Source organism: Amphritea pacifica, assembly GCF_016924145.1.
Lineage (GTDB): Bacteria > Pseudomonadota > Gammaproteobacteria > Pseudomonadales > Balneatricaceae > Amphritea > Amphritea pacifica.
On the sequence record NZ_JAFFZO010000005.1, the window covers coordinates 1 to 57,671 of the forward strand.

Here is a 57,671-nt window from a genome sequence, read left to right on the forward strand (position 1 = left end):
CTTTTGGCCCTCGTTTCCCTACGATTAAGGCTTTTTTGCCTCCCTCTTGATAGCGTTTATACCAGCGACCAACAGTATCAGGATGGACATTGAGCAAGGCTCCTATCTCTTGAAAGGTTTTGCCCTTCTCACGGAGTTTAATGGCTTGCTGGCGTAAAAGTTCTTGTTGCTCTGTGCTGAGCTTGCGTGCATCTGTAATCATGGGTACATTATATCAGATGTAAACTTCCACCGGTTTAATATGATTGTGAGGTCAAATCGATAATTATTGCTTATCTTTGAAAGCATCACGAAGGTGATTATCTAAACGTGTTATAAGAAAATTTGTCTTTTCTTCAAACCATGGAAACTTCGTGTTTGTATGATTGTTATATCCCTAGCGTAAAGACAAGTTCAGTTCATTCATTTAATTTGTCCAAATATTTAAGAAAGGAACTGCCATCTATAAACAAAGTATTTTGCGAAAAGGCCAATTTGAGCTTATCCAGCTTTACAAGAGTGTTTACATGAGATTTCGGACATCCAAGCATCTGCGCAGCTGTTAATTTTCTAAGTGGCTCGGAACATAATTCCTAAGTTTGATCCTTTAACCAGCTATCTAAGTCTTCAACTTTAACTGTGATTAATGAATAGTTGCCTTCCATTGGAAAGTAACCAACAAGCTCTTGATTCAGAACGGAGGTTAAAACATGACCGTAACTGATTGAGCCCTGGGTTAGAGCTTTGCTACGCGGGCTTAAGGTTACTGATTTAGCGTTGGCCATAGTCAGATGACCTTCAAATTTGTGTAATATCTTATTCACAACTCGAAGATCAAAAATTTGATCGCGTACGTTAGTTACTCGAGGGTTTAGTCTTGGAAATGCATTAGCTTTAGTAGCAACTCTCAAATCAGTTGTTGTAATGCTTAAATGATTGGCTAGCTCTCGATAACCAATATGAAAGCGATACTGTTGAGTATCGTTATCTAAGCACAGTTTGCGGCGAAACGGACGAATGTATTCATTGCGTTCGGTAACGATACTATGAGTCCACGGCGACTCAATTCTTTCTAATGCGTTCAATAGCAACTCACTGTGCATATGTGAGAATGGTATCCGCTGAAGTGACTCCTGTAAAATGTCGTAAGGGCGAGCAGCGCGAACGAGACTTCTGCATATGTTGCGTATATCACTATCTGTAGCCGCTATTTGACCGGATTCATCAGGAAGAAGCATTTTTTCAATCGGTGACATAGCAGGAATTGAAAGTTTGGTTTCTTCTGCAAGCTGTTGCCATGCGAGACCGCAATTTGAACACCCTTTGATAAGAGATGTATGCCATTGATATTTTTCATGGCAATTTGGGCAACTATCAAGTAATAGCGCATTGTGTTTGTCACAACGCGCTACAGTTCCCAGGCCCCAGCGCCAATCCATGTGAGGGTCTTCATCAAAACAGATTTGGCAGACCCTTGGAAAATCGATACGAACATCTCTGAGCATCCGATGCTCATCAAAGTACCATTTTTGGTAGCTCTGTTCTTTAAAGGCACTGATATCAATAGCGCGATTAAGCACTTCGCTTAATGATTTAGAGACCGCTGTTTGTTCGGGCACTGACCAAATGCCCAGATGCAGAGCAGCAGGGTATCTATCTTGTTATCTGGTTTGGTGCGGATGAAATGGTTGCAAAACGAAGCAACCATGGACTAAGAAGTGCTCAGGAATTAAAACTAAAAATCGAAGAGGAACTTCCATCTAAAATTAAAGGATTGATTGATGTGTTCGTTCTAGATGTCTCTAAGTCAAAATAAATTATTTGTAGCGTGAGGAACTGTCCGCACAAATGACAATTTAAGTCTCAGCCTCAAGCTACCGGACAATATCTTAGTTAAGGACGAAACCCAAACATATAAAATTATAGGTATCATGAGCCTTTGGGGTTACTTCAAACTCAGATAGGAATAACACCTTTTTGACTAACAATTGTAATGCTTTTGGCTCCACGAGTTAGCGCTACATATAACTCTTTCGGACTCATGGCATCGGCGTCTAAAATAATGGCATGGGGATATTCCAGTCCTTTGACGAGCAAGGTAGTGCCTATTAATTTGTTATGACGAATAGGCCGTCCAGCATGACGAAGATCTCGCTGGAAGCGCTGCGCGCTTTCCATGAGACTTAAATCAGGGTTTTCTGCATGAAGTCGAAGGATTTTCAGCATCCGATTCAGCATGTCGCGACGATATGCTGATGTTTCCGGTTTCCTATTAATAGCATCTAAAATGCGTAGTAAATTACTACTCGTAGATTCATTTAAGTAATTGTTGGTCGCTTCTAATACGTCGGGATACCTAGTCGTCTTTGTTAGATTTCCGCGCTGACCCCTCTTAGTAGCTGCCGTCAATACCTTGTCCACTGAGTTAAAACATTTTTTTGCTAACTTGATGACGCAGAGCAATCGCTTACCAGGTGAAGGCTCTTTTTCAAGCTGTTTTATAATGCTGAGTAAGTCTTTTCCCTCGACCTCCTCAATACTAGAGAATTTACCACGTAACAACTGTGCTAGCTTATGTGTCTTATTTTTGGACTTTTGGTCTCCAGAATAAATCGCTATCACCGCTTCTTCATTTTTTAAAAATCTGTAAAAGAAATTGAGCCGTTTTGGGTTAGCAAAGTCATCCAAATCCACTGCAATTCTCTCGACGCCTTTTGGCAATGGAGCGTTGAGATCTATTTTTCCGCCCGCGCGAAGACTCATACTCACACCGTCGAGCCAATCTCCAAGTTCTTTAGAACCGGCTAAATTCCAACGCCATGGAATTCGTAATTCACCTAAATTGTGATAATGCGGGTAGATATATTGTTCCCAGTCTACAGGTTGATCAGCAAAGTCAAAAATTGCTTGCATGGGATCACCTAGTAAGCGACAAGGTAGTAAGTTCGCTAAAGCCTCGACCAAAAAGTGCTGCTGAGTAGAACAGTCCTGATATTCATCGACATACACACCTGCATATGAACTGAGAACAATTCGCTTCATAAATGGTTTATTTAACAAGGAAGTACAAGCTACATAGAGCTGCTTCCATTCATTTCCGCTTGGAAATTCCTTATCCCAATTTGATGTTATGGGGTAATTCAAACACATTCGTAGCGACCAGCTTGCAATGGTATCAATTCGATAACGTGAGGAGGGCACAGCTAAGTCCTGCATTTTTTTTTGGATAGAATGAACGCCTGCATATGTATGTGTAAGAATCAACTGACGTTGCGTCGTAGCCTCAACGGCATTAGCAATAAGATGAGTCTTACCATATCCAGCAGGTGCAATCACGTAGCCCTTACCTTCGAACTTAGCTAATTCTAAATGCATATTATCACTCATGATCTAACCATGAACGGAGTTGATTCAACTTGATTCCCATATCGCTTTTCTGAAATACCACTTCATTAAAGGCGGGCTCTATTATTTCAACCCAGCGCTCTCCACCAGAGATAGACTTGAACCAAGCAGAACTCTTCGCTGCATCACCAATAGCCTTGCGCAGGTCATCAGATTCACGCCATTTCAATACATCTCGATCGAGTCCCATTTGTAGTTTAGATCGCACATTTGCATGCACCGACATTCCACTTTTTCGTGCCAATTCGACGCTTTTGAGAACACTAGCCCAAGGCAGATCTAACATAGCTCTCTGTTCAAGGGCTAATTGTTCGGACCACATAATTACTTTTATGTCTCGTTTAGCCAAGACATCTGCATCTTCGGGTGAGAACTGCTTTATTGCATCACCATCTGCTACAGCGCATACATCATAGTGTAGTGCTTTAAAGCCAGCAGCCAGCCCCTTGAGCTTACTTGCCCCATTAGCATCCAACAGAACAGCTCCTATGTACGAATATGGACTATAATCAGATTTCATCCAATAATTCTCTAGACCGCGCAGGAACCCCACTTCAGTAGCTCCTTCGCAAACCACTACTTTTGTGGACAAGAAAGCTTCCGGGCTTGATCTAAGTTGTCCTTGGATATTTAAACCATCAAGTTTTTCACCGGTCGTAGCGATTACCTTTACTTCATCAGCTATCTTGTGAACGACATAAAGTTGGTCAACTGTCAGTTCACGCAAAACGGATGGTGAGTGAGTCGTCAAAAAATACTGCCCAGTTGAATCATCTTTGATGTGTTTGATCAACCTTGCAATGCGATGAGGCTCTAAGCCAAGCTCTAATTCATCGAAAAGGGTAATGTGCTTCTTATCTAAGCTTTCCTTTTGTATACCGCACAGAAGTATTCTTCTAGAACCTAACCCGAGTTGCCGTAGAGGTATATCTCCATCGTGTAACGTCAGCCCACCGACGCGAATACTTATTGAGCTTAAGTCTAAATGGGCTTTGAATGAATCTTTAACAGGAACGCCTAGCTTTTTGGCTACACCCTCAGATTTAGCTGCTGCTGCATCGAAGCTTTTCAATGCACCGGCACGCTGCCCATCGAGAGAGTCCCGTGCTGCCCGCGTTGCGTCTACGAGGGACTCACTTAAGTTATTGGAATCTGTGATTCTGGCCAAGGCAGTTCCTGCTGCCCAAGTAAGTTGTTTTTCGCTATATGAGCCAATCAGACCAACATTTACCTTCGTACGGTCCACTGCTTTAAATTCAACGCCCTCTGGATTTCTATCAGTTACAATTTTCCATTTTGGCTCCAAATCTCTAGCCACTGTAATTCTGACACTAAGAACCAATTCGTCATCATCATCAGGTTCGTCATGAAGTCTAAAATTGGTTATATCCCAACCCCTTAGGTGCGCACCGTATTTCTGATCCGAGCAGAATTCATCCGGGAGATCACCAAATAGAATTTCAACCATTATCGGATCATTCGTCTTGCAAAAATAAAAGTCAGAATCATTAAATGCGAGATTCCATTGGGGATGAAATGCACAGCGAATCGCCTCAAGAATTGTCGTCTTTGCTGAATCTCCTTTACCGATCAGGCAGAAAATATTTTGGTTAGGCAGGTTCCATGAAAGCTTTTTAATCCCTCTAAAATTCTGAATTTCTATTTTTCTTATCCTCATTTCGCCTCCATTGCGAATAAACCAATCTCTAGTCTACCTTATGCGGAACATACTTTTTAAGTGTTTCTCTACTTCATATCAAAGTAGCAATAGATCGTTAAAACGCTCTTATGAAACTCACAGACGAAGTAAAAAGCGTAAGCTAACTTAAGACTGAATGTCCGAGGAATTGGGGTAAAACCAAAGTGCAGCATACGCTACGTTGTTCTTTTCGATACTTTCTCCGCAAAACAAAATTCAACGAAGTTCTCCGCACGAGTTTTTCTGACAACGTTGGAAACCATCTTGCAAGAAGAGTCTCACGTTAATTTGAATCACTCATTTTAAACTTTGAGCCGAAATCACCTGAAGCCTAAACAGGGCCTAATGTAGAGAGATTCAAATAGCCATGAGATCGAATCTCAGTCTCAATTTCAAATGACATCAGGGGATGCATAATCCCCTTTTTTATAGTAAATTATGTAACTGGTTACGTAATTGCTATCGTGTTTTTATCTTGTATCGGGGTTGGGTTCTATGGATTACATGAAAAGTTTCGGCAGTCTGTCACTGGGCAGCCGGTTGAAGCGGCTGTCGGACCGGCTGGTGCAGGATGTCATTCGTCTGTATCAGAGCCAGGGTATAGAGCTTAACCCGACTTTTTTTCCGCTGTTCAATATGCTGCATCAACAGGGCGCTATGACTGTCACCGATGCCGCCGAAAGGCTGGGAGTGACTCATCCGGCTATCAGTAAGATCGCCCGCAAAATGCAGCAGGAGGAGTGGCTGAGTAAAACCGCGGATCCTGAAGATGAGCGGCGTCAGTTGCTGGCTTTATCGTCAAAAAGTGAGCAACTGCTGGAGCAGATTACCCCGGTCTGGGCGGCGATTCAGGGGCAGCTTGACACTCTGATCAGTTGCCAGCAGCACCCCCTGCTGGATTCGCTTGCAGAGTTTGAAAACCTGTTGCAACAGCGAGGTTTCTATACCCCGGTCGTGGAACAGCTGGCACGTCGTAATGAGGGGCAGGATATCGTTATTCAGGGGTGGGATGCTGAGCTGCGGGATGATTTCCGTCGTCTCAATCTGGCCTGGCTTAACCGTTATTTTGATGGACATCTTTTGGAAAGAGACCGCGAGGCGCTGAATAATCCTGAAGGCTACTATCTTGCCCAGGGAGGCTATATCTGGTTTGCCCGACACCAGGCAGATAACCAGGTGGTTGGCTGTGTGGCGCTGGCAAGGCATGACAATGAGCGTTATGAAATCTCGAAAATGGGAGTCGATGACAGCTGGCAAACGATCGGTGTCGGTCGCCGGTTGCTGATGACTGCGTTGGATAAAGCCCGGGAGCTGGGCGCTTCAGAGGTGTTTCTTGAAAGTTCGAGCAAACTGGAGCGGGCTTTACAGCTATATCGGAATCTGGGATTCCGGGAGATCCCCCATCCTGAAGGCCAGTCTTATTATGACAGGGCCGATATCTATATGACACTGACTTTACGGGCATGAGTTTACGACTATGAATTGTAACGTTATGAATCAGGATAATGCTTCGTTAAAGCGTCGGGAGATGCTCGACGGTGCCAAAGCCACCGTACCGCTGATAATCGGTGCTATCCCGTTTGGGATTATCTTCGGTACCCTGGCCGGGCCCAGTGGCTTATCCGCGCTGGGGGCACTGGCGATGTCGGTGTTTGTGTTTGCAGGTTCTGCGCAGTTTATCGCCCTTGGGCTGCTGGCGGCGGGGGCCGCAACCCCAGTGATTATTGCCACCACCTTTGTCGTCAATCTACGCCATATTTTGTATGCCGCCAACCTGGTACCCAAAATTGCTCATCTGCCCCATCGCTGGCGGGTGATGATGGCGTTCGGACTGACCGATGAGACTTTTGCTGCGGTCAGTAACCGTTTTCTGCTGCAGGACAATACCGAACATGCGCACTGGTTTTACCTGGGGTCATGGCTGGCGATGTATGGTAACTGGGTTTTATGCACGGGCTTGGGTATCGCGTTAGGAGAGTTGTTCCCCGACATGACCGACTGGGGGCTGGATTTTGCGATGTCGGTCACCTTTATCGGTATGGTGGTTCCCTACCTGAAGAGTAAACCGATGTGGGGGGCGGTAATTGTGTCCGGCGTGATCGCAATGGCAACCATAGGCATGCCCCATAAGCTGGGGTTAATGGTGGCGGCACTGTGCGGTATCTCAACCGGATTATCTCTGCACCTGCTACTTAAACGGCAGTCAGCACCGGAGATCACACATGAGTGAAGCATTGTTGATTCTGGGGATGTTTCTGGTGACCTTCAGCGTTCGCTATGTGCTGTTCGGTGTTGCGGGTAAGGTGCGTTTCCCCCTCTGGCTGACAACTGGACTGAGTTTCGTACCCCCGGCGGTACTGACGGCCATCATTGTTCCGGCGGTTCTGTTGCCCCGGGGGGAGTTATGGTTACAGTCAGATAACCCCTGGTTGCTGGCGGGTGTTTTCGCTGCGCTGGTGTCGTTCTGGCGTCGGGATCTGCTGACCACCATTGTTGCCGGCATGTTGTGCTTTATGTTGCTCAGGTTTGGTTTCGGTTTATAACGTTTGATATATTAACAAGCACTTTTTGCAAGTCGGCTAACCGCATATCTGATAAATTGACAAGCTGCTTTCCATATATATAACAGGGTTTAACTGTAACCCTCCCCGTTACAGCTGTTGATGGGTTATATTCTGTCTGTTGGCATATAACTTGTAGACTGTTAGTAAAGTCATAACAGGTGTGAGCAGAGGCGGACTATCATTATTGCAGCAATCAGTATCCGGATCAGAGGGCAGGTGCAAGGGGTCGGTTTCCGGCCTTTTGTGTATAACCTTGCCTGTCGTCTTGGCCTGACGGGTACCGTTGCCAACTCTGCTTCAGGGGTGGAAATATTTGCAGAGGGATCGGCCTCTGATCTTCTGTTGTTCCAGCAGTTGCTTGAGCAGGAACAACCTCCAATGTCGCTGATTGAAACGCTACAGGCGGAACCTGCCGCACCGCAACGGCTTTCCGGTTTTAGTATTGTTGCAAGCCGCCAGGGTGACCTGCAGGTGGCGGCAACCCCTGATGCTGCCGTCTGCCAGGATTGTTTGTATGAACTGTTTGATGCGGGTGACCGGCGCTATCTTTACCCCTTTATCAACTGCACTAACTGTGGTCCGCGCTACAGTATTATCCGGGCGCTGCCCTATGATCGTCACCAGACGACCATGTCTGAGTTTAACCTCTGCTCTGCGTGTAACGCTGAATATTCTGATCCTTCGGATCGTCGTTTTCATGCTCAGCCAAACGCCTGTCCGGTCTGTGGTCCCCACCTGAGTTTTGTTGCGGGGACGGGAGAACCTCAGCAGGGGGATCCGCTGACCGCCGCAGTGGAACAGATTCAGCAGGGGATGATTGTTGCCGTTAAAGGGATTGGCGGCTTTCATCTGGTGTGCGATGCCCGCAACCCGGTGGCCGTTGCTCGACTGCGACAGCGCAAGAGTCGCCCGGTTAAGCCGTTTGCTGTGATGGGGCTGAATCCGCAGTCGCTGACGTCGATAGTGTCGCTGAATGTCACACGGGAACAACGATTGCAGGCCCAGGATGCGCCGGTGTTGCTCTGTCCTTCCGCGGGTAAGTTGCCTGAGGGCATTGCTCCTGGCCTGGCCTGGTGTGGTGTAATGCTGCCCCACACCCCGTTGCACTATCTTCTGTTACACCGCTTATGTGGTAGCCCTGCCGGAACCGACTGGCTCCGCCAGCCTCAGACTCCACTGCTGGTGATGACCAGCGGTAACCGTAGCGGCAACCCGCTGGTGACCGATAATCAGCAGGCCGTCACTCAGTTGCAGGGAATCGCTGATGGTTTTCTGCTGCATAACCGGGATATTCATATCCGTTGTGATGACTCAGTGGTGAATGGGTTGTCGGATCAGATGCCGCTGATTCGCCGGGGCAGGGGGCTGGCTCCTCAGGTGATTCGCTTGCCACAGAGTGGTCCGGCGACCCTGGCAGTTGGCGCCTTTTTCAAGAATACCCTTTGTCTGACGCAGGGGAACCGGGCCTATGTATCCCAGTATATTGGAGATCTGGATAACCCGGGCTGTTGTCAGTCGCTGGCTCAGATGACCGGGCACCTGACCTCATTATTGGGGATTAAGCCTGAGCAGGTGGTCTGCGATCTGCATCCCGATTTTTATAGCACCCGGTTTGCCCGGGAGTATGCGCAGCAGAACGATATCCCCTTGCACCGGGTTCAGCATCATCATGCGCATATCGCCTCGGTCATGGCCGAACAGAATATCAGTGAAGCAGTGCTGGGGCTGGCACTGGATGGTCTCGGTCTGGGGCCTGATCAGCAGTTATGGGGGGGGGAATTGCTGCGGGTGGAGGGGCATCGCTATAGCCGCTTAGGGCATCTGCCTCGACTGGCACTGCCCGGTGGTGACCGTGCATCAAGCGAGCCCTGGCGTTCCGCTGCGGCTGTTTTGCATCGGTTAGGGCGTGGCGATGAGATTTCGGCCCGCTTCTCTCAACCCGCCGCGACCACCGTTAAACAGATGCTGGATCAGGGCTTTAACTGCCCGCAAAGCAGTAGTGCAGGCCGATTGTTTGATGCGGTCGCATCCCTGTTAGGTATCTGTCATCGCAACAGTTTTGAGGCGGATGCGGCGATGCAGCTGGAGGCCAGTGCCTGCCGTTATCTGCAACGCTTTGGCCATCCGCAGCAGGATTTTCTGATCGACTTCAGTGAGTCCGGCCAGCCAATGCTGAATCGACTGCTACAGTGTATTGCGGATACTGAAGACCCTGAATGGGGTGCCGCACTGTTTCACGGTCAACTGATTGAGGGGCTGAGTCGCTGGGTTATCGCTCAGAGTCGGATAATGAATATCAGCAGTGTGGTACTGGGGGGCGGCTGTTTCCTTAATCAGATACTGTTACAGGGACTCACAGAAAAATTACAGCAGGCGGGGATAACCGTCTATAGTGCAGCAAAATTACCCTGCAATGATGCGGGGATCAGCCTTGGCCAGGCACAGATAGCACATGCGCTGGCCCGGCAAAATAACAACGATAAACAACCGGTAAAGGGGTTTTCCCAATGTGTTTAGCAATACCCGTAGAGGTGGTTGAAATACTCGATAGTGACACCGCGATTGCCGATATCGGAGGCGTTCGCAAACAGATCAATGTGGCGCTGATCGAAGATCTGGCTGTCGGTGATTATGTCATTCTGCATGTGGGCTATGCACTGAATAAGATCGATCCGGAAGAGGCCTGTAAAACACTGGAACTGTTCGCCGAACTGGGCGAGTTGCAAACGGCAATCAACGATAATCAGCAGGTGCTCCCATGAAGTATGTCGATGAATACCGGGATGGCAAACTGGCGCGGGAGATCGCCGAACGTATCCGCAGCGAAGCATTGCCGTCGCGGCAGTACAACCTGATGGAGTTCTGTGGTGGGCATACCCACGCCATTTTCCGCTACGGTATTCCGGATCTGCTGCCGGATAATGTCAACATGGTTCACGGGCCGGGTTGTCCTGTGTGTGTCCTGCCGATCAGCCGTCTGGACACCGCGATAGAGTTGGCGGTCACCCATAATGTTATTCTCTGTTCCTATGGCGATATGATGCGGGTGCCCGGTTCGCGCAAGCGTAGCCTGCTGAAAGCGCGGGCAGAGGGGGCCGATGTGCGGATGGTCTATTCCTCTATGGATGCCCTGAAACTGGCACAGGATAATCCCGATCGGGAGGTGGTGTTCTTTGCCATCGGATTTGAAACCACCACCCCGCCCACAGCACTGGTGATTCATCAGGCGAAAAAGCTGGGAGTGAAGAACTTCAGTGTGTTCTGTAACCATGTGCTCACCCCGGCAGCGATCAGCAGTATTCTTGATTCCCCTGAAGCGGGAGCGCTGGGGCTGCTAAAACTGGATGGCTTTGTCGGCCCGGCCCATGTCAGCACTGTGATTGGCAGTCAGCCATATGAGCGTTTTGCTGTCGAATACAGTAAGCCGATTGTCATTGCCGGCTTTGAACCACTGGATCTGCTGCAGGCGATTCTGATGCTGATCCGTCAGGTGAATGAGGGTCGGGCAGAGGTTGAGAATGAGTTCTCCCGTGCCGTGACACGGCAGGGTAATGAGCGCGCTAAACAGATTGTTGATGAAACCTTTGAAGAGCGGGATAGCTTCGAATGGCGAGGTCTGGGTTTTGTCCCCCGTAGCGCGCTGCAGATCAGAGCAGAGTTTGCCGAGTTTGATGCGGAAAAACGTTTTCCGGTGGAATATCGTAGTTCAGCGGAAAACTCCGCCTGTCTGTGTGGACCTATTTTACACGGGGTTAAATCACCGCGGGACTGTACGCTGTTTGGCGGGGCCTGTACGCCGGAAAATCCACTGGGCCCCTGTATGGTGTCCAGTGAAGGTGCCTGTGCGGCCTATTATAGCTACGGCCGACATCAGGAATCGCTGATCGCTAAAGAGAGCGCCTGAGCAAAATGAAATATCGCGACAGTTAATACAAGCGGCCCACAGATAAGGATTTATACAGGATGACCAAACGAACTGAATACAGCCATGCGCTGGATCTGCAGAATGGCCGGGTAGAGATGGCCCACGGCAGCGGTGGTAAAGCGATGGCGCAACTGATTGATGAGCTGTTTCTGCAGGCGTTTTCCAACCCCTGGCTGGAGCAGATGAATGATCAGGCCTGCTTTACCCTGCCGCCGGGGCGGGCTGTAATGGCCACCGACAGTCATGTGATTTCGCCGCTGTTTTTCCCCGGTGGTGATATTGGCTCCCTGTCGGTGCACGGGACGGTTAACGATGTGGCGATGTCAGGGGCGGTACCCAAATACCTCTCTGCAGGTTTCATCCTGGAAGAGGGGTTCCCGCTGGCAGATCTGCAACGGATTGTGCAATCGATGGCCCGCGCAGCAGAAGACGCCGGTGTCGCCATCGTTACCGGCGATACCAAAGTGGTGGAGCGGGGTAAAGGGGATGGCTGCTTTATCAACACCACAGGTATTGGCGTGGTGGCGGAACAACTGCATCTCTCCGGTAACCGGGTGCAACCGGGAGATAAGATTCTGCTCTCAGGTACCCTGGGAGATCATGGTGTCGCCATTATGTCACTGCGGGAAGGGCTGACTTTTGAAACCACCATCGCCTCAGACAGTCAGTCCCTGCATGATCTGGTAGCTGCAATGGTAACTGGAGTACCAGAGATTAACTGTATGCGCGATCCAACCCGGGGCGGGCTGGCAGCCACCCTGAATGAGATTGCTCAGAGCAGCAATGTCGGAGTTACCATCTATGAAGCGAATATACCGGTCAAACCCCAGGTCAGTGCCGCCTGTGAATTTCTCGGGCTTGATCCGCTCTATGTGGCTAATGAGGGTAAGCTGGTGGCTTTTTGTCCGGCGGATAAAGCGGAGCAACTGCTGGCCATTATGCAACAGCACCCGAAAGGTAACGAGGCCGCTATTATTGGTGAAGTGACCGCAGATCCGCTGAAGTTTGTGCAGATGGAAACGGTGTTTGGTGGACGGCGGATGGTGGATTGGATTTCGGCCGAGCAACTCCCCCGCATCTGCTGAGTCTTCCCATGGAAATGTCATGCTGCGTTTACGCTCGCTCGTGTAAGAGAGCTACACGTCGCTCGCTAGGCCTTGCCTGACATCTCCATGGAAAGACTCAGTTTTTATTGGTAGGGGAGCACCATGCTGCGTTTACGTTCGCTTGTGTAAGAAGAGCTACACGTCGTTCGCTAGGCCTTGCCTGACATTTCCATGGAAAGACTCAGTTTTTATTGGTAGGGGAGCACCATGCTGCGTTTACGCTCGCTCGTGTAAGAGAGCTACACGTCGCTCGCTAAGCCTTGCCTGACATCTCCATGGAAAGACTCAGTTTTTATTGGTAGGGGAGCACTATGCTGCGTTTACGTTCGCTTGTGTAAGAAGAGCTACACGTCGCTCGCTAGGCCTTGCCTGACATCTCCATGGAAAGACTCAGTTTTTATTGGTAGGGGAGCACCATGCTGCGTTTACGTTCGCTTGTGTAAGAAGAGCTACACGTCGCTCGCTAAGCCTTGCCTGACATCTCCATGGAAAGACTCAGTTTTTATTGGTAGGGGAGCACCATGCTGCGTTTACGCTCGCTCGTGTAAGAGAGCTACACGTCGCTCGCTAGGCCTTGCCTGACATCTCCATGGAAAGACTCAGTTTTTATTGGTAGGGGAGCACCATGCTGCGTTTACGCTCGCTCGTGTAAGAGAGCTACATGTCGCTCGCTAAGCCTTGCCTGACATCTCCATGGAAAGACTCAGTTTTTATTGGTAGGGGAGCACCATGCTGCGTTTACGCTCGCTCGTGTAAGAGAGCTACATGTCGCTCGCTAAGCCTTGCCTGACATTCCCATGAAAAGCCTCTGTTTTATTTATCAGGAATCACCTTGTTCTTATAAGTCTGATATTCTTGCTAAACTGATGTGTTGTTTAACGGCAGTTATGAATAATGAGGACGTTTGATGAAACTGATCTTACTGATGGTTGCGCTGCTTATTATTGGTTTGCTGACCATTCAGCAGATGGCGCCGAAAGCTGATGCGCCTGGTGCATCAACCGATCTCAATTCCACGCATACTGTTCCGGACGTTCCCGAACTGCCTACCCGTCCCGATGAAGTTAAACAGTTTGGCAAAGAGATGAGCGATTATATCCAGAGCGAAGCGGCGAAAAGGGCGGCAGCGTTGGATGAGGCACAGAAGCAATAATTCCTTCGCCTTTAGTTGTTCCTTTTCCTCGTAGGTTCTCTTATTTGTTGATGACAGTCTTCTTATTTCTGCAGCATTAGTATGTAATGAGCCTCAAGAGGATGAGCTGGTCTCTGTATTGGCAAAGTTAACATGGATAAGTGGGTGAAATAGTGATATCAACGGTCCGTTTAACAGGTTTTATACGGGTTCCTGAGTCGGATCTTGATGCCGTCATCCGGGAGCTGATGCATCATCAACAACTGACGCTCAGTGAGCCGGGATGCCTTCGATTCGAGGTGACTCAGTGTCAGACTGACCCCTGTCGCTTCGATGTCTTTGAAGAGTTTTCTGACAGTGACTCGTTTCAGGCACACCAGGCACGAACCCGATCTTCTTACTGGGCTCAGGTAACAGCAAATGCCGAACGGAACTATCAGGTAGAAACTATCAAGTAAGCACTGTGAAATAATCCTTTAAACGCATTAAAACCCGGCAATAGTGGTGCGGTTGTTATCAGATGCTAATCCTGGCTCTGCTAAACTTCCGTTATAGAATGAAATACCGGATGATCTGGTTTCTATGTTGATCGGGATAACTAAGTATTAAATAACATCTATAGGTAACGATTATGATTCAAGTGGGTGATAAAATTCCGGCTGTCAGTGTCAGCACTATTTTGGCTGGTGAAACGTCTGCCGTGAGTACGGATCAGCTTTTTGCTGATAAGAAAGTGGTTTTGTTTGCCTTGCCAGGTGCGTTTACGCCGACCTGCTCTGCATCCCATCTGCCGGGTTATATCGTTCATGCGGATGATATCTTCAGCAAAGGCGTCGATCTGATCGCCTGTCTTTCGGTGAATGATGCATTTGTTATGAAGGCGTGGGCTGAAACGCAGAATGCTGAGCAGATTACGATGATTGCGGATGGCGGTGCTGATCTGACTAAGGCGATGGGGCTGGATATGGACAGCGGCTCATTTGGAGGCATCCGCTCACGGCGTTACTCAATGATTATTGAAGATGGTGTAGTGACCGCCCTCAATGTCGAGGAGCCAAAAACCTTTGAAGTGAGTAGCGCTGAAGCGATGCTTGAGCTGCTCTGATACAATCCGTTTCATTTAAGTCAGTGAGTAATGTGGGACACCTATGCAAGATGTAATTGATGCGCTGCGTGATGCGAATATCGACGTAGTAACGCCTCTGGAACTGCCGGATTTTGACGATATTGTCGCGGCGGAAGAAGAGATCTGTGTACCGCTTTATCCGGATTTTAAAGAGTTTCTGCTGACGGTCAGTGATGTTATCTGCGGTTCTATCGAGCCGGTGACCGTGGCTGACCCTTCTTCGCATACCCATCTGCCTGAAGTCGCTGCGTATGCCTGGTCGATCGGTCTGTCCCGCGAGCAAACGCCGATCTGCGCCCATGATGGCGGTTTTTATGCGGTCACCATTGAAGGCTCTGTGGTTTACTGGACGCCGGAGAGTGGTGAAGTTGAGGAGTGGACCACTGTGTGGGAGTGGGCCAGAGAGGTCTGGTTAGTCAGCTAATGCATCAGATGATTAAAACGGCTCAGATGAGCCGTTTTTTTTAAGCTGTTCTGAGGGCCAGCTCCCGTTGCTCACCGGCCTTGAGTATCAGAATCATTCCCGCCCCCAACACTGAGATTGCAGCGGCAATATAGAGGGAGTCAGCATAACTGCCACCCTGGTCGGCGATAATACCGGCGATGGCGGGGGCTCCGATCTGAGCGATACCGTAGAGTAGAGTCAGTCTGCCCATCAGTTTTGCTGGTTTGGTGGGGTAGAAACGACCCGCCATTGCCAGCACCAGACTAACGATAGCGATAAAACTGCCGCCATAGAGGGCTGCGCTGATGAGTACGACCCAGAGGGTATCGTTCAGAGCGGGCAGTATGATACCGATAATCTGAATCAGAAAGGCGATCAGCAGGGCATTTAACTCTCCCAGTCGGCGGGCAACTCTGTCCCACAGAATCACTGCAGGGGTCGCACTCAGACCGACAAAGACCCAGACAATCTGGCCATCACCCTGCAGTGCAGGCTGGGCTTCAACGATTGCCACCAGAAAAGTGGCGCTGATCACATAGGCATAACCGGCACAAAAATACATGATACCCAGCAGTATAAACCAGCGCCGGCTGGGAGGGGTGTCCTGCAACCGCTGACCGGCAGTGGTCTGATGGCTGGTATCCGGACGGGGCAACCAGCGCCAGGCGGGAATAGCAATCAGTGACCCCAGCACGCCGACGGCCAGCCACTGTTCTCTCCAGTCGAGGTGACCGATCATCAGTTCGGCCGCTAAACCGCTGACAATGATGCCCAGTCCGGCTCCGGCATAATGAATACCCAGTTCAGGTCGGTGGCCGTGACGCAGCAGCCAGTTCATAATCAGCCCGGCACTGATCAGCATGCCACTGGCACTGCTTAGCCCTGAGAAAAATCGCAATACTCCCCAGAGCCAGATATTATCCGTTAGCGCCATACCGAGGGTGGTAATCACTGCTGTTATCAGACCTGCACGGTAGAAGGCATCTTTGATTTTCAGGTTACCAACGGTGGCAGCCAGCAGAGCACCACACATATAGCCGATGTAATTAATGGTGGCCAGATAGCCTCCGCCCAGGTCGCTCAAACCGGCTTCTGCCTGCATCGCGGGTAGCAGGGTGGTATAACAAAAGCGGGCGATACCGATGGTAAGAATCAGGCCGAGCAGACCGGAGCCCAGTACTTTAAGGTGTTGTCTGTTTGCCGTTGTATCCATAGAACTCAGACTGTCTTTATGTTTATTTGTAAGTGTATGTATTAATATTGTTCGTTACTAATGAATTATTAAGAACTTAATGTTCTTCTATAGAGAACTATTTGTTTGGTGATTTTGCATCTGTTAACGGTTGTATGGAGATAAGGTTGGAACTGATTGCACTGAAAACCTTTGAAAAGGTCGCGAAAGAGGGCGGCATACTGGCTGCGGCGAAGCAACTGAATACGGTGCAGTCTAATGTCACTACACGGATTCAGCGGCTGGAAGAGGAGTTAGGTACCAAGCTGTTTTCCCGCAAGGGACGTGGGCTTGAATTAACCCGCCCGGGTATGATTCTTCTCGAGTATGCTGAACAGATTCTGCAACTGGAGCGTCAGGCGGGTGTCGCTGTCAGGCTGGCGGATAAAGGTGCTGCTGAAATTAAAATTGGTGCCATGGAAACGTTTACGGCAACCCACCTGCCACAGTTGTTGGGGGCATTGAGAGAGAGCTGCCCAAAACTTAAACCTCAGGTCACGGCAGCAACGACAGCGGAGCTACTTCGGGCAGTATTGGAGCACCATATTGATTGTGCCTTTGTGGCGGGGCCGATAGATCATCCTGATCTGGTCACTATTGATGTCATGACTCAGGAATTGGTATTAGTGAAACCCGGGAGCGTTGCTCCGGCGGATAACCTGGTGTTGTTCCGGGAAGGCTGCGTCTATCGGCAAAAAGCGCTGCAGTGGTCACGGAACTATCAGAATAGCTGTTACGGTCTGAGTGAGCTGGGCACACTTGAGGGGATTCTCGGCTGTGTGGCTCAGGGGCTGGGGGTGACACTGATGCCCCGCAATGTGGTCGAGCTATCGATCTATCGTGATAGCCTGGAGTTTGAACCCCTGCCAGATGATGTTTCTATCGTGCCGACCCAGTTTATCCGCCACCGCAGTACCCCAGCGTTGAACGTGATCGAGGCACTGTTTGACTCGTTACGCTGGCTGCCAAACCGGGATAAGGCAATTTAAGACTGATCGCAGGGGCTATAGCTGATGAGCTTTGCGGTAGTTGCCCTGATAATCAAAGATGCGCTCCTGCACCCGCCAGAATTTTCCGGCTTTGCGGGCGACAACAAAGTCTGGGGCGGTGAACAGTTGGGATACCGCTAACACCTCCTCTATCGAGCTGAACTGGCGCGGCTGTAAGCTCTGGCCAAAGCGTCGCCCGTACAGGTCGTTGAACCGTTTCCGCTGCTTGCTATTATGCATATCAAACAGCTCGCTCAGCTCTTCGCCCTGCTCATCGTGATAGATAACTCTGAGTTTGCTGTTTGATTCGCTTAACGAGATTCCGGCGCAGCGGATAACCATAGCATCTTTCAGCTTAAGGGCTGCTTTGAGCTGATCATCGGGGTCGATGATGGCGTGGCCGCACTGATGGCAGTGGCGGGCCGCGATGTCGTTTTCCGCATTGCACCGGGGGCATTCCTTAAAGCGGAAACGATAGTCGCATTGTGACTTTTTATCCTGAGACGGGGAGCCGTCTACACCCTCAATTGTACCCTGACAGCGTCGCCCAAAATGCTCAAGAATATTGCCCTCCTCATCTGTCTTGCCCCAGAAGATATTGGCAAATTCGCAGACCGGGCAGAACACCTGTACCGGCACGCTGCTGCTATCCGGTTTTGGCTGCCCCACTTCGGGCGAGAACAGATCGAAGCCGTTGCCCGCATAATCCATTACCAGACAGTCCCGCTTGCCCTCTGCCAGTCTCAGGCCCCGGCCCACGATCTGTTGAAACAGAGAGACGGACTGGGTGGGTCTGAGCAGGGCGATAAAATCCACATGGGGGGCATCGAAACCGGTGGTCAGCACCGCGACATTGACCAGATATTTTATCTGCCTTGTTTTAAAGCGACTGATTAGTTGGTCCCGTTCTGCATGTGCCGTATCTCCGGTGATCAGCGCCGTTTCCTTTTCCGGAAGGTAGCTGCATATCTCATGGGCATGTCTGACGGTGGCGGCGAACACCATGACCCCGCAGCGTTCTGCTGCCAGTTCCACTATCTGTTCACAGATCGCCCGGGTTACCCGCGGATGACGGACCAGTAGCTGGTTCACCTCTGCCTCGGCATAGTGGCCAAAACGGTTGGCATTGAGGGCTGAAAAGTCATATTGGGCGATCGGCGCATCGACCATGTTGGGAGGGGTGAGGAAGCCCCGTTTGATCATGTATTGCAGAGGGAGCTCATAGATGCAGTGCTCAAAGGGGCGCGACTCGCTGCTGCGGCAGAAGCCGCGATAGTGATAGCGATAGATCCAGCCCATACCCATACGGTAGGGGGTTGCGGTTAAACCCAGCAGTTTCAGCCGGGGGTTATACTCCCTCAATTGCGCGAAAATCTGTTGATACTGGCTGTTTTCGTCGTCGCTGATCCGGTGGCATTCATCGATAATCACCAGTGAGTGTTCGGTGGCGAAATCCCTGAGGTTGCGGGCGACTGACTGCACACTGGCAAAGGTGACCTGATAATGACTTTGCTTCTGCTTCAAGCCTGCGGAATAGATGCCGCCTTCAAGTCCGTAGTTCAGGTATTTGTTGTGATTCTGCTCAACCAGCTCTTTGACATGGGCCAGCACCATAATTTTACGTCGTGCCAGGCGCGCCAGTTCAGCGATAACCAGGCTTTTACCTGCGCCGGTTGGCAGAACGATGACGGCCGGCTCATCGCTATTGCGAAAATGGTTCAGGGTTGCTGCTACCGCATCCCGCTGATAATCGCGCAGCTGAAAACTATCGGTCATAAAAATAACCAGATTTGTTTTCAGAATTGATGAGCAGTTTATCTGCACGACAGGGTAGTGGCATACGACTATTTTAACGTGGAAATGGCTGATTTAAACGGGATTTTTGTCCGTTATTGTGAGATATTTCTGCTCATAGAAAGCAGGCGTTGCGCATTTTTGTCGATGGGTGATCGAATTGCGTCTATTCTGAAATAATATTTATTCAATGCAGTGTCTATGACAAAAGAGGAAATGGAAATGGATCTATCTTTTTTCGATGTTTATGTGTTGCCCTGGGCTATAAATATCGCTTTGGCAGCGGCTATCTTTATAGTCGGTCGAATGGTCGCAAAAGTATTGGTGAACCTGCTGGGTAAAGCGCTCCGCAAAGGTAAAATGGAGGAGATTCTGGTCAACTTTATCTCTTCGATTGCCAATATTCTGCTGCTGTTAGTGGTGATTGTTGCCTCACTGGACCAGTTGGGGGTTGATACGACCTCGCTGATCGCTCTGGTGGGTGCAGCCGGTCTGGCGGTTGGTCTGGCACTGCAGGGCTCTTTGCAGAACTTTGCCGCAGGCGTAATGCTGATTGTTTTCCGCCCGTTTAAAGAGGGGGATTTTATCGAAGCGGCGGGTGTTGCCGGTGTTGTTGAGCATATCAGTATTTTCAATACCATTATGCGCACCGGCGATAACAAAGAGGTCATAGTCCCGAATGGCAATATCTACAGCGGGGTTATCACTAACTATTCTGCCCGTGATACCCGTCGTGTCGATATGGTTTTTGGCATCGGTTATGGCGATGATCTGAAGAAAGCCAAAGCATTACTGGAAGAGATTGTGACCAGTGATGAACGGGTCCTGCAAGACCCGGCACCGGTGATCGCCGTATCTGAACTGGCGGATAGCAGCGTTAACTTCGTGGTTCGTCCATGGGTAAAGTCTGCTGATTTCTGGGCAGTGAAGTTCGATACCACTGAAAGCGTTAAGCTGCGCTTTGATGAGGAAGGCATCTCTATTCCTTTCCCGCAGATGGATATTCATCAGTACAAGCACGACAGCGAGTAATTCTGACTGCTCCCGAAACAGCCGCATATGCGGCTGTTTTTTTTACCTACTCTTTAAGCGGTTTCTCTGCCGGGTCTGACGGTTTTTCAATCAGCAGGCTATTTTCTAACTGTATTCTGAGCGTTTCGTTTTCCTGACGTACCTTTTGTGTTTCCAGTCGGGAACGGAAGATCTCCTGATAACGGAGCTCAAGGCGGGCTTCCAGGTCTTCAATCTGCTTGTTCAGCATTTTGATCGTCTGTTCATGTTTTTTGATCTTATTTTGCAAGTTATTGATCAGGCCATAGCTCTGGCTACCTGCTTCAGCCTCATTCAGGTTCTCATTCGCGGGCATTCGCTGCTGGTTTAGTTCAACCACCAGATGGCTATAGAGCGCCTTCAGGTCGGTGGCCTCACGGGTGTTATAACGAATACTGCTTTCCATCGCTTTATGGGCACTGGCTGCGCCAATTGAACCGGCGAGTATGTGTTCGAGCATACGATGGAACTCGAGCAACTCTATAATGGCGATATGGCTTTTACCTGTGACCTGCAGGTCTTCGGTAATTTGTAGCAGGGCGGCTTTAGTCTTGTCTTTGTTGAGATAACTTTCCAGCAGTGTTTGTGCTTCGTTAAGCTTATCATCCAGAGGGATGTAGCGGTCCAGTCCTGTGGGACGGGCTCTCTGAGAGGGGGCGGGCTTCATTGAGCAGAGAAACTCGGTGGAAAGGTTTCGCTCTGCTTTGTGCGGATTGTAAAGCAGTGAGCCGATGATGTAGAAACCGATATTAACCAGCAGGGTCCAGAATACACTGTGGGGGATGGAACCGATCTCATCAAAGCCAAACAGCGCTTCAGGTCGCAGCAGGGCAAAGCCAAACAGCCCGTCATCGAGAATCGTTTCAGGAAACCATCCATGGCTGATAAAGGCCGGAATCATCAGGGTATAGATCCACATCAGAAATCCAGCAAACAAACCAGCCAGTGCTCCGGCGCTATTTCCCCGGCTCCAGAACAGGCCACCCAAAAGTGCTGGAGAGAACTGAAGCACTGCAACAAATGAGATCAGACCTATCGCCACCAGAATATAGGAATCGGTGAACTCGATGGCAAAGCCATAGCTGCCCAGCAGAATCATCGCCGCCAGCAGCCAGCGAATCTGTAGCAGAAAGGGTTTAATGAAGCGGCAGGCAGGCACTCTTTCCAGTACCGGAAGAATCAGATGGTTGGAGGCCATTGTAGAGAGAGTCATCGTGGTGACGATGATCATCCCTGTGGCGGCAGAAAAACCACCAATAAATGCCAGCAATGTTAGGGCGTTATTACCCGCCAGTTGTGGCAGTAACAACACATAGTAGTCGGCGGACTCCTGTGGCAACCCCATCAGCAGCCCCCCGGCGGCAATCGGTACCACAAACAGATTGATCAGAACCATATACAGTGGCAATACCCAGATCGCGGTCTTAATGTGTTTGTGATCTGCATTTTCCACCACCGCAACATGGAACATACGGGGTAGGTTCTGGATAGCAGCGAAGCTGAGCACGATCAGTGTCAGCCACATAATACCGGAGTTAGAGGTGCCGCTTATCTGAATAACCCGTTCGAATCCCTGGTCAAACAGACGCTCGGTAATATCATCGAAACCATTAAACAGGCCGAAGCTGACAAACAGCCCGATGGTGATAAAGGCGACCAGTTTCACCAGACACTCCACTGCCAGGGCGGTCATAATCCCCAGATGTCGTTCGGTGGGATCTAAACGGCGCATACCAAACATGATGGTAAAGGCGATCATGAACAGTGTGATCAGTAAGCCGGATAACCCCCAGCCCATGGTTGAACTTTCATGGTCGGTAATCAATTGAAAGGAGGCGACTACGGCTTTCAGCTGCAGGGCAATATAGGGCAGAACCCCGAACAGAGCGATCAGGGTGACCAGCGCGGCAATGGTTTCGGAACGGTTATACCGGGTGGAGATAAAGTCGGCGATACTGGTGATGCGAAAAACCTCTTTGGCAAACACCATGCGTCGCAGGGTGACCCACCAGAGGGCAATGCCCAGCATCGCACCAAGGTAAACGCCGAGAAACTGCAGGCCAGAACTGGCAGCAAAGCCAACACTGCCATAAAAGGTCCAGGAGGTATGGTAGACCGCCAGCGAGAGGCAGTAAACCCAGGGGCTTTTAAAGCTCTCCCTGCGGGTTTCGCCACGTCTTTCAACTAATTGTGCGATACCGAAAAGTACCGCCATATACAAAGTAACGGTGAGAATTACAGTAAGAGAGCTAAACATCCTGATCCTTACTTCAACGGCTTAGTTTGTAAATCAGACAGTTAAGCTATAGCTGGCTTCGCTTCTCAGGTCAATTAAAGGTTACCCAAAAACTTATTCCGGCGGTGTTGAAGGTGTTTTCTGGTCTACTTTGTTTGCACTGCAACATGCCGGCGGTACCGGGTCATACCCTCCGGGATGGCCAGGATGGCATTTGCCGAGGCGTTTAATACCCAGCCAGCAGCCTTTGATCACGCCATGGGTTTCGATCGCTTCAAGGGTATACGCCGAGCAGGTTGGATAAAACCGACAATTAGGCCCCAGAAACGGGCTTATCAGGTATTGGTAGGTGCGGATCAGGAAGATAAAGCAGCGTCGTAGAATCATCGTTTAAGTGTAGCGCTGTCGGGGAGCCGGAGACAAGCAAAAGCCGCGTCACAGCGCGGCTTTGATAGCAATATGTTTGATAACCGCTGCTTTCGGACAGATCAGAGATGCTCCTCAGCGTACTCCGCCAGTCTTGAGCGGAAAATGCCCTCCAGGTGGATAGTCGATGCGCCTTCGAAGTCTTTAAACCGCTCCACGACATAGGTCAGACCGGATGTGAGTGGGGTCAGGTAGTTGGAGTCGATCTGTGCCAGGTTACCCAGACAGATCATCTTACTGTCCTTACCACAACGGGTGAGGATAGTTTTCAACTGCTGAGGTGTCAGGTTCTGTGCTTCATCGATCAGCACCACAGCATTCTGAATGCTTCGCCCACGGATAAAGTTGAGCGACTTAAACTGAATGTTGGCCTTCTCAATTGCGTATTTAACGCTGCTCTGAGGTCGTTCATCACCTTCGTGCATCGCTTCCAGGTTATCGTGGATAGAGCTTAGCCACGGGGTCATCTTCTCCTCTTCAGTGCCCGGCAGGAAACCGATATCTTCGGCCACCGGTGGGGTAGAGCGGGTGACGATAATCTTGTTGAAGCGTCCCTCTTCGATCACCATCTCCAGAGCACAGGCCAGCGCGATCAGGGTTTTACCCGAGCCCGCCGCACCGTTCAGCAGACACAGATCGATATCCGGGTCCTGAATCGACTGCATGGCAAACGCCTGATAGATATTGATGGGGTGGATGCCCCAGCACTCCTGTTGCATCAGCTTATCGTAGCCAAGGTCCAGTAGCACGATCTCTTCATGGCTGACTGAAACCACCCGTGCCGCAAAATCTTTTGAATCATCGTAAATATACTGACAGGGATAGGCATCTGGTAGCAGATCTGGACTGATTTTATGGTAGGTGTTTGCGCCGTCCTGATAACTTTTGACCTTCTCAACTTTTTCCCAGAAATTACCTTCAATATGGTGATGTCCTGAGGGTAGCAGATCCAGGTCGGACACCAGTTGATCCTTACGATAATCCTCAACTTTTTGCAGTCCGGCACCCATCGCTTTAAGGCGCATATTGATATCTTTGGTAACGAGAATAATTTCGCGATGGGGGTCGCTGCCCTGCAGGTGCAGCGCACAGTTGATAATATGGTTGTCGTTGTTCTTATTGTCCGGGAGGAAGCCCTGACGGGTTGTGAGCTCGTGGTCGGGGAATATACTCAGTTTACCCAGCCGGGTGGTGTCTTCGGTGCCGGGAACCTTAATCTGTACCCCTTTGAGTATCTGGGATGGGGTGGCGGCACTGAGGATATTATCGATGGCGCGGATTACGTGCCTGGCTTCCTGGGCGACACTCTGTTTACGATCCTTGATGCTGTCCAGCTCTTCCAGGACGGTCATCGGTATAGCGATATCCTGTTCTTTAAATTCGTACAGGCAGTTGGGGTCATGCAGTAAAACGTTGGTATCGAGGATATAGAGTTTATCAGCACTCATGCGGGGGTTCCTTCTCGAGCCGACTCAGATGTTTATACAGTAACCGGTAAAAAATTGCCGGCCTGTATAGTTAGTTAAGCAGAAGTTGGCGTAGGATAAAACCCACTTGTCACCATTTTTAAGGAGCAGGGTTGTGCAATATCAGAATATTGTGATTCTCACCGGTGCCGGAATATCGGCAGAATCAGGAATAAGGACGTTTCGGGCGGCGGATGGTTTGTGGGAAAACCATCGCATAGAAGATGTCGCAACCCCTGAAGCGTTTGCCCGCAACCCTGAGCTGGTTCATCAATTTTATAATCAGCGCCGGGAGCAGTTGCTGCTGCCGGATATCGGGCCCAATCCAGCCCATCTGGCGCTGGCAAAGCTGGAGCAGAACTTTAAAGGGGCATTGCTACTGGTAACCCAGAATATTGATAATCTGCATGAGCGTGCCGGCAGTCGCAATCTGATTCATATGCATGGGGAGCTATTAAATCTGCGTTGTACTACCTCTGGTCAGGTGTTTACTCACCATAAACCGGTGGGGCCGGATGCCCGCTGTGGTTGTTGTGGTCAAATGGGCACCCTGCGGCCGGATATTGTCTGGTTTGGTGAGATGCCGATGCAGATGGAGCTGATCTATGATGCCCTGGAAAGCTGTGACCTGTTTATCTCCATTGGCACTTCGGGACATGTCTATCCCGCCGCCGGATTTGTTGAAGTTGCTAACCGTGTCGGGGCCGAAACAGTGGAGATTAATCTTGAGCCTTCAAAAAAACAGTCAGCATTTGATCGCCATATTTATGGTCCGGCCAGCCGCGAAGTGCCTCTGTTTGTTGAAAGTTTGATCAGTAGTTAATTCTTTTTTATCAAAGGGTTAATGGTGTAGTGTAGAAAATGTAACTATATTGTAACCTGAACTTTATATTTTTTAGACGGGTCCAATTGAAATGGAGGGACCCGTTAAGCCCTGTTTACGGCCGGGAACTGTTCCTGCGCTGGGGTATTGATCAGAGGGGCAGGACCATGATGACCGAACAATATGTAACCGCTAATATTACGCCACTGGATAGTCTGGATACACTTTCACCTTTTGAAGTTGCAAAACTACAGGACCGCAACCAGGCGGGTTTATATCCCCTGTTTCGACAGTGTGCGCTGGCAGTACTTAACTGTGGGAGTGAAGAGGACAGTACCAAACAGGTGCTGGAAAAACATAAGAATTTTGATATCAGAGTCAGCCAGAAACACCGCGGTGTGCAGCTGGAGCTGATCAATGCGCCTGCCAGCGCGTTTGTTGATGGGGAGATTATTCAGGGTATCCGTGAGCATCTGTTCTCTGTACTGCGGGATCTGCTTTACGTTGGCGATGAACTGGATAAGTGCTGCGATGGCCTGCAAGAGGGGGAACAGATCACCAATATGGTGTTCCATATCCTGCGACATGCCAAGGCGATAGAGCCCCATGTGAAGCCGAATCTGGTGGTGTGCTGGGGTGGACACTCCATTGGTCGGGAGGAGTATATCTACACCAAGCAGGTCGGTTATGAGCTTGGCTTGCGAGGGATGAGCGTCTGTACCGGTTGTGGACCCGGTGCGATGAAGGGGCCGATGAAAGGCGCCACCATCGCCCATGCGAAACAGCGCATCAGCGATGCCCGCTATGTGGGGATATCTGAACCGGGTATTATTGCGGCAGAGTCCCCCAATCCCATCGTCAATGAGCTGATCATCATGCCGGATATAGAAAAACGGCTGGAAGCGTTTGTCCGGTTGGGGCATGGCATCATTGTTTTTCCCGGTGGGGCGGGCACTGCAGAAGAGATTCTCTACATGCTGGGTATCCTGCTGCATGAGCGTAACAGCGCCTGTCCTTTCCCACTGATATTCACCGGCCCTGAGGGGAGTGAGGCCTATTTCGAAACGGTGGACCGCTTTATCCGGTCTACCCTGGGTGACCGGGCGGCTTCACTGTATGAAATTGTGGTGGGCGATCCCTACGAGGTGGCGCTGAAGATGAAGGCGGGGCTTGAGCGGGTGACCATTTATCGTAAAGCGACCGGCGAATCGTTCCACTTTAACTGGCAGCTGTATATCCCCGCTGAATTTCAGCAACCCTTTGAGCCGACCCATGAAAATATGGCTGCGCTTAATCTCAGCCGGGACCAGCCGGATTATCTGCTGGCGGCTACCCTGCGTAAGGCGCTGTCCGGTATTGTCGCGGGTAATGTAAAAGCGCCGGGTATTCGTGCCATCGAGGAGTTTGGTCCATTTGAACTCACAGGCGAACCGGAACTGGTCAATGAGCTTGATGTGCTGTTGTCATCCTTTGTGTTGCAGCGGCGTATGAAGATCGATTATGAGGAGTATCATCCCTGCTATCGTCTGGTTCAGGCGGAGGTTGCCTGATTTCAGGCCACTTTATATGCTATCGTCGATGTCGGAGGAGCAGATCGTCTCCTGGGTGAAACCCATCAGATAATCGGGGCTGCCCGCTTTCGGACCGGTACCCGATAGTCCTCTCGACGCGAAGCGCTGACCATGAGTATGGACAGCGCTCTGGTTACGCCTGATAGCGATACTGGCGGGGCGGATCAGGTTACGGATCTGATCAATGGTCTGGTTATCCTGAGACATAACGCTCAGAGACAGACCGTAACTGGTGCGGTTTATCTCCTCCAGAACGCGTGTAAGGTTGTCGCTCTGGTAACGAATGATATGCAGAATCGGACCAAAATGTTCCTCACTCAGTTCATCAATTGAGAGCAGACGAATCAGTGTTGGCGCAACAAAATAGCCGCTATCGTGCTGTGCATTCAATTCGCCTTCATATATCAGTCGGCCATGTATCCTGCTGTGCTCTATATGTCCATGCAGTGCCTGCAGGGCATGGTTATCGATCACCGGCCCCAGATCGGTATCCGGTTCAGCCGGGTTGCCTGTCTTCAGGGTCATGATCGCCCCTGTCAGCATCGATTCCATCTGTTCTGCGGTTTCCTCTGGCAGATAGAGCACCCGTAACGCCGAACCGCGCTGTCCGGTGCCGCTATACGCCGCTTCAATGGCATCTCTGACGATCTGTTCAGGGAGGGCCGTGTAGTCGGCAATCATTACCGTTAATCCGCTGGTTTCCGTTATCAGCGGGACAGGCTGGGGTTGCTCCCGTTGTGCTAATAGTCGGGTTATAGAGGCTGCACTCTGATTGGATCCGGTGAAACTGATGCCGCTGAGACGAAAGTCTTTGAGCAGTGATGCATTGATTGATTCACTGCTGCCGGGGAGCAGGGCGATAGCGTCTCTGGCAACCCCGGCGTCTAATAATAACTGGGTTGCGCGATAGGCGATCAGAGGGGTGCTATTGGCGGGTTTGGCAATCACTGAATTGCCGGCCAGCAGTGCCGCAACGACCTGACCGATGCCGATAGCCAGGGGAAAATTCCAGGGGCTGATACAGACAAATATTCCCCGGCCATTATAGTGCAGTGTCTGCTTCTCTCCCGCTATTGGGGGCAGTTGCTGTGGAGATAAGCGGCTGAGGGCCTGCGCGGCGTATAAACGGCACAGTTCAACAGCTTCACGGATCTCATCAATAGCATCGCGCAGGGGTTTACCCGTTTCACGGATGCAAAGTGCAATCAGCTCTTCACGGTGCTGCTCCAGCAGGTTTGCGAAGCGGCGGATAATCGTTACCCGCTCGGATAGCGCCACTCTGTTCCAGTCAGTGAAGCCTGCTCTGGTGACTGCATAGGCTTCGCGTACATCATCCGGGGTGCTGGGAAACAGCTCTCCGGTTTGCAGACTCAGATTAAAGGGGGAAAACCGGGTCTCCGGTGGCTGGGATCTGACCGGCTCGCCATTTATCAGCGGCGCAGCCTGCCATTGCTGGTCGCGAAATGCATCGATCTTGTTCAACAGTTGTTGGCGCTGGGATTGCGTGTCGATCATCACAGCGGCTGCGCTTATTCCGGCAGAGGCTTTAGCTTCCGTGGTTTCATTGACCGATACGCTTGTCGGAGCAACGGAGAGGTTGTTATGTAACAGGCGGTAAAGATGTGAGGGCAGTTGCGCCTGAGTGCCAATGATTATGCAAACTCTTTGTGTCACCGCACTATTGGTGTTTTGCCGCTGAGCAAACAGGGGTTCGCCAAGCCCCTGTTGTCGCTGCAGCTCAATGGGTTTAGTGCTTTGCTCCGCCATCGTTACTATCTGGTCAAGGGCGTTGCTGTTATGGCTGGCAAACTGGGGAAGAAGTCGGGGGCACTGATCCTGTAACAGATAGGCGGCGCATATCAGATAAGACAGATCGGTTATTTCGGTACGGGTATAAACCGGATAATCCGCCAGCCCCTGCTGCCGCGCACGGGTTATCTCTGTGTCCAGATAACCACCTTTAACCAGCCTCACCGGAATATCTGTCTGTAGCTCCTGGGCAAGGAAATTTAACCAGCCAAGGATCGGCAGGGCCCGTTTAGAGTAGGCCTGAACAGTCACACCCAGTCCGCCCCAGCCGCAGCAAAGATCACTGTGTAGCAGGTTTTCAAAAACCTTCAGTGTCAGATCCACGTGGCAGGATTCCTCGGCTTCAAGGGTGATTGGGATATTTTCAGTGCGGGCGAGAATCAGCAGATGCAGCAGCTTTTGCGTTACCTCTTCAATCACGGCAGGTGCTTTGAGGGGGGCGAAACGGGGGTGCAGCGCAGACAGTTTGACGGAAAGGGAGGGGTTAACGCGGCAGTGGGACTTCTGTGCTGATAGCGCTTTGATCGCGTCCAGATATCGGTTCAGAGTGGTTCTGGCTGCCTCTGCCGTGACCACCCCTTCAGTCAGCAGATGAAGACTGTAGGCGTGGTTTTCAGAAAGCTCGCTGATCTGCCGGATACTGTCACTGAAGATGAATCGCTTTCTCAGACGCGTGACGGTATCGCTGAGGGTGGTGCGAATAAAAGGATAATCGAACCGTTCAGCCAGTCGACTGAATATACTATGGGCCTGGATAGACTCAGTGATTCTCTGTTGTTGGATGGCCTGTTTCCAGGTATAGGTATGCTGTATTGCAGTGGAGTTTCGTTCCAGGAAAGGTTGCCCGTTAGCCGCAGTCAGCTTCTCCTCGATAAATCTGTTAATACTGTTTTGATCCGGCAGGTGAAGCAGTATTTCGGCCAGTGAGATCAGTGCGATCTGCTCCTCACCCGTGAGTTTGTCAGCACTTTTCAGTGACGGGGCGCAGAACAGATCTTCCTGCCGTTCATCGATAGAGGGAAGTGCACTGATAGGGGGGAGCTGTAGCTGGGCAGTAAGCTCTGTGAACTGAGATTCCATCACACCTTCATCTGCACAGTAGTACGCCGGGATATTGTTCCACAGCTGTGCTGCGTTCCATTTAACCTGCTGATCTGTGAAATATAGCGTGAGAGGAAACATAGGGAGCCTGTTGTCAGTGAATTAATCGAATGTCAGACAGAGCATAGCTTACCCATATGTGATCCGTAACAGGTAGTTTGAAAATGGTGAGTGTGCCGTTGCGGGTGGTCAATAGAAAAGCCCGCTGTTATGACGCAGCGGGCTTGGGTTAAAAAAATGATGCGGGGGCGTTTCAGATTTTTTCAAACAGAGCAGCAATACCCTGGCCACCGCCGATACACATAGTCACGACCACATAGCGACCACCACTGCGTTGCAGCTCATACAGCGCTTTTACGGTGATAATCGCACCGGTTGCACCAATCGGGTGGCCCAGTGAGATGCCGCTGCCGTTGATGTTAACCTTCTCCAGCGGTAGTTCCAGATCACGGCAAACCGCGAGAGCCTGAGCAGCAAAGGCTTCATTGACTTCCCAGACATCAATATCGCCAGTAGCCAGTTGATTGTCAGCCAGTAGTTTACGTACCGCTGGAACCGGCCCAATACCCATATATTTAGGTTCAACCCCGGCAAAACTGTATCCGACCAGCCGGGCCATCGGTTGTAAGCCTTTCGCCTGCGCGGTTTCAGCTGCCATCAGCGTTACTGCCGCTGCGGCATCATTGAGGCCAGAGGCGTTACCAGCGGTGACACTGCCATCCTTTTTAAACACCGGACGAAGCTTTGCCATATCGTCGATAGTGCAGCCATAGCGCAGGTGTTCATCGGTATCAAACAGAGTGACGCCCTTACGTGATTTCAGTTCGATCGGAACAATCTGTTCTTTGAAGCGTCCTTCAGTAATAGCCCGTTCAGCATTGTTGTGGCTCATAACAGCCAGAGCATCCTGATCTTCACGGCTGATCTGCCACTTTTCAGCGATATTTTCCGCGGTAATACCCATGTGGGTATTATCAAATGGGCAGGTCAGTGCGCCTACCATTGCATCAACAATGGCGGCATCCCCCATCCGCTGGCCAAAGCGGGCGGTTGGCATCCAGTACTGGGATTGACTCATCACCTCGGCGCCCCCGGCTACAGCTGCATCGCATACGCCCAGCTCAATCTGCTGTGTTGCGGAGATGATTGCCTGCAGGCCACTGCCACACAAACGGTTCATGGTGACCGCAGGGGTTTCAATCGGCAGGCCACCGTTAACGGCGGCAACCCGGCCCAGATACATATCCCGTCGTTCGGTATGAATCACGTTACCAAAGACGCTGTGGCCGAAATCTTCAGGTGCGGCACCAGAACGGGCGACCGCTTCACTGACGCAGGTGCTGGCCAGGTCGCAGGGCGTCTGTGATTTCAGGCTGCCACCAAAACCGCCAATCGCTGTCCGGACTCCGCTTAGTACGACTACTTCTCTCTTGCTCATAGTTGGATCCTGTATATTAGCTGTATGTAATTATTGTTATAGTTTGCAATGTAGTGCAGTCAGGGAGATAACTTATCACTGGTCAGTACTAAAGGCTCTAGCCAATTAGTGAAACATTAATAACAATTTCGCTCTGCTATCTATTTTCTGAGAACACCTGATGCATTTGTTGTTTGATATCGTCATTCCTGTTTTTATCCTCATGGTGTTGGGCTGGGGTTCCCGGCGGTCCGGTTTGCTAGAGGAGTCCAGTGCCGCAGCGTTGAACCGCTTTGTCTATTTCATTGCAGTGCCCGCTCTGATGTTTACCTCGACCGCTTCTGTTGATATAGCCTCGGTATTGCAGTGGGACTTCATCACCGTGTATCTGGGCGGATCTGTGATCGCGATTGGAGTTGCGTTTTTGGGCTGGAAAAAGATGCAGCTGTCGTCTCCTCTCGACTGGACTGTGGTTGCACTGAACTCTGCCTGGGCCAACACCGTTTATATGGGCGTGCCGATCTTCTATTTTATCTTTGGCGAGCAGGGTACTTTACCGGTCATCATCGCGACCCTGTCCAGTAATCTTATCTTCATACTGGTGCTGGCGGTGATGTCTGAGTTGCAGAACAGTGGGGGCGGTGTGCTGGCGAAACTGAAAACGTTGTTGTTACAGGGGCTGCTTAAAAACCCGGTTATGATGGCGCCGTTGTTGGGAATGCTGGTATCGGTGAGCGGCATAACACTAGCGCCAATGGTACTAACACCGATGCAGATGCTGGCTCCGTCTGCAGCCCCGGTGGCGCTTTTTGCATTGGGGATTTCCCTCAGCGGTTTGAAGATCAGGGGCGGGCGTTTTGAATTAACCTGGCTGACACTGGTCAAGCTGATAATACACCCTCTGGCAACCTTTGGTCTGGCGCTTCTGTTTGGTTTAGATCCTTTCTGGGGGGCTAGCGCCGTAGTGCTTGCCGGTCTGCCAACCGGGGCGATGGTGTTTGTGCTGGCGCAACAATATAACACCCGGATATTACTGTCCTCGGCAACGATTATGGTGACTACCCTGGTGTCATTGATTACCCTGGCTGTATTGCTGCCGTTGATGAAACAATGGGGTGGCTAGTGCCCGTTAAAGAAAGCTGTTATGGAGAGCGATATGAAGTGTCATAAAGTGGATTATGAAATTATAGGCAATTCAATGCCGATGCTGGAGGTGGAGCTGGATCCGGGTGAGACGGTGATCGCAGAAGCCGGCTCCATGAATTATATGGAGGGGGATATCAGCTTTGAAACAAAGATGGGGGACGGCGCCGATCCCGAGGAAGGGGTGTTCTCAAAGCTATTCTCTGTCGGGAAGCGGATGATCACTGGTGAATCTCTGTTTATGACCCACTTCACCAACAGTGGAAACCAGAAGCGTAAGGTTGCCTTTGCAGCACCCTATCCGGGGATGGTTGTTCCGGTAGATATGTCTCAGACCGGAGAGCGACTGTACTGCCAGAAAGATGCGTTTCTCTGTGCCGCTCTGGGAACCCGTTTATCAGTGGCTTTTTCTCGCCGGCTTGGGGCCGGTTTTTTTGGTGGTGAAGGCTTTATTTTGCAGAAGCTTGAGGGAGATGGAATGGCCTTTATTCAGGCTGGTGGTTCGGTGGTGAGAAAAGAGCTGAACAATGAAACCCTGCGGGTTGATACCGGTTGTCTGGTTGGCTTCAGTGAGGGGATCGATTATGACATTGAGATGGTTAAGGGGTTGAAGTCGATGTTCCTGGGGGGAGAAGGTCTGTGGCTGGCGACACTCTCCGGGACCGGCAGTGTCTGGGTTCAGAGTCTGCCGTTTTCCCGTCTTGCCGACCGCATTATCGCTGCAGCCCCTGCTATCGGGGGAGATGACAAGGGTGAGCGTTAGCCGCAGTGTGAGCCGTGTCAGCTAAAGGTCATAAAGTGGTGTATTTTTGATGTCGTTTTTATGACTTTTAGCATCAATAAAGGTATATTTCACCGATATTTTTTATTGTAAATATTGGTTTGCCGGTCATGTTGCGTAAAAAGCTGGTTATTACATTAACAACTGCACAGGGATCGCGGCAGTATACTCTGGGCCAACTTGCCAGGTATCTGCTTGCGCTGTTTCTGGTGATGTCGGTTTGTAGCTTTTTTATCTCCAACCTGCTGTTGGTCAAAACCTCGGATGAACTGGACGATCTGGAGCAGGGAATTAATTCCCTGGCCAGCCAGTACGAGATGACGCTGGGGGCTCAGGAACTGCAAAAAGGCCAGCTCGATCAGCTCTCCACTACCCTGCAGGAGCTGAAGGTTGAGCGTGATCACTTACAGGAAGAGAACCTGCGTATCGGTGAGCTGAATGAAACCCTGGATGCCAGTCTCTATGGGCTGGAAGATCTGTTGGGGTTACCGCCTTCTGAAGAGATGACCTCTGACCGGGCCGATGCCCTGACTGTGATGACCAACCAGCGGCTGTTTTTTCTCAGCGTGCTGCCTAATGGTGAACCGACGCAGGGCATTCGGATCACTGATGGCTTTGGTATGCGTATGCATCCCATCCACAGGAAACGGATTATGCACAACGGCATAGATTTTAAAGCCGATACCGGTACTCCTGTATATGCCACAGCCGATGGAGCGGTGGAGTATGCCGGGATACACAAGCAGAGTGGTTTTGGCAAACTGATTATTCTGCAGCATGCGCTGGGGTTTAAAACGTATTACGCTCACCTGAGTGATGTCAAAGTTAAAAGCGGGACTTTTGTCAGCAAAGGGCAACTGATTGGTCTGACGGGGAATTCCGGTATCTCTACCGGCCCTCATCTGCATTATGAAGTTCGCTATCTGTTCAGACCTGTTGATCCGGCGCCATTTGTGGCCTGGAATATAAGCAATTTCGAATCACTGTTTTCAGAAGTAAAAGGTGTAAAATGGGCTTCTTTACGAAAAATGTACCCGCTAAATCAGGCGTTGCAAACGGCTCAGCAATAACTATCATAGCTGAAGGTAATAAGTTCAGTGGCGATATGAGTATTATCGGCCGGATGCATATAGACGGTACATTTGAAGGTAATATCTCCTCCCTGGATAATATCTCAATCGGTAAGAGTGGCCATGTACACGGCGTGGTAAAAGCCAATCATATTACGGTGTGTGGCCTGCTTGAGGGGGAAGTTGTCTGTGATGAACTGGAGATTGACCGCGGCGGCAAAGTGGTTGCAACGGTTATCAGTAAAGTGATGGCGATTCACCCGGAAGGCAATTTTATCGGTGAGCGACGCATGAAAGAGGTAGGTGTGTTAGAGCACACATCGCCGGTTGAGTCCGGTGTTGATGCAATTGATTCCCTGCCGGATAAAGTAACGATCAAAGCGGATAAGGAATCTGCCTGAACGATGTGTGAGCTGCTTGGCATGAGTGCCAATGTCCCAACCGATATCTGTTTCAGTTTCAGTGGACTGATGCAGCGTGGCGGGGAAACCGGCCCCCATAAGGATGGCTGGGGAATCGCTTTTTATGTGGGCAAGGGGTTGCAGACGTTTCATGATCCGGCCCCCAGTTGTCAGTCTGAAATAGCGAATCTGATTAAAAACCATCCGATCAAGAGTAAGACCGTTATCAGCCATATCCGTCAGGCGAATGTCGGTAGTATCTGTCTGGAAAATACTCACCCGTTTACCCGGGAACTCTGGGGTTATTCCTGGACCTTTGCTCACAATGGCCAACTGGACCCGAAACTGTTCGACCTGCCGCTGCATTACTATCACCCTGTTGGTACGACCGACAGTGAATATGCCTTTTGCTGGCTGTTGGGACAGATAAGAGAGCGGTTTCCTCAGCGGCCGAAGAATTTCTCCGAGGTGATTGAGCTGATTCATTGCTGCTGTGACCAGTTACGGGAGCTCGGCGTGTTCAATATGTTGATGACCGAGTCTGAGTATCTGCTGGCATACTGCTCAACTAAACTCTCATGGATTACCCGGCGGGCTCCCTTTGGCAGGGCGCGCCTGACCGACGAAGAACTGACGGTCGATTTCTGCAAAGAAACGACCCCTAACGATATAGTAACAGTGGTTACCACCGAGCCGCTGACCAATAATGAACATTGGCGAAAGTTGCAGACAGGCGAGATGATTGTTTTTCGCGAAGGTGTACAGCAACCTCTGAGCCGTTGTTTTGGTCACGCCTGATCTAAACCATTTTTTAACTGAAAACTTCATTGTGACTGCCACTATCAAGCATCTGTATACCCGGCTGGATAACTGTCTGATTGCCGACCGCTTTCCTATTCGAAAGAAAATCCAACTGCTGCAGCGTCGTCTGAAAGAGCATAAACCTTCTGACCGCTTGCTGAGCGAGGTTGAGACGCAGCTGTCACACTCTGAAGAGCGGGTAGCAAAGCGGGCCTATAGTCTGCCGGTGAACTATCCGGATCTGCCTGTCAGTGCCCGCAGGGAAGAGATCGCCAAAGCGATTTCGGAGCATCAGGTGGTGGTGATTGCAGGCGAAACCGGATCGGGTAAGACGACTCAGTTGCCCAAGATCTGCCTGGAGCTGGGGTTGGGCAGGGTGGGGCTGATTGGTCATACTCAGCCCCGTCGTCTGGCGGCCAGAACCGTTGCCAACCGGATCGCTGAGGAGCTGCAAACAACCCTGGGGAGTACCGTCGGTTATCAGGTGCGTTTTACCGAGCAGGTTGCTGACAATACCCTGGTTAAGCTAATGACCGATGGTATCCTGCTGGCCGAAACGCAGAATGATCGTTATCTTGAACGCTATGAAGTGCTGATTATCGATGAGGCCCATGAGCGCAGTCTGAATATTGACTTCCTGCTCGGATATCTGCACCGGATTCTGCCGAAACGTCCAGACCTGAAAGTGATTATCACCTCTGCAACAATCGATCTGGAGCGTTTCTCGAAACATTTTAATAACGCGCCAGTGATCGAAGTGTCGGGTCGTACCTACCCGGTTGAGCTGCACTACCGCCCCCTTGAAGGTCTGGATGACAGCAGTGAAAAAAGCATTCCGGAAGGTATTGTTTGTGCTACAGAAGAGCTGATACAGCTGGAGCGCAAAAAGGGGATCGCGGGTGCCGGTGATATTCTGGTATTTCTCAGCGGCGAACGGGAGATCCGCGAAGCGGCGGAATATCTGAGGAAAGCTGTTCAGCAGGGGCGTATCAAGCATATTGAGGTGATGCCCCTGTATGCCCGCCTCAGCGTCGCTGAGCAGAACCGGATATTTACATCGGTGAGAGGGGCGGGGCGGCGAATAGTGCTTGCTACCAATGTTGCAGAAACCTCTCTGACCGTTCCCGGAATCCGCTATGTTATCGATCCCGGACAGGCGCGAATCAGCCGTTACAGCTACCGCTCTAAGGTACAGCGGTTACCGGTTGAGGCGGTATCTCAGGCCAGTGCAAATCAGCGTAAAGGCCGCTGTGGCCGGGTAGCCGAGGGGATCTGTATCCGTCTCTATTCAGAGGAAGACTTCAATGCCCGGCCTGAGTTTACCGATGCCGAGATCCGGCGTACCAATCTTGCCGCGGTTATTCTGCAGATGCTCAATTTGCGATTGGGGGCAATCGATCAGTTTCCCTTTATCGACCCACCGGACTCCCGCTATATCAACGATGGTTTTAATCTGCTCCAGGAACTGAGTGCCGTCGATGATAAGCGTAATCTGACAAAACTGGGGCGGCAGCTGAGTCGCCTGCCTGTCGATCCCAGGATTGGCCGGATGCTGCTGGCAGCGGTAGAAAATAACTGTCTTAAAGAGATGATTATTATCGCCAGCGCTTTGAGTGTGCAGGATCCCCGCGAACGCCCTATGGATAAGCAACAGGCTGCAGATCAGCAGCATCGTGAATATGCCGATGAAGAGTCTGACTTTGTCACTCTGATCAACCTTTGGAATCTTTATGAGGAGCAGCGGCAGGAACTGAGTCAGAATCAGCTGCGTAAATTCTGCCAGAAGCAGTTTCTCTCCTATATGCGCATGCGTGAGTGGCGCGATGTGCATCGTCAGTTGCATCTGATCTGTCGCAATCTGGATTATAAAGAGAATCCTCAGCCTGCCGGCTACGACGCTCTGCACCGATCACTACTGGCCGGCTTGTTGGGCAATATGGGCTTTAAACAGGAAAATAAAGAGTACCTCGGCGCCCGTAATCGTCGCTTCAGTATCTTTCCCGGATCGATGTTGTATAAGAAAGCACCCAAGTGGATTATGGCGGCAGAGCTGGTCGAAACCAGTCGTTTGTATGCCCGTATGGTGGCGCGAATCGACCCGCTCTGGGCAGAACCTCTGGCAGCACATCTGCTGAAGCGTAGCTATCTGGAACCACACTGGGAGAAGAAAAAGGCTCAGGTTGTGGCGCAGGAGCAGGTGACCTTATACGGGCTTATTATTGTTCCTGGGAGGACTGTACATTACGGCAGTGTCGATCCTAAGGTCAGCCAGCAGATCTTTATTCGCAGTGCACTGGTAGAGGGGCAGTTCAATACCCGGGGGCAGTTCTTCAGCCATAACCGGAATCTGCTTAACTCGATTGAAGATCTGGAAGCCAAGAGCAGGCGGCGTGATCTGCTGGTGGATGAAGAGACTCTGGCTGAGTTTTATGCTTCACGGCTGGAGCAGCATAACGGAAGTAGCGTGGTCAATGGCGCAGGCTTTGAGCAGTGGCGCAAACAGGTAGAGCAGGACAACCCTAGAATCCTGTTTATGCAGGAGGAGGATCTGCTGCAACGTTCGGCGGATCATGTTACCCGGGCCAGTTATCCCGAGCAGTTGCAGCTGAATGGTGCGAAACTGCAGCTTAGTTATCATTTTGAGCCCGGGGCCAAAGATGATGGCGTATCCCTTCAGACGCCGCTGGTACTGCTGAATCAGATTCCGCCAGAGCGACTCGAATGGCTGGTGCCGGGGATGCTTAAAGAGAAGTGCGTGGCGCTGTTAAAGGGGCTGCCTAAATCGCTACGCAAAAACTTTGTGCCGATTCCTGATTATGTGGATGCCTTTGTTGAAGCAGCAGTTTTTGCCCAGGGATCTTTGAATGAAGCACTGGCGCTGCATCTTAAAAGAATGACCGGTGTCAGAATCAGTCGGGATGATCTGGATGCTGTCGATCTGGATGATCATTATCGGGTAAATCTTCGTCTGATCGGCGAGAACAACAAACTTGTTGCCGAGGGGCGCGATCTGCAGCGGTTGCAGAAGCAGTTCGGTTCACAGGCCCGCCAGGCACTGACGCAAGCGCCGTCTGAGAGTTGGGGACGAAAAGGGATAACCGAGTGGGACTTTGGTGATCTGCCCCGGTCGATCAGGCTGAAGCAGGCCGGAGGGCTGGAGCTGGAGGTGTATCCTGGGTTGCAGGACTGTGGTGACAGCGTTGAGCTGAAAGTGTTTGAAGACCAGCCAATGGCGGTAAAGCAGAACCGTCTGGGGCTGATCCGCTTACTGATGTTACAACTGACAGAGCAGATAAAATTTGTAAAAAACCGGTTACCCGGTTTTCAGCAAACAGCCATTTTACTGGCCAAAGTAGAAAACCGTAATCAGCTAAATGAGCACTGTTTGTTCAGTGCAGTTGCCGCTACATTTCTCACAGAAGGTGATGAGATACAGTCTGAAAAGCAGTTTACCGACCGGTTAAACCGGTATCGAAGTGAATTTTGCCAGCAGGCAGAACAACAGGCGCTGTTACTGGAAGAGATTGCCAAACAGTATCACCGTCTACAGAAACAACTTTCAGGTTCGGTTAATCTTCAGGCCGTTACCATCCTTAACGATATTCGGCAGCAGCTGGATGGGCTGATATTTAAAGGCTTTTTAGCCGAAGTGCCGGTGCAGCAATTACAGCAATATCCAAGATATCTGCAGGGTATCGTACTCAGACTGGAAAAATACCAGCGCGAACTGCCACGACAGCGTATGCTGAGCGAGCAGTTACAGCAACTGACCCGACAGTATCAGGGACAGCTACAGCTTGACCGTCAGCATAACCGGTATAATGCTGCTCTGGATGAATACCGCTGGATGCTGGAAGAGTACCGTATCTCACTGTTTGCCCAGCAGCTGGGTACCCGGATAACGGTCTCAGAGAAGCGGCTTAAACAGCAGTGGCAGCAGATCGGGCGATAAATGGAAGTGAGCTTTTTATCTGCTTGTAGCCCATGATTCAGGGGTCGAATTTGATCTGTATCAGTTTTTGCTAATGGATTACTGCAAAAAGGCCTTAACTGCTTAAAAAACCACAACAAATGGTTGCGAACACCGGGTAGCTATGCTGTAATGCGTCAAATTTATTTAAATGCTGTTCTGAAACCTCGGTTTTAAACGGTTTATAGCCTATAATAGGCTGGTTGAAACGGTTGAAGTGCAGGATGTTAACCGGATCACAACTAAAAGATACTAAGGGCTGTTACGCTAGTCAGCCCGCCAGAAATATTGAGTGTAAGAATTTATTTCTTGCACAGCATTGAAATATTTCTGAATTATAGTATTTTCTTGTTAGCTGAGCGTAGTTGATGACGTGAAGCGAAGTAAGAAATAATAAAGTTTAACTACTAGTACGTTAAATATTGAAGGGGAAATGTTAATGAAAAAGTCAATTATCGCTCTGGCTGTTGCTGGTGCTCTGACTGCTCCAATGGTTGCTCAAGCAGATGCTACTCTGTACGGCTCACTGCGTATTAAAGCTCAGAAGCTTGAAGGTACTTCTCACGATAACCTGAACGTGACTGATAACTCTTCACGTATCGGTATCAAAGGCAGCTCTGAGCTGTTCAATGGCGCTACTGCTTTCTTCCAGTTTGAGCAAGCTGTAAGCACTGATACTGGTGCATGGAATGGCGGACGTCTGGGTAACCTGGGTGTTAAAGGTGATTTCGGTACGGCTATCTTCGGTCGCATCTGGACTCCTTACTACAGCTTCACTGGTGCTCCAACTGATATCCTGGACAACGCTACTTCTGCATCTTCTACTTATGTAATTAATGCACACCGTGCGTCTGACGTGATTGCGTACGTCTCTCCAGACATGGGTGGTCTGACTCTGGCTGCTGCAGTTCTTCCAACTGATAAGGGTGCAGCTGATGACGAAACTCTTGATATTAAACACGTAGCTGCTAACTATGCAATGGGTGGTTTCACTGCTGGCGTATCTTACCTGGGCTTCCCTGCTGCTGATGTTGATGTAATGTCTGCAGCTCTGTCTTACACTGCTGGTGATTTCTACGTAGCTACTCGTTATGAAAATCGTGATGCTGGTGTAAACGGTCCAACTGAAGAAGATGCTTACGAAGTAGCAGGTTCTTACACTATGGGTAACACTACTCTGCTGGCTAACTTCATCAATGACGATGATAACGTTGATGATGTTATCTCTGTTGAAGTACAGCAGAAACTGGGCAAGCAGGCTCGTGCTTTCGCTGCAATCATCGATTCTAACGTCGCTGACGGTGGTGACGGTTTCGAAGTTGGTTACCGCGTAGACTTCTAATAGCTGCCTTTCTGGTAAGCTGATATAAAAAAGGTCCTTCGGGACCTTTTTTTGTACTTCCATTTTTTTCTGAATCGGAATGCCTGATATATCATGCTTATTTGTTGGTTAGTTATAATCTTCCGTAATTTTGTGTTCTTTTCGGATTAGCAATCTATTTTGTTGTGGTGCACAATGCAGTCTGTAGATTGTCAGTTTTAGGAATGCCCAACATGCACGCAATTAAAACTTTGTCCCTTTCCATCTTGCTTGGTTGTTTTTCGCTACCCGCACTTGCCGAAGATCCGGCCGATGCAGATCCCTGGGAAGGCTTTAACCGCGCTGTATTTAGTTTTAATGACACTCTTGACCGTTACGCATTAAAACCTGCTGCTAAGAGCTATAAGGCGATTACACCAGATATTATTGAAACCGGTGTTAGTAATTTCTTTGGTAATCTGTCTGATGTTGGCAGCATGCTGAATAACGTGCTGCAGCTAAAGGGAGGTGCTGCAGGGCAGGATTTTGGTCGGATAATGTTTAATTCGACAGTAGGGCTGGGTGGCATTATTGATGTGGCGACGCCCATGGGGCTGCCGGAGCATAATGAAGACTTTGGTCAGACGCTGGGTTATTGGGGAATGGAAACGGGCCCTTATCTGGTGCTACCACTGTTAGGCCCCTCCAATATCCGTGATGGTCTTGGTCTGATACCGGACTCAATGGTTGATCCGGTAGCTGAGGTCGACCCAATCCGCACCCGTAATCAGCTTTATGGGCTGCGTATTATTGATACCCGGGCGGGCTTGCTGGCCGCGGAAGAGTTGCTTACCGGAGATCGTTACACCGCGATGCGTGATGCCTATCTGCAGCGACGGGAGTTTCTGGTAAACGATGGCAAGGTGGCCTCGTTTGATCAGGATCAGTTTTGAGAATACTGAGGTTAGTCGCTTTAAATTAGCCGCTTTAAATTAGTTGCTTTATTAGTTACTTTTAAAAGTATGCCCCTGATTGATCGTTATAAATAAATTTAAAAGCCGTCGCTCGTAGCTCGACGTCACAAAAAGCGTGACTTGTTTGTTGCTCGATAAAAGCCTTCTTTTTTAGTATAGGTCTGTATTTGAGTGGTGAGCGCTGTAAGAAAGTTGTTGCAAAGGTTGGGTGCAGGGCAATAAGTCTGAGCAACAAGCAACGGCTTTTTCTGGCGCGGAAAGCGAAGCTTTCCGTCTAACCACTAGCAGGCGCGAAGCGCCGTTCTGGCAACTTTTATACATTAGCCGTTGGATCCAGCTCTTTCAGGTGGGCCAGGAATAGTGTGAAGATGTCTGACTGGGTGGAGGTGTTTAGTCGGGTGTGGATATTCTTACGATGTACTTTTACCGTACCCAGGCTGATATCCAGCATATTCGCTATAGCCTTAGATGAATGCCCCTGCAGAATGAGTCCCGCAATCTGCTGCTCTCTTGGCGTGAGTACGCCGCTGCCAAAGGTGCTGATCGCCTGATTCATTGCGCCCTCTGATTTTTCGTATTGAACAAACTCCTGCGACTGCGACAACCAGAACTGACGAATAATCGATTTGATCACCGGGTAGATATTATTCAGACGACTGAGTTCGGCCCGGGTAATGGTGCCGCGGCTGGTTCTGCGCCCGAGTGAGATAGCGCAGCTGACCTTAGGGTCGAGTTCAATGACCAGATTGATCTCATCAATCAGATCAAACTCTTTATAGCAGCTTTGGTAGTACTTAGTGGTTTCAAAGCTGTCGGGTGCGATGTCGATCAGCCGGCTGACGCCCTCTCCAAGGGTACCGCTGCGGATCGCATTAAACAGAGGATCCAGAATATAGGCCCGGTTGATATAGTTGTGCAGCGTCAGGCTTTGCTCTGCAGGGTTGGTGGGGTGAAGAATTAAGGGTTTAAGTGATTTCCTGAAAGTCACTACCAGCATCGTGTCGAAATGGCACTGTGTGGCGAGAAATTTTTCCAGCATCCCGCCAAAGCTGGGCAGGCGTATGGTGTCGATAACAGCAGCAAGTTCCTTTTGCCAGTTTTCAGATGCGTTGTGCTGTGCACTTATACTTTGCATAGCCTGGCTCCTGCGCTGGTCGTTAAAACAGAATAAAAAGATCCGGCTGCATCTGTCAGTTAAGCTGAGCTTATGACAGATGTCTGGGATCGACGCCGGTAATGCCGATCCACTGCAGCCGGATAAGGGCGGTCAGGGTGTTCTGCCACTGACCTTTGCCTGTATAACGATAGTGAAAGAATTACACAGGTAAAACGGGTGATGATTAGCTGACTGACTTAAGCGTCAGGTCAAAGCACAGACGGACTTTTTCACACAGCTCATCCGCTTCTGCATGGCTGATAACCAGCGGTGGTGACAGAACCATCCGGCTGCCAACTGCACGCATAATCAGACCGTTGTTAAAGCAGTGATCGCGACAGACCATGCCGATATCGACTGTGTCACCAAACAGCTCTTTCGGATCTTTGCTTTTTACCAAGGCAAGACCTGCAATCAGACCGATACCTTCGATATGGCCTACCAGTGGATGATCCGCAACCGCTTCACGTAGTTTTTTCTGGAAGTAGGGGCCGATATCCTTGGCTACATATTCAACGATGTTCTCTTTTTTCATCAGTTGGATATTGGCTATGGCAACCGCCGCGGCAACCGGGTGACCGGAGTAGGTAAAGCCATGGTTGAAGTCCTCATTGTGCTCGATGAATGCGTTGGCGATACGGTCGCCAACTGCTACGGCAGCAATGGGCAGATAACCAGAAGAGAGGCCTTTAGCCATCGACATAATGTCAGGTTTAAAGCCCAGGGTTTCACAGCCAAACCAGTTGCCCGTGCGGCCAAAGCCGCAGATGACTTCATCTGCCGCCAGCAGAATATCGTATTTATCACAAACCTTCTGAATTTCTGTCCAGTAGTTCGCTGGAGGAACAATGACGCCTCCGGCACCCTGAATAGGTTCGCCGACGAAGGCGGCAACATTATCAGGCCCCACCTCGAGGATTTTATCTTCCAGCGCTTTGGCGCAGGCGATGCCGAACTCTTCTTCGGTCATATCACCGGCTTCGCCGTACCAGTATGGCTGGCGGATGCGGGCGATGTTTGGCACCATCGGGCCGCCCTGCTTGTGCATTCCTCCCATGCCTCCGAGGCTGGTGCCGCCAATAGTACTGCCGTGATAAGCATTTTCACGGGCGATAAGGATGTTGCGATATGGCTTACCTTTGATGGCCCAGTACTGGCGAACCATGCGGATAATGGTATCGATCGCTTCAGAGCCTGAATTGGCAAAAAAGATATGGTTCAGGTCATAGGGGGTGACACTGGCGATCTCTTTGGCTAACTGCGCAGCGGGTGCATGGGTTGTCTGAAAGAAGGTGTTGTAATACGCCAGTTGCTTCATCTGACTGTTGGCCGCTTCAATCAGTTCGGAGCGGCCATAGCCCATATTGACACACCACAGGCCAGCCATACCGTCGAGAATCTTATTGCCTTCACTGTCCCACAGATATATGCCTTCAGCGTGGGTAATCACCCGTGCTCCCTTCTTGTTCAGTGCACCGGTGTTGGTAAAGGGATGCATATGGTGTTCGGCATCGATGGTCTGTACGTCCGCTGTGTTTACTGAAGTGCTGTTATTTTCGAGCATTGACTCTCTCCCAACCTGTCACCGGGTGTGAACAGTTGCCGGTGAATAAATAAAACGATCAAAAGATTTGAGGCTAAATCAGACTTAAATCTATTTTGTGATCACTATTTTGTGATCACAAAAAGATAAAGTCAACAAAAAAGCCGCAAAAGTTTTGAACTGTCTTTAGCGGCTTTTAAGGGGGGGCTGTTTATGAGTAAAGAAAGAGGTGGAGTTAAAACTCAGTGGCCTGAGTTTTCAATGAAGGTGTGCAGCATCTCCGGGGTTCCGGCAAACGCAATCCCTTCGCGGATATCGGCAGCGATAGCCATCTGCAGGGCATAGGCATCTTTGCGTTCGATAGCGGACATCGCCTCATTGTGCCGGTCTACCAGATAGTGCTCCTCCAGTTCGCTGGTCGCCATGCGCATAAAGGGGCCCAGCTGCAGCCAGAGGCTTTCAATCAGTGGCAGGGTTACCTGATGAGGATTGGCAGTATAGAGTGCGCGGTGAAAGTTCTGGTTGAGGATGCTGATCTGGCTGAGGTTGTCGTCCTCCTGTGCCTGATCGATCAGGCTGTCCAGTGAACGCAGCTGCTCCAGCCGGTCATTATCAATATAGGGTAGTGCCCGGGCAGCCGCGTGAGATTCAATGGCTATCCTGGCTTCACAGAGCTCATTGAACTTCATTGCTGTCATTTTTGGCACCATCACTCTGCGGTTGCCCTGAATTTCCAGTGCATTTTCGGCCGCCAGTTGTCGCAGGGCTTCCCGGACAGGCATAGGGCTGACATCAAGGATGCCGGCCAGTTCACGAATGGTAACCACCCTCCCGGGGAGGATCTCACCGTACATCACTGCGTTACGCAGAGTCTGGTATACCCATTGGGTGATAGTTACAGACTCATCACGTTCAGTTAATGTTATTTTTATCGGAGATTTCTTGTCCATAATCAACGTTGGTTCTGGCCTTGTTCTCTTGGGAACCTCTTAGCAGGTTCTCTTATTAGTAATGCGATCATTAAATAGGTTACATGACATTTTTAACAGATGTCGATATTGACCGCCATAAAAAAATGTGATCACATTACTTTATTCTTTGTGATCACAAAAGCATGTAGGTTAAGCTAAACTGATTGCAACAGTATGTTGTGACCCACCAGCGTGTGGGGATGAAAGATTTCGAGTGAGAATCTTATGATGTTTAAGAAAGAGAAAGATAAAGAGTTTGATCTGTTTATAGCTGACCTGAATGGCAATTTGCGGGGTAAGCGGCTGCCGGCGAGTGCAGCGGTTAAAGTATTTGAAGAGGGTGTTAAGCTGCCGCGTTCAGTGCTTGGTTTCGATTTCTGGGGGGACGATGTGCTGGATAATGGTCTGGTGTTTGAGACCGGCGATATGGATGGTATCTGTATGCCTGTGGGTGACCGGCCAATACCCGTCCCCTGGGCTGAAGAGCCAAGGGACCAGATTCTGGCAATGATGTCTAACCCCGATGGGACACCGTTTGGTTGTGATCCTCGCCAGGTGCTGGCCGGTGTTGTGAAGCGTTTTAAGGCAATCGGTCTGACTCCCGTTATGGCGACCGAGCTCGAGTTTTATCTTATGGACGGAGAGTCTGAAGAGACTCAGCGTCCGCAACCACCCATTCTCTCTGAAGGCCATGGCCGTCGTCTCAGTGAAACTGACTGTTATTCCATTGATGAGATGGATGGTCTGTCCTCTTTCTTTGCCGAAGTACGTGAAGTTTGTGAGATTCAGGGGGTTCCGGCGGATACCATTATTTCTGAACTGGGGCCAGGCCAGTTTGAGATTAATCTGCTGCACGTTAATGATCCGCTGATGGCGGGTGATCAGGCGATTATGTTTAAGCGTCTGATTAAAGGGATCTCCCGTAAACATGGCTACTCTGCCACCTTTATGGCGAAGCCTTATTCGGATAAGAGTGGTAATGGCTTCCATGTTCATTTCAGTCTGCTGGATGAAGCGGGCAATAATGTTTTTGATGATGGTGGCGAAGACGGTACCGATATGCTGAAGAATGCGGTTGCAGGTCTGATGCATACCATGTCTGACAGTATGCTGGTCTTTGCGCCGCATATGAATTCCTATCGCCGTTTCATGGCGGGCGCTCATGCGCCGACGATTGCCACCTGGGGGTATGAGAACCGCACTGTGGCGATCCGGATTCCGGAAAGCCCCTGTGAGGCGCGTCGAATCGAACACCGGGTGTCCGGTGCTGATGCAAACCCCTATCTGGTGCTGGCCGCTATTCTGGCGGGAGCGTTATATGGTATTGAAAACAAGTTAATGCCACCAGCTCCGATAGAGGGAGATGCCTATGCTGACGGAGATCAGGAGATGATTCTGCCGAATAAGTGGGATATCGCTACCGAGCTGTTTGCTGAAAGCGGCGTGCTGAAGGAGTACCTGGGTGAGGAGTTTGTCAGGGTGTTTGCAGCAGCGAAGCGTCAGGAACAGCGGAAACTTAACGAGCAGATCTCTGATATTGAGTATGAGTCATATCTGGGATTGCTTTAAGATATTGATACACAATAATTATTTTCCAATACCTATTGGAGGGTATATAGCTGACAGGGAGGTTGCAGTACATTTTTACTAGTTGCAGAAAATACTGCGACAGTTTGAGAAGCTTAAGCGCTGCCTTCATGATCAGAGGGGGTAGCCATGACAATAACAACAAAAGATGTGGCTCTGATGAACGCCGCTCTGCGGCATCTAAAGAGTTAATGCTGATAGATGGCCAGCACATGCTGCGACATCATAAAGCACCAGAAATGGAGTAATAAAATGAATCCGAAGAAGCTTGGTCTTGCAGTAGTACTGGCTGCGTCTGTTTCCACTACTGTAATGGCTGAAGAGCAGGTTGTTAATTTTTACAACTGGTCCGATTACATCAGTCCTGAGATCCTTGAAAACTTCACCAAAGATACCGGGATCAAGGTTAATTATGACGTTTATGACTCGAATGAGGTGCTTGAAGCGAAGCTGATGTCTGGCGGCACAGGCTATGATGTTGTTGTGCCGACGGGTTCCTTCCTTGAACGCCAGGTGCAGGCCGGAATCTACAGTGAGATTGATCATAGTAAACTGAGTAACTATGGCAACCTTGATCCGGTCATGATCGAGAAAATTACACGTCATGATGCCGGCAATAAGCACAATGTTCCCTATGCCTGGGGAACAATCGGTATTGGCTATAACATCGATATGGTCAAAGAGCGTTTGGGCGATATGCCAGTTGATACACTGGATCTGGTGTTTAAGCCTGAGGTTGCGGCCAAGCTGAAAGATTGTGGCATCACGTTGCTCGATTCTCCGGCTGAAATCGTCTCAATTGCGCTTAACTATCTGGGGCTTGATCCAAATTCTGAGAACAAGGCTGATCTGAAAAAAGCAGAGACTCTGCTGAAATCTGTTCGTGAGAATTATCGTAAATTTGATTCTTCCGCCTATATTTCTGACCTGGCAAATGGTGATAGCTGTGTCGCTGTGGGTTACAACGGTGATGTATTACAGGCTCAGGGCCGTGCTGAGGAAGCGGGCCAGGGAGTGAACATCGGCTATGCGATTCCGAAAGAGGGCACCATGGTATGGTTTGATCTGTTGGCTATTCCTGCCGATGCGCCCCATAAGGATGCGGCTTATAAACTGGTGGATTATATTCTCAGAGGGGATAGCGCTGCATCTATCTCTAACTATGCCTACTATGCGGTAGCCAATAAAGCAGCAGAGCCGATGCTGCTGGAAGAGGTGTCGAATAATCCTGGTATCTATCCATCAGACGAGGTGAAGGCTAATCTGTTTACTCAGAATGCCCATACCGCCAAGTTTGACCGGTTGCTGACCCGCGCCTGGACCGGGATTAAAACCGGCCGTTAAGTCTACCCCTGGCAGGGGCGAGCCTCTGCCAGAGAGATATCGCTTTCAGCAGATGGTATAAACTGCTAACGAGATAGCAGCCCTCCTGAAGGCTTCATAAATAACTCTCTGGGCTCCTGACAGAGTTCAGTATATGAATATGGTATAGGGTGTAGTATGACTTCAACAGTAACAATTGAGCCGCAGCCTGATAGTGTACCTGCGGCATCTCCTCAGACTTCCAAAATGCCTCTTTGGAAGCAGGAGGGGGCAAAACCTTTTCTGCGGATAGAAAATGTCACCAAAAAATTCGGTGAATTTACCGCTGTCGATAATATCTCACTGGATATATATAAAAACGAACTGTTCTGTCTTCTGGGTGGTTCCGGTTCGGGTAAGAGCACCCTGTTGCGAATGCTGGCTGGCTTTGAGTCGCCGACAAGTGGCCGGATTATCATTGATGGAGTTGATATGGCGGGTATTCAGCCATGGAAACGTCCGGTGAATATGATGTTTCAGTCCTATGCCCTGTTTCCACATCTGTCGGTTGAAGAAAATGTAGCCTTCGGTCTGAAGCGTGAAGGGCTGGATCGCTCAGAGGTTAAGCAGCGTGTGGCAGAGATGCTGGAGATGGTGCAGCTGGGGCATCTGGGTAAGCGCAAGCCAGATCAGCTTTCCGGAGGTCAGCGGCAGCGTGTGGCTCTGGCCCGCTCTCTGGTTAAACGGCCTAAGCTGTTGCTGCTGGATGAGCCGCTGGGCGCTCTGGATAAAAAGTTGCGCGAGGAAACTCAGTTTGAGCTGATCAATATTCAGGAGGAACTGGGAGTAACCTTTGTGGTGGTAACCCACGATCAGGAAGAGGCGATGACGCTGGCCAGCCGGATCGGTGTCATGAATCATGGTGTGATTGTACAGACAGCGGAGCCCCATGATGTTTACGAATACCCCAATAGTCGCTTTGTTGCTGAATTTATCGGTTCGGTCAATCTGTTTGAAGGGCGGGTGATTGAGGATCTGCCTGACTCCGTCCGTATCGATTCTAAAGATGCGGGGGCGGTATTGTTTGTTAACCACGGCATCAGCTGTGCGCCGAACCAGAAGGTGCATGTCGCGTTGCGTCCGGAAAAAACGCAGATCAGCAAAGAGAAACCGGAAGGTCAGCAGAACTGCATTAAGGGTGTCATCGAAGAGACCGCGTATATGGGCAGCCTGTCGGTTTATCGGGTGCGCCTGGCGAGTGGTATGGAGGTGCGTGTCACCCAGCCGAACACCACCCGGGATCTGGGTGCCCGGCTGACCTGGAACGATGAGGTTTATCTTTACTGGGATGAAGACAGCAGCGTGGTATTGACATCATGAGTACTCAGACCGGTTCTGCCTGGGTGGAGGGCTCCGGTTCACGCCTGGCAAAGTACAATATTTTTAAACGGTTAAACTGGGGGCGGTTTTCTGTTATCGCAGTGCCTATGCTCTGGCTGGCCGTATTTTTCTTTATCCCCTTTTTGGTGGTGTTTAAGATCTCACTATCAGAAACAGCCATTGCGGTGCCGCCCTATACGGCATTGTTAGACTGGAATCTGGATGAAGCATTTATCAATTTGAAGTTGAATCTGGGGAACTATCTGTTCCTGTTTGAAGATTCGTTTTATATCGATGCTTATCTCAGCTCGATAAAAATTGCAGCGATCTCTACTGTTCTGACGTTGCTGATAGCGTTTCCCATCGCCTATATGATCGCCCGCAGTAAACCAACAACCCGGGCATTGCTACTGTCATTGGTGATTCTGCCCTTCTGGACCTCTTTTCTGTTACGGGTGTATGCCTGGATGGGATTTCTGAAGAAGAATGGTCTGATTAATGAATTTTTACTCAGCACGGGCATTATTGATCAGCCTCTGATTATGTTGCAGACAGACTTTGCCGTTTATGTAGGTATTGTCTATACCTACCTGCCATTCATGGTTTTACCGCTTTATAGTGCTCTGGAAAAGATGGATCTGACTCTGTTGGAAGCTGCTGAGGATCTGGGCTCCAGACCGGCAACCAGCTTCTTTCTGATCACCGTACCGATGGCAATGCCTGGCATTATCGCTGGTTGTATGCTGGTGTTTATTCCCGCGGTTGGTGAGTTTGTTATCCCGGCGTTGCTCGGTGGTTCGGATACGCTGATGATCGGACGGGTATTGTGGGATGAATTTTTCCTCAATCGGGACTGGCCGATGGCGTCAGCGGTTGCGGTTGTGATGCTGATTGTACTGGTGTTGCCGATCATGATGATCCGCAACAGTCAGGGTAAAGAGGAGGCGGTCTGATGAAACGTAGATCTCTGTTTTTAAATACGACCGCAACCATGGGGTTTATCTTTCTGTATGCACCGATGATCGCGCTGGTGGTATACAGTTTTAACAAATCCAAGCTGGTAACGGTGTGGGGTGGCTGGTCACTGAAATGGTATGGCGAGTTGTTCCGCAACGATCAGATTATCGATGCGGCCCTGCTGAGTTTTAAAATCGCCTTTATCAGCGCCAGTGTGGCGGTGGTACTGGGAACGATGGCGGGATTTGTACTGAGTCGTTTCAGACGCTTTCGTGGCAAGATGCTGCTGGCGGGCTGGATCAGCGCGCCACTGGTGATGCCTGAGGTAATAACGGGTCTGTCACTGCTGCTGCTGTTTGTGGCGATGGAAGGGGCGTTTGGCTGGCCTGCAGGACGTGGTACCAGCACTATCATCATCGCCCATGTAACCTTCTGTATGGCCTATGTGGCGGTGATTGTGCAATCGCGGCTGTCCCAGTTGGATGAAACCCTGGAAGAGGCAGCGATGGATCTGGGTGCAAAACCTTCATCGCTGTTCTTTCTGGTGACGCTGCCGCTGATTATGCCTGCGGTGATCTCCGGCTGGCTGTTGTCTTTTACTATGTCGCTGGACGATCTGGTTATCGCCAGTTTCGTCTCTGGTCCGGGTAACAGTACGCTGCCGATGGTGATCTTCTCCAAAGTGCGTCTGGGTGTATCTCCTGAAGTTAACGCACTGGCTACACTGATGATTGCCGTGGTTGCAATCGGAGTGACAGCTGCGATGTATCAGATGCGACGGCAGGCAAAGCTGCTGGAGAAGCAGGGGTAGTTACGGGCTTTATGTCAGCGCCCACGCTGAGTGGGCGCTTTGGTTTTGAGGGTAAGTAAACGATTATGAAAATAGGTATTCTGGCAACCGGTATTACACCGGATGAGCTACTGGCCCAGTATGGCTCTTATGCGGATATGTTTAAGCAGCTGTTTGCACTGGTCAATGCGGACTTTACATACGACGTATTTGATGTGCGCGATGGGGTTTTTCCTGATAGCGCAGAACAGTGTGACGGCTGGGTGATTACCGGGTCAAAGTTTAACGTCGACGAGAACCGCGACTGGATGCAAAAGCTTAAACAGCTGATTCTGGAGATCGATGCCTGCAAGCGGCCTTTGCTGGGTATCTGTTTCGGTCATCAGATTATCGCTGAAGCCTTTGGTGGCAAGGTTGAACCCTATCAGGGTGGCTGGGGTGTCGGGCTGCACCGTTATCAGCTACTCGGTGACAACGCTTTTATAAAAGATGGCGCCGGGTCGTTCGCTATCAGTGCAATGCATCGCTATCAGGTGACTGAAAAACCAGACAATGCCAGAACCTTTGCTCAGTCCGATTTCTGTCAATATGCGGGGCTGGTGTATGGCGACAATATTCTGACTGTGCAGGCGCATCCTGAATTTAATCTGCAATATGAAACGGACCTGGTGACGATACGTAAGGGAGCTGTGATCCCGGATGATATCGCCGAAGCCGGACTGGCACAGTTGCAGGCAAGTAATGCTGCGGCCGATTCAAAGCGTGTCGCACGCTGGATGTACGATTTTATAACCGCGTCATAAGGGCGGATCTTTTCTACTAAACCGCTGTCTACAGCGTTTTTTTTATATGGAGTAGCTAGGATGAAAATAGGTATTCTGGCGGCGGGAACTAATAGTGGTGTTCTGCTGGAGCAGTTCGGCTCATTTGCGTTCATGACTGAGCAGATGCTTGCGGACGCTCAGTTTAGTTTTCATCAGTGGGATGTCAGGCTGGGTGAGTTTCCCCAGTCAGTGCATGAGTGTGATGGCTGGGTGATTACCGGCTCACCCTTTAGTGCTTATGAACCACTGGAGTGGATCGCTAACCTGGAATCCCTGGTGAGAGCGATCGATCAGGCGGGTATGCCGCTGATCGGTATCTGTTTCGGGCATCAGTTGATCGCTCAGGCGCTGGGCGGGGTTGTCTCTAAGGCAGATGCAGGCTGGGGTCTCGGCGTAGATACTTATCAGCCTACGCAAGCCGGTCAGGCGGTGTTAGGTAGCGAACCAGTGCGTTTGCACATTATCCATCAGGATCAGGTTATACAGTTGCCAGCGCGGGCTGAGATACTGGCCACGTCTGCCTTTTGTCAGTATGGGGTACTGCGTTATGGTTCCCACATTTTTACCGTGCAGGCACATCCGGAGTTTAGTCGTGAATATATGCTATGCGAGCTGCCTGCCATTGTGCCGGAGTATCTGACTGCTGCTGATGCTGAGAAAGGGCTGAAATCACTTGAGCGTTATGAGGCTGATTCAGCGCCGGTGGTTGATGCGATCATCCGTGTATTGACGGGTAAATCGCTGTAATACTCAGGTAATCTGTTGCCGCTGTCTGAACGTTTCCCAGCTATGACCGATCTCCTCTGTCTGTTGGCGCAGCCAGTTTTCAAAACGTTGTATTTTAGGGCGTCTGAAGTGATGTTCAGGAGCAACCAGGTAGTAATCAAAACTGCTTGGCAGGAAGGCTGGAAGCGGACAGATCAGCTGTCCGCGTTCGATCATCTCATACACCAGGCTGAAACGGACGGCGGCCAGGCCCTGTCCGCTTAGCAGTGCTTCCACCAGAATATTGGAGTCGGTGACCTGTAAGCGTGAGTTTGTCAGCGTATCAGGCAGGCCGAGTGCTTCTCTGAACAGAGTCCAGAGTTCTTTCATGTCGGGAGCGTCATCAATGAGCAGCGGGAGTTCTCTGAGCTGCTGCCGGGCCGGTCTATCTTTATTGATCAGCGATGGATGGCAAACCGGTATCATATAATCCCGCATCAGTAATCGACTGCTCAGGCCGGGATAGACGCCCTTACCAAACCGGATCGCCAGATCAAGCTGGTTATCATCAAAGCTGTCCAGTCTGATGCCAGGAGAGATGTGGATGTTAAGGCTTTCCTCCTGCGCCTGAAAGTCACCTAGTCTGGGCACCAGCCAGCGGCTGGCAAATGAGGGCAGAGTGCTGAGCATTAAACGCTGGGGGTGCGGGTCATCACTTAACTGGTTAATGCCCTGTTCCAGGCTTTCAAACGCTTTGCTGATAAAGGGTAATAGCTGCTGCCCCTCGCGGGTGAGCTCAATCTCCCGTGTCAAACGATGAAATAGTGTTACCCCCAGTTGCTGTTCCAGGGTTTTGATCTGCTGGCTTATCGCGGCCTGGCTGACATAGAGCTGTTCGGCGGCGAGTTTAAAGCTTTGCATCTCTGCGGCGTGTCGAAAGGCTTGTAGCGCTTTAAGTGAGGGCAGGCGGGTCATGATCATTTCTATACTGGCTTATACATAAGATAATCTTAATTATAGAGTGTTAAAACTCGTTTGTCGTCAGCGAAGTAAATCTTGAATATAGGCTGTAAAAATCAGCCATTGTAGAGGTTTGCTATGAAGCCTATAGTGTCAAATCAGATAGATGTGAAACGGGATAGTAAAGAAATACTTGATTATTTGGCGGTCTGGCAGCGCTGGTTGCAGCGTTATCGTAGCCGTCGGTTGCTGCTTCGGCTGGATAGAGAGCAGCTTAAAGATATCGGTGTGACACGGGAAGAGGCGCTTGAGGAGGCGGGTAAACCTTTCTGGCGATGATGTTCTTCAGGAGCAGGCTGCTGGAAAAACAGTATATAGCAGGCATAAAAAAGCCTGATCGTAATCAGGCTTTCTTCTGCTAGCAACAGATCAGAGATCTGTTAGCTGGCACGGTCTCAGATAGCAACGATGTTTTCTGCTTGTGGACCGCGCTGACCTTGAGTTACAGAGAACTGTACCTGCTGGCCTTCTTCAAGAGTTTTGAAGCCGTTGCTCTGAATTGCACTGAAGTGTGCGAATACGTCAGGGCCGTTTTCCTGCTCGATGAAACCGAAGCCTTTGTCAGCGTTAAACCATTTAACAGTACCGGTTACAGTAGCCATGTTAGTTGTCCTATTTTATAAATAATGTTTTGCCATCAGAGATGGCGGATGATGCAGGAATTTTTACTATACATTATGGAAACAGGACGAGAAGCTGAAACAGGATCTTCGAAATGATGCATAAAAATACGGTGAATCTTCAAGCAGGTATTAATATATACACTTATATTTTTAATATCAACACATTAATTGGTTATATTCAGCTTTATATGGATTCTGAAACCTCTGGGGATGACGCTTCAACCTGATTGCGGGACCTGGATTTAGCCCGGTAGAGCGCCTGATCAGTGCGCTTAAACAGGGTGGCAGGAGACTCGTGGCTGATATATTCGGCGACGCCAAAACTGGCGGTTACCTTCAGCTCAATCCCCTCGAGCGCTGTTAAGGAGGTCTCAATCTGCAAACGCATCTTTTCAGCTACCACGCAGGCATTCTTTTCACTGCAGTTAGGCAGGACGATAAAGAATTCATCACCGCCCCAGCGGCACAGGGTGTCGGCCTTGCGCAGGCTATCGGTGAGTATTCTGGCGACTCGAATAAGAATTTTATCTCCCAGCAGGTGGCCATAGGTATCATTGAACAGTTTAAAGTGATCAATATCCACCAGAATAGTGGACACCGGATGCTGGTGACGGTCGGCAAGCCTGAGAATCTGCTGATAGACTAACTCAAAGGCGTGACGGCTGGCGGTGCCGGTCAGAGGATCGGTATTGGCCAGCACTTCTAAACGGCGCTGATAACCACCCAAAGTAAAGTGTTGCAGGAGTAATACCACCACCATAACTACCAGACTGATGAGAAGGTTGATCCAAAGGGTTGCGGTAATTTGTGATGCGCTTTGTTCGGTATGTTCAACGATAAGATACCAATCCAGTTCAGGCACAAAACGGGTTTTTATCAGGTATTGCTGGTCATTATGGCTATAGCTGTATGAGCCTCCGGGAGAGGAGAGTATCAATGGGGCTATATCGCCAAGTCCACTGAGGTTATGAATATCATCAGCGCCTTTGAACTGGCTGCCCTGCAGGGTGACTTTGCCCTGCCGGTCAATGAAATAGATCTGTCGGCCGTAACGGTTTTGATAAACCTCGATCAACTCTCTGATCTTTTGCGAGGCCAGACCGACTCCGATAATCCCCAGAAACCGTCCCTGGGCATCTTTAACCTTATGGTTGACGAACAGGGTTGTGGTGAAGCCATCGGCGGTATCCTGATCAAGGTTGATATCGAACTGCGCAGGCGTTTTGCGGCTGGTGAAATACCAGTCATCGGCCGGGTCTGATGCCGATACCTGCTTAATGATCCCGGAACTATGGTAATAGTTAGTGGTTTGTTCGGAAACAAAAAATGCAGTGAAGGCGTTATAACGCGTCTGGATCGATTTAAGGTAGCGCTGCATCTGCTCTGGATAGTGCTCGCCGTTCTCAATCCAGTCATGAACAAAGGTGTCCTGCGCCATCAGCGATGAAACCAGCACGGGTTGTAACAGGTCTCGCTGTACCTCTGAGTAAACGGTGTCACTGGTCAGCGGTAGGGTGTTGGTTTTGATATGCTGATTCAGCGAGTTATTGGCAACAAAATAACTGATAAAACTGATGGTGGCGAAGGCAACGCTTAGTAACACGCTGCTAATCAGGATAAAAGAGGGTTTACGTAACGTTATCGGCTTCATTGTGTCTTGATCTGTCGGGTAGTGGAGTTATTGGCCGACAGCCGAAATCATCCCTGGTGTCGAAGACGATATCTTAACAGATTTACATTGCACTCTTCAGCTAATCCTGTTGTTAACTGGTGATAGGGTTTCATTGCCAGGCAGACGGGTGTTTAAGCAGGTGGCGGGCAGTTAGGGGGGGGGGAGGTCAGACTCTGGATAAAAAAAAAACGCCCGAAAGGGCGTTAATACGGAGTAAAAAACTTCAGTAAATAGTTTCTAGTTGCCGGTTTTGATATCAGACCAGGTACGGCTGCGTATGCGGGCAACATTTGCTGGTAGCGTCGCTGGCATATACAGACGGGCACGGATTTCGGTATCGGGGTAGATTGAGGTATCAGAGGTTATTTCAGGGTCAACCAGCTCAGTCGATGCGCTGTTAGGGTTGGCATACCAGACGTAGTTGGTAATCTCGGCAATAATCTCTGGTCGCAGCAGGAAGTTGATAAACTTGTGTGCGTTCTCGGCGTGTTTGGCATCTGATGGGATCAGCAACATATCAAACCAGATCTCAGTGCCCTCTTTCGGAATGCTATAGCCAATTTCTATACCGTTACCCGCTTCTTCTGCGCGGGCCTGGGACTGAAACACATCGCCTGAATAGCCGATCGCGACACAGGTATCGCCGTTGGCCAGATCATTGACATACTGAGACGAGTTGAACTGACGCAGGTAGGGGCGCACAGCTTTCAGTGTCTGTGCTGCTGGGTTGTCTTTCTTATGAACCGCTTTTGACGTATCGGTGGACGACTGGCCTGTGTAAAGCAGTGCCAGAGGGTAGATCTCATCCGGTGAGTCGAGAAAGGTGACACCACACTCTTTCAGCTTTTTCATATTTTCCGGGTTAAATACCAGATCCCAGCTATCCACGGGGGCATCTTCCCCCAGCACGGCCTTCACCTGCTGAATGTTATAACCAATACCGGTGGTGCCCCAGAGGTAGGGGACGCCATACTGGTTTCCCGGATCTTTCTTATCCAGCAGGTCCATCAGAGATGGGTCAAGGTTGCCGAGGTTTGTCAGCTTGTCTTTCTGCAGTGGTTGAAAAATGCCTGCTTTGATCTGCTGTTCCATAAAGTGTGAGCTGGGGACAACAAGATCATAACCGGAATTGCCTGCCAGTAGCTTAGCCTCGAGGGTTTCATTGCTGTCATAGACGTCATAAACCACTTTGATGCCCGTCTCCGCTTCAAATTTAGCCAGCGTATCTTCAGCAATATAGTCTGACCAGTTGTAGAAGTTAAGAACATCCTCTGCCTGAGCAATGGAGGCTGAAGCTGCCAGGCTGAATGTAGATATCTGTAACGCTTTTCTGATCAGGGAAGGTAAAGTCTTTGTCATTACGTCGCGCCTCTCATCGGAGTTTACTGATGTTGTTTACAGTATATT

The 57,671-nt window shown here is 50.1% G+C and carries 49 protein-coding genes; 31 read left to right on the plus strand and 18 right to left on the minus strand.

The genetic code is table 11. The features are described 5' to 3' along the window. The 4 genes from JW499_RS03340 to JW499_RS03355 form a co-directional block, all read right to left on the minus strand. The coding region (locus JW499_RS03340) for a helix-turn-helix domain-containing protein (RefSeq protein WP_205209264.1) at positions 1 to 202 on the minus strand (202 nt) is incomplete at its 3' end. A gap of 370 nt (positions 203 to 572) precedes the next feature. Then, complete coding sequence (locus JW499_RS03345) at positions 573 to 1,598, minus strand: hypothetical protein (protein WP_205209265.1); 1,026 nt, start codon at positions 1,596 to 1,598, stop codon at positions 573 to 575. A gap of 337 nt (positions 1,599 to 1,935) precedes the next feature. After that, positions 1,936 to 3,366, minus strand: a complete 1,431-nt coding sequence (locus JW499_RS03350; protein ID WP_205209266.1) for a UvrD-helicase domain-containing protein — start codon at positions 3,364 to 3,366, stop codon at positions 1,936 to 1,938. Further along, the gene (locus JW499_RS03355; RefSeq protein WP_205209267.1) at positions 3,359 to 5,062 is read right to left on the minus strand and encodes an ATP-dependent nuclease; all 1,704 of its coding nucleotides are present in this window, start codon (positions 5,060 to 5,062) and stop codon (positions 3,359 to 3,361) included. Before JW499_RS03355 ends, JW499_RS03350 begins: the two co-directional genes overlap by 8 nt. 516 nt (positions 5,063 to 5,578) lie before the next feature. On the opposite strand from JW499_RS03355, the gene JW499_RS03360 reads away from it, so the two are divergent. From JW499_RS03360 to JW499_RS03410, 11 genes are all read left to right on the plus strand, one after another. After that, positions 5,579 to 6,550: a bifunctional helix-turn-helix transcriptional regulator/GNAT family N-acetyltransferase gene (locus JW499_RS03360; protein WP_205209268.1), complete on the plus strand. Its 972-nt coding sequence runs from the start codon at positions 5,579 to 5,581 to the stop codon at positions 6,548 to 6,550. A 10-nt stretch (positions 6,551 to 6,560) separates the two neighbouring features. Then, a complete protein-coding gene (locus tag JW499_RS03365) occupies positions 6,561 to 7,313 on the plus strand; it encodes an AzlC family ABC transporter permease (RefSeq protein WP_205209269.1) in 753 nt (250 codons plus the stop codon). Continuing rightward, positions 7,306 to 7,626, plus strand: coding sequence for an AzlD domain-containing protein (locus JW499_RS03370; protein WP_205209270.1), 321 nt, complete (start codon positions 7,306 to 7,308; stop codon positions 7,624 to 7,626). Before JW499_RS03365 ends, JW499_RS03370 begins: the two co-directional genes overlap by 8 nt. Positions 7,627 to 7,851: 225 nt before the next feature. Then, positions 7,852 to 10,164: a carbamoyltransferase HypF gene (hypF, locus tag JW499_RS03375; RefSeq protein ID WP_332874411.1), complete on the plus strand. Its 2,313-nt coding sequence runs from the start codon at positions 7,852 to 7,854 to the stop codon at positions 10,162 to 10,164. Continuing rightward, positions 10,155 to 10,409 (plus strand): HypC/HybG/HupF family hydrogenase formation chaperone, encoded by a 255-nt coding sequence (locus tag JW499_RS03380; protein WP_205209272.1) that lies wholly within the window; start codon positions 10,155 to 10,157, stop codon positions 10,407 to 10,409. Before hypF ends, JW499_RS03380 begins: the two co-directional genes overlap by 10 nt. After that, positions 10,406 to 11,551, plus strand: a complete 1,146-nt coding sequence (gene hypD / locus JW499_RS03385) for a hydrogenase formation protein HypD (RefSeq protein ID WP_205209273.1) — start codon at positions 10,406 to 10,408, stop codon at positions 11,549 to 11,551. Before JW499_RS03380 ends, hypD begins: the two co-directional genes overlap by 4 nt. A gap of 59 nt (positions 11,552 to 11,610) precedes the next feature. Continuing rightward, positions 11,611 to 12,657: a hydrogenase expression/formation protein HypE gene (gene hypE / locus JW499_RS03390; protein ID WP_205209274.1), complete on the plus strand. Its 1,047-nt coding sequence runs from the start codon at positions 11,611 to 11,613 to the stop codon at positions 12,655 to 12,657. Positions 12,658 to 13,585: 928 nt separating this feature from the next. Further along, positions 13,586 to 13,831, plus strand: coding sequence for a hypothetical protein (locus tag JW499_RS03395; protein ID WP_205209275.1), 246 nt, complete (start codon positions 13,586 to 13,588; stop codon positions 13,829 to 13,831). A gap of 152 nt (positions 13,832 to 13,983) precedes the next feature. After that, the gene (locus JW499_RS03400; protein ID WP_332874409.1) at positions 13,984 to 14,268 is read left to right on the plus strand and encodes a putative quinol monooxygenase; all 285 of its coding nucleotides are present in this window, start codon (positions 13,984 to 13,986) and stop codon (positions 14,266 to 14,268) included. A gap of 173 nt (positions 14,269 to 14,441) precedes the next feature. Then, positions 14,442 to 14,915 (plus strand): peroxiredoxin, encoded by a 474-nt coding sequence (locus JW499_RS03405; protein ID WP_205209276.1) that lies wholly within the window; start codon positions 14,442 to 14,444, stop codon positions 14,913 to 14,915. 43 nt (positions 14,916 to 14,958) lie between these two features. Further along, a complete protein-coding gene (locus tag JW499_RS03410) occupies positions 14,959 to 15,360 on the plus strand; it encodes an SMI1/KNR4 family protein (RefSeq protein ID WP_091352929.1) in 402 nt (133 codons plus the stop codon). A 40-nt stretch (positions 15,361 to 15,400) separates the two neighbouring features. Here the strand turns inward: JW499_RS03410 and JW499_RS03415 are convergent, their stop codons facing one another. Beyond that, on the minus strand, positions 15,401 to 16,594 hold the full coding sequence (locus JW499_RS03415) for a YbfB/YjiJ family MFS transporter (RefSeq protein ID WP_205209277.1): 1,194 nt from the start codon (positions 16,592 to 16,594) through the stop codon (positions 15,401 to 15,403). 146 nt (positions 16,595 to 16,740) lie between these two features. Here JW499_RS03415 and JW499_RS03420 point away from each other — a divergent pair, with 146 nt between their 5' ends. Beyond that, positions 16,741 to 17,601 (plus strand): LysR family transcriptional regulator, encoded by an 861-nt coding sequence (locus JW499_RS03420; protein WP_205209278.1) that lies wholly within the window; start codon positions 16,741 to 16,743, stop codon positions 17,599 to 17,601. 15 nt (positions 17,602 to 17,616) lie between these two features. Here the strand turns inward: JW499_RS03420 and JW499_RS03425 are convergent, their stop codons facing one another. Then, positions 17,617 to 19,377 carry a DEAD/DEAH box helicase family protein gene (locus JW499_RS03425; protein ID WP_205209279.1) on the minus strand — a complete coding sequence of 587 codons (1,761 nt, stop codon included), beginning with the start codon at positions 19,375 to 19,377 and terminating at the stop codon, positions 17,617 to 17,619. A 240-nt stretch (positions 19,378 to 19,617) separates the two neighbouring features. On the opposite strand from JW499_RS03425, the gene JW499_RS03430 reads away from it, so the two are divergent. Further along, a complete protein-coding gene (locus JW499_RS03430) occupies positions 19,618 to 20,427 on the plus strand; it encodes a mechanosensitive ion channel family protein (RefSeq protein ID WP_205209280.1) in 810 nt (269 codons plus the stop codon). Positions 20,428 to 20,473: 46 nt separating this feature from the next. On the opposite strand, the gene JW499_RS03435 is transcribed toward JW499_RS03430, so the two are convergent. From JW499_RS03435 to JW499_RS03445, 3 genes are all read right to left on the minus strand, one after another. Next, positions 20,474 to 22,702 carry a sodium:solute symporter gene (locus JW499_RS03435; RefSeq protein WP_205209281.1) on the minus strand — a complete coding sequence of 743 codons (2,229 nt, stop codon included), beginning with the start codon at positions 22,700 to 22,702 and terminating at the stop codon, positions 20,474 to 20,476. Between the two features lie 93 nt (positions 22,703 to 22,795). Next, on the minus strand, positions 22,796 to 23,068 hold the full coding sequence (gene yidD / locus JW499_RS03440) for a membrane protein insertion efficiency factor YidD (protein ID WP_205209282.1): 273 nt from the start codon (positions 23,066 to 23,068) through the stop codon (positions 22,796 to 22,798). Between the two features lie 101 nt (positions 23,069 to 23,169). After that, entirely contained in the window at positions 23,170 to 24,555 is a 1,386-nt protein-coding gene (locus tag JW499_RS03445; protein ID WP_205209283.1) for a PhoH family protein, read from the minus strand. Positions 24,556 to 24,688: 133 nt separating this feature from the next. Here JW499_RS03445 and cobB point away from each other — a divergent pair, with 133 nt between their 5' ends. Next, positions 24,689 to 25,396 carry a Sir2 family NAD+-dependent deacetylase gene (gene cobB / locus JW499_RS03450; RefSeq protein WP_205209284.1) on the plus strand — a complete coding sequence of 236 codons (708 nt, stop codon included), beginning with the start codon at positions 24,689 to 24,691 and terminating at the stop codon, positions 25,394 to 25,396. A gap of 167 nt (positions 25,397 to 25,563) precedes the next feature. Next, complete coding sequence (gene ppnN / locus JW499_RS03455; RefSeq protein ID WP_205209285.1) at positions 25,564 to 26,946, plus strand: nucleotide 5'-monophosphate nucleosidase PpnN; 1,383 nt, start codon at positions 25,564 to 25,566, stop codon at positions 26,944 to 26,946. 12 nt (positions 26,947 to 26,958) lie between these two features. On the opposite strand, the gene JW499_RS03460 is transcribed toward ppnN, so the two are convergent. Together JW499_RS03460 and bktB are read right to left on the minus strand one after the other, a co-directional pair. Continuing rightward, a complete protein-coding gene (locus JW499_RS03460) occupies positions 26,959 to 29,958 on the minus strand; it encodes a proline dehydrogenase family protein (RefSeq protein WP_205209286.1) in 3,000 nt (999 codons plus the stop codon). A 172-nt stretch (positions 29,959 to 30,130) separates the two neighbouring features. Further along, a complete protein-coding gene (gene bktB / locus JW499_RS03465) occupies positions 30,131 to 31,315 on the minus strand; it encodes a beta-ketothiolase BktB (RefSeq protein WP_205209287.1) in 1,185 nt (394 codons plus the stop codon). Positions 31,316 to 31,475: 160 nt separating this feature from the next. On the opposite strand from bktB, the gene JW499_RS03470 reads away from it, so the two are divergent. From JW499_RS03470 to JW499_RS03505, 8 genes are all read left to right on the plus strand, one after another. Further along, a complete protein-coding gene (locus JW499_RS03470) occupies positions 31,476 to 32,417 on the plus strand; it encodes an AEC family transporter (RefSeq protein WP_205209288.1) in 942 nt (313 codons plus the stop codon). A 33-nt stretch (positions 32,418 to 32,450) separates the two neighbouring features. Beyond that, entirely contained in the window at positions 32,451 to 33,200 is a 750-nt protein-coding gene (locus JW499_RS03475) for a TIGR00266 family protein (RefSeq protein WP_205209289.1), read from the plus strand. Positions 33,201 to 33,328: 128 nt separating this feature from the next. Further along, the gene (locus tag JW499_RS03480) at positions 33,329 to 34,288 is read left to right on the plus strand and encodes a M23 family metallopeptidase (protein ID WP_205209290.1); all 960 of its coding nucleotides are present in this window, start codon (positions 33,329 to 33,331) and stop codon (positions 34,286 to 34,288) included. Next, complete coding sequence (locus tag JW499_RS03485) at positions 34,228 to 34,689, plus strand: bactofilin family protein (RefSeq protein ID WP_205209291.1); 462 nt, start codon at positions 34,228 to 34,230, stop codon at positions 34,687 to 34,689. Before JW499_RS03480 ends, JW499_RS03485 begins: the two co-directional genes overlap by 61 nt. A gap of 3 nt (positions 34,690 to 34,692) precedes the next feature. Then, complete coding sequence (locus tag JW499_RS03490; RefSeq protein WP_205209292.1) at positions 34,693 to 35,487, plus strand: class II glutamine amidotransferase; 795 nt, start codon at positions 34,693 to 34,695, stop codon at positions 35,485 to 35,487. Between the two features lie 31 nt (positions 35,488 to 35,518). After that, a complete protein-coding gene (gene hrpA / locus JW499_RS03495) occupies positions 35,519 to 39,442 on the plus strand; it encodes an ATP-dependent RNA helicase HrpA (protein ID WP_205209293.1) in 3,924 nt (1,307 codons plus the stop codon). 457 nt (positions 39,443 to 39,899) lie between these two features. Then, positions 39,900 to 40,802 carry a porin gene (locus tag JW499_RS03500; protein ID WP_205209294.1) on the plus strand — a complete coding sequence of 301 codons (903 nt, stop codon included), beginning with the start codon at positions 39,900 to 39,902 and terminating at the stop codon, positions 40,800 to 40,802. A 212-nt stretch (positions 40,803 to 41,014) separates the two neighbouring features. Next, positions 41,015 to 41,713 (plus strand): MlaA family lipoprotein, encoded by a 699-nt coding sequence (locus JW499_RS03505; protein ID WP_205209295.1) that lies wholly within the window; start codon positions 41,015 to 41,017, stop codon positions 41,711 to 41,713. A 334-nt stretch (positions 41,714 to 42,047) separates the two neighbouring features. Here JW499_RS03505 and JW499_RS03510 read toward each other — a convergent pair whose 3' ends face one another. From JW499_RS03510 to JW499_RS03520, 3 genes are all read right to left on the minus strand, one after another. Next, entirely contained in the window at positions 42,048 to 42,869 is an 822-nt protein-coding gene (locus JW499_RS03510; RefSeq protein ID WP_205209296.1) for a LuxR C-terminal-related transcriptional regulator, read from the minus strand. A 205-nt stretch (positions 42,870 to 43,074) separates the two neighbouring features. Further along, complete coding sequence (locus JW499_RS03515) at positions 43,075 to 44,454, minus strand: aspartate aminotransferase family protein (RefSeq protein ID WP_205209297.1); 1,380 nt, start codon at positions 44,452 to 44,454, stop codon at positions 43,075 to 43,077. A 221-nt stretch (positions 44,455 to 44,675) separates the two neighbouring features. Then, positions 44,676 to 45,383, minus strand: coding sequence for a GntR family transcriptional regulator (locus JW499_RS03520; RefSeq protein WP_205209298.1), 708 nt, complete (start codon positions 45,381 to 45,383; stop codon positions 44,676 to 44,678). Positions 45,384 to 45,629: 246 nt separating this feature from the next. On the opposite strand from JW499_RS03520, the gene JW499_RS03525 reads away from it, so the two are divergent. The 7 genes from JW499_RS03525 to JW499_RS03555 all read left to right on the plus strand — a co-directional run bounded on the left by JW499_RS03525 (position 45,630) and on the right by JW499_RS03555 (position 52,991). Continuing rightward, positions 45,630 to 46,973: a glutamine synthetase family protein gene (locus tag JW499_RS03525; RefSeq protein WP_416135397.1), complete on the plus strand. Its 1,344-nt coding sequence runs from the start codon at positions 45,630 to 45,632 to the stop codon at positions 46,971 to 46,973. A gap of 270 nt (positions 46,974 to 47,243) precedes the next feature. Continuing rightward, entirely contained in the window at positions 47,244 to 48,335 is a 1,092-nt protein-coding gene (locus JW499_RS03530) for a polyamine ABC transporter substrate-binding protein (RefSeq protein WP_205209299.1), read from the plus strand. A gap of 156 nt (positions 48,336 to 48,491) precedes the next feature. After that, positions 48,492 to 49,673 carry an ABC transporter ATP-binding protein gene (locus tag JW499_RS03535; protein WP_205209300.1) on the plus strand — a complete coding sequence of 394 codons (1,182 nt, stop codon included), beginning with the start codon at positions 48,492 to 48,494 and terminating at the stop codon, positions 49,671 to 49,673. After that, positions 49,670 to 50,626, plus strand: a complete 957-nt coding sequence (locus JW499_RS03540) for an ABC transporter permease subunit (protein ID WP_205209301.1) — start codon at positions 49,670 to 49,672, stop codon at positions 50,624 to 50,626. The genes JW499_RS03535 and JW499_RS03540 overlap by 4 nt, the downstream gene beginning before the upstream one ends. Continuing rightward, on the plus strand, positions 50,626 to 51,441 hold the full coding sequence (locus JW499_RS03545) for an ABC transporter permease subunit (protein ID WP_205209302.1): 816 nt from the start codon (positions 50,626 to 50,628) through the stop codon (positions 51,439 to 51,441). The genes JW499_RS03540 and JW499_RS03545 overlap by 1 nt, the downstream gene beginning before the upstream one ends. Before the next feature lie 65 nt (positions 51,442 to 51,506). Then, positions 51,507 to 52,223, plus strand: a complete 717-nt coding sequence (locus JW499_RS03550; protein WP_205209303.1) for a glutamine amidotransferase-related protein — start codon at positions 51,507 to 51,509, stop codon at positions 52,221 to 52,223. Between the two features lie 60 nt (positions 52,224 to 52,283). Continuing rightward, the gene (locus JW499_RS03555; RefSeq protein WP_205209304.1) at positions 52,284 to 52,991 is read left to right on the plus strand and encodes a type 1 glutamine amidotransferase; all 708 of its coding nucleotides are present in this window, start codon (positions 52,284 to 52,286) and stop codon (positions 52,989 to 52,991) included. 3 nt (positions 52,992 to 52,994) lie between these two features. Here the strand turns inward: JW499_RS03555 and JW499_RS03560 are convergent, their stop codons facing one another. After that, positions 52,995 to 53,924, minus strand: a complete 930-nt coding sequence (locus tag JW499_RS03560; RefSeq protein ID WP_205209305.1) for a LysR substrate-binding domain-containing protein — start codon at positions 53,922 to 53,924, stop codon at positions 52,995 to 52,997. Positions 53,925 to 54,059: 135 nt separating this feature from the next. On the opposite strand from JW499_RS03560, the gene JW499_RS03565 reads away from it, so the two are divergent. Continuing rightward, positions 54,060 to 54,248 carry a YjiS-like domain-containing protein gene (locus tag JW499_RS03565; protein WP_332873981.1) on the plus strand — a complete coding sequence of 63 codons (189 nt, stop codon included), beginning with the start codon at positions 54,060 to 54,062 and terminating at the stop codon, positions 54,246 to 54,248. A 116-nt stretch (positions 54,249 to 54,364) separates the two neighbouring features. Here JW499_RS03565 and cspE read toward each other — a convergent pair whose 3' ends face one another. The 3 genes from cspE to JW499_RS03580 all read right to left on the minus strand — a co-directional run bounded on the left by cspE (position 54,365) and on the right by JW499_RS03580 (position 57,623). Continuing rightward, positions 54,365 to 54,571: a transcription antiterminator/RNA stability regulator CspE gene (cspE, locus tag JW499_RS03570; protein ID WP_091353016.1), complete on the minus strand. Its 207-nt coding sequence runs from the start codon at positions 54,569 to 54,571 to the stop codon at positions 54,365 to 54,367. Between the two features lie 205 nt (positions 54,572 to 54,776). Beyond that, positions 54,777 to 56,243: a sensor domain-containing diguanylate cyclase gene (locus JW499_RS03575; RefSeq protein WP_205209307.1), complete on the minus strand. Its 1,467-nt coding sequence runs from the start codon at positions 56,241 to 56,243 to the stop codon at positions 54,777 to 54,779. 258 nt (positions 56,244 to 56,501) lie between these two features. Beyond that, positions 56,502 to 57,623, minus strand: a complete 1,122-nt coding sequence (locus tag JW499_RS03580) for a polyamine ABC transporter substrate-binding protein (RefSeq protein WP_205209309.1) — start codon at positions 57,621 to 57,623, stop codon at positions 56,502 to 56,504. Between the last annotated feature and the right edge of the window lie 48 nt (positions 57,624 to 57,671).

What these genes read in the sequence shown, in the direction of transcription:
- JW499_RS03350 (WP_205209266.1), bottom strand. Translation starts at nt 3,366, where the DNA reads ATGAGTGATAATATGCATTTAGAATTAGCTAAGTTCGAAGGTAAGGGC.
- JW499_RS03355 (WP_205209267.1), bottom strand. Translation starts at nt 5,062, where the DNA reads ATGAGGATAAGAAAAATAGAAATTCAGAATTTTAGAGGGATTAAAAAG.
- JW499_RS03360 (WP_205209268.1), top strand. Translation starts at nt 5,579, where the DNA reads ATGGATTACATGAAAAGTTTCGGCAGTCTGTCACTGGGCAGCCGGTTG.
- JW499_RS03365 (WP_205209269.1), top strand. Translation starts at nt 6,561, where the DNA reads ATGAATTGTAACGTTATGAATCAGGATAATGCTTCGTTAAAGCGTCGG.
- JW499_RS03370 (WP_205209270.1), top strand. Translation starts at nt 7,306, where the DNA reads ATGAGTGAAGCATTGTTGATTCTGGGGATGTTTCTGGTGACCTTCAGC.
- JW499_RS03380 (WP_205209272.1), top strand. Translation starts at nt 10,155, where the DNA reads ATGTGTTTAGCAATACCCGTAGAGGTGGTTGAAATACTCGATAGTGAC.
- hypD (WP_205209273.1), top strand. Translation starts at nt 10,406, where the DNA reads ATGAAGTATGTCGATGAATACCGGGATGGCAAACTGGCGCGGGAGATC.
- hypE (WP_205209274.1), top strand. Translation starts at nt 11,611, where the DNA reads ATGACCAAACGAACTGAATACAGCCATGCGCTGGATCTGCAGAATGGC.
- JW499_RS03395 (WP_205209275.1), top strand. Translation starts at nt 13,586, where the DNA reads ATGAAACTGATCTTACTGATGGTTGCGCTGCTTATTATTGGTTTGCTG.
- JW499_RS03405 (WP_205209276.1), top strand. Translation starts at nt 14,442, where the DNA reads ATGATTCAAGTGGGTGATAAAATTCCGGCTGTCAGTGTCAGCACTATT.
- JW499_RS03410 (WP_091352929.1), top strand. Translation starts at nt 14,959, where the DNA reads ATGCAAGATGTAATTGATGCGCTGCGTGATGCGAATATCGACGTAGTA.
- JW499_RS03415 (WP_205209277.1), bottom strand. Translation starts at nt 16,594, where the DNA reads ATGGATACAACGGCAAACAGACAACACCTTAAAGTACTGGGCTCCGGT.
- JW499_RS03425 (WP_205209279.1), bottom strand. Translation starts at nt 19,377, where the DNA reads ATGACCGATAGTTTTCAGCTGCGCGATTATCAGCGGGATGCGGTAGCA.
- JW499_RS03430 (WP_205209280.1), top strand. Translation starts at nt 19,618, where the DNA reads ATGGATCTATCTTTTTTCGATGTTTATGTGTTGCCCTGGGCTATAAAT.
- JW499_RS03435 (WP_205209281.1), bottom strand. Translation starts at nt 22,702, where the DNA reads ATGTTTAGCTCTCTTACTGTAATTCTCACCGTTACTTTGTATATGGCG.
- yidD (WP_205209282.1), bottom strand. Translation starts at nt 23,068, where the DNA reads ATGATTCTACGACGCTGCTTTATCTTCCTGATCCGCACCTACCAATAC.
- JW499_RS03445 (WP_205209283.1), bottom strand. Translation starts at nt 24,555, where the DNA reads ATGAGTGCTGATAAACTCTATATCCTCGATACCAACGTTTTACTGCAT.
- ppnN (WP_205209285.1), top strand. Translation starts at nt 25,564, where the DNA reads ATGATGACCGAACAATATGTAACCGCTAATATTACGCCACTGGATAGT.
- JW499_RS03460 (WP_205209286.1), bottom strand. Translation starts at nt 29,958, where the DNA reads ATGTTTCCTCTCACGCTATATTTCACAGATCAGCAGGTTAAATGGAAC.
- bktB (WP_205209287.1), bottom strand. Translation starts at nt 31,315, where the DNA reads ATGAGCAAGAGAGAAGTAGTCGTACTAAGCGGAGTCCGGACAGCGATT.
- JW499_RS03470 (WP_205209288.1), top strand. Translation starts at nt 31,476, where the DNA reads ATGCATTTGTTGTTTGATATCGTCATTCCTGTTTTTATCCTCATGGTG.
- JW499_RS03475 (WP_205209289.1), top strand. Translation starts at nt 32,451, where the DNA reads ATGAAGTGTCATAAAGTGGATTATGAAATTATAGGCAATTCAATGCCG.
- JW499_RS03480 (WP_205209290.1), top strand. Translation starts at nt 33,329, where the DNA reads ATGTTGCGTAAAAAGCTGGTTATTACATTAACAACTGCACAGGGATCG.
- JW499_RS03485 (WP_205209291.1), top strand. Translation starts at nt 34,228, where the DNA reads ATGGGCTTCTTTACGAAAAATGTACCCGCTAAATCAGGCGTTGCAAAC.
- JW499_RS03490 (WP_205209292.1), top strand. Translation starts at nt 34,693, where the DNA reads ATGTGTGAGCTGCTTGGCATGAGTGCCAATGTCCCAACCGATATCTGT.
- JW499_RS03500 (WP_205209294.1), top strand. Translation starts at nt 39,900, where the DNA reads ATGAAAAAGTCAATTATCGCTCTGGCTGTTGCTGGTGCTCTGACTGCT.
- JW499_RS03505 (WP_205209295.1), top strand. Translation starts at nt 41,015, where the DNA reads ATGCACGCAATTAAAACTTTGTCCCTTTCCATCTTGCTTGGTTGTTTT.
- JW499_RS03510 (WP_205209296.1), bottom strand. Translation starts at nt 42,869, where the DNA reads ATGCAAAGTATAAGTGCACAGCACAACGCATCTGAAAACTGGCAAAAG.
- JW499_RS03515 (WP_205209297.1), bottom strand. Translation starts at nt 44,454, where the DNA reads ATGCTCGAAAATAACAGCACTTCAGTAAACACAGCGGACGTACAGACC.
- JW499_RS03520 (WP_205209298.1), bottom strand. Translation starts at nt 45,383, where the DNA reads ATGGACAAGAAATCTCCGATAAAAATAACATTAACTGAACGTGATGAG.
- JW499_RS03525 (WP_416135397.1), top strand. Translation starts at nt 45,630, where the DNA reads ATGATGTTTAAGAAAGAGAAAGATAAAGAGTTTGATCTGTTTATAGCT.
- JW499_RS03530 (WP_205209299.1), top strand. Translation starts at nt 47,244, where the DNA reads ATGAATCCGAAGAAGCTTGGTCTTGCAGTAGTACTGGCTGCGTCTGTT.
- JW499_RS03535 (WP_205209300.1), top strand. Translation starts at nt 48,492, where the DNA reads ATGACTTCAACAGTAACAATTGAGCCGCAGCCTGATAGTGTACCTGCG.
- JW499_RS03540 (WP_205209301.1), top strand. Translation starts at nt 49,670, where the DNA reads ATGAGTACTCAGACCGGTTCTGCCTGGGTGGAGGGCTCCGGTTCACGC.
- JW499_RS03545 (WP_205209302.1), top strand. Translation starts at nt 50,626, where the DNA reads ATGAAACGTAGATCTCTGTTTTTAAATACGACCGCAACCATGGGGTTT.
- JW499_RS03550 (WP_205209303.1), top strand. Translation starts at nt 51,507, where the DNA reads ATGAAAATAGGTATTCTGGCAACCGGTATTACACCGGATGAGCTACTG.
- JW499_RS03555 (WP_205209304.1), top strand. Translation starts at nt 52,284, where the DNA reads ATGAAAATAGGTATTCTGGCGGCGGGAACTAATAGTGGTGTTCTGCTG.
- JW499_RS03560 (WP_205209305.1), bottom strand. Translation starts at nt 53,924, where the DNA reads ATGACCCGCCTGCCCTCACTTAAAGCGCTACAAGCCTTTCGACACGCC.
- cspE (WP_091353016.1), bottom strand. Translation starts at nt 54,571, where the DNA reads ATGGCTACTGTAACCGGTACTGTTAAATGGTTTAACGCTGACAAAGGC.
- JW499_RS03575 (WP_205209307.1), bottom strand. Translation starts at nt 56,243, where the DNA reads ATGAAGCCGATAACGTTACGTAAACCCTCTTTTATCCTGATTAGCAGC.
- JW499_RS03580 (WP_205209309.1), bottom strand. Translation starts at nt 57,623, where the DNA reads ATGACAAAGACTTTACCTTCCCTGATCAGAAAAGCGTTACAGATATCT.